Source organism: Candidatus Methanoplasma termitum (assembly GCF_000800805.1).
Taxonomy (GTDB): domain Archaea; phylum Thermoplasmatota; class Thermoplasmata; order Methanomassiliicoccales; family Methanomethylophilaceae; genus Methanoplasma; species Methanoplasma termitum.
This window is the reverse complement of record NZ_CP010070.1, coordinates 345137-402807: the sequence shown is the minus strand read 5'-3', so window position 1 is coordinate 402807 and position 57671 is coordinate 345137. Positions and strand designations below refer to the sequence as shown.

56 protein-coding genes, 4 tRNA genes and 2 pseudogenes (2 of these 62 running past the window's edge) are annotated in these 57671 nt (G+C 48.2%); 22 read left to right on the top strand and 40 right to left on the bottom strand.

The window, feature by feature from the left end:
* Nucleotides 1-129, bottom strand: partial view of a hypothetical protein gene (locus Mpt1_RS01885; RefSeq protein WP_048111605.1) — the 5' portion only. The gene continues 90 nt to the left of window position 1, outside the view; the window shows 129 of its 219 coding nt (coding positions 1-129); the start codon lies at nt 127-129; the stop codon falls past the left edge of the window.
* Between the two features lie 167 nt (nt 130-296).
* On the bottom strand, nt 297-731 hold the full coding sequence (locus Mpt1_RS01880; protein ID WP_048111604.1) for a DUF3788 family protein: 435 nt from the start codon (nt 729-731) through the stop codon (nt 297-299).
* A 140-nt stretch (nt 732-871) separates the two neighbouring features.
* Between Mpt1_RS01880 and Mpt1_RS01875 the strand changes: the two genes are divergently transcribed.
* Together Mpt1_RS01875 and Mpt1_RS01870 are read left to right on the top strand one after the other, a co-directional pair.
* Nucleotides 872-1525 carry a hypothetical protein gene (locus Mpt1_RS01875; protein ID WP_048111603.1) on the top strand — a complete coding sequence of 218 codons (654 nt, stop codon included), beginning with the start codon at nt 872-874 and terminating at the stop codon, nt 1523-1525.
* Between the two features lie 251 nt (nt 1526-1776).
* Nucleotides 1777-3027 carry a hypothetical protein gene (locus Mpt1_RS01870; protein ID WP_048111602.1) on the top strand — a complete coding sequence of 417 codons (1251 nt, stop codon included), beginning with the start codon at nt 1777-1779 and terminating at the stop codon, nt 3025-3027.
* A 160-nt stretch (nt 3028-3187) separates the two neighbouring features.
* Here the strand turns inward: Mpt1_RS01870 and Mpt1_RS01865 are convergent.
* The 9 genes and pseudogenes from Mpt1_RS01865 to Mpt1_RS01825 all read right to left on the bottom strand — a co-directional run bounded on the left by Mpt1_RS01865 (nt 3188) and on the right by Mpt1_RS01825 (nt 9707).
* A tRNA-Arg gene (locus Mpt1_RS01865) sits at nt 3188-3261 on the bottom strand.
* A gap of 106 nt (nt 3262-3367) precedes the next feature.
* Nucleotides 3368-3544 (bottom strand): annotated as a pseudogene (locus tag Mpt1_RS07890) (30S ribosomal protein S27ae); the annotation flags it as partial.
* Nucleotides 3545-3672: 128 nt separating this feature from the next.
* Nucleotides 3673-4035, bottom strand: coding sequence for a 30S ribosomal protein S24e (locus Mpt1_RS01855; protein WP_082007219.1), 363 nt, complete (start codon nt 4033-4035; stop codon nt 3673-3675).
* Nucleotides 4032-4541, bottom strand: a complete 510-nt coding sequence (locus Mpt1_RS01850; RefSeq protein WP_048111601.1) for a GTP-dependent dephospho-CoA kinase family protein — start codon at nt 4539-4541, stop codon at nt 4032-4034. Before Mpt1_RS01850 ends, Mpt1_RS01855 begins: the two co-directional genes overlap by 4 nt.
* On the bottom strand, nt 4541-4732 hold the full coding sequence (gene spt4 / locus Mpt1_RS01845) for a transcription elongation factor subunit Spt4 (protein ID WP_048111600.1): 192 nt from the start codon (nt 4730-4732) through the stop codon (nt 4541-4543). Before spt4 ends, Mpt1_RS01850 begins: the two co-directional genes overlap by 1 nt.
* A 1-nt stretch (nt 4733) precedes the next feature.
* On the bottom strand, nt 4734-5300 hold the full coding sequence (locus tag Mpt1_RS01840) for a DNA-directed RNA polymerase (RefSeq protein WP_238603137.1): 567 nt from the start codon (nt 5298-5300) through the stop codon (nt 4734-4736).
* A 113-nt stretch (nt 5301-5413) separates the two neighbouring features.
* Nucleotides 5414-7597 carry a sodium-translocating pyrophosphatase gene (locus Mpt1_RS01835; RefSeq protein ID WP_052399234.1) on the bottom strand — a complete coding sequence of 728 codons (2184 nt, stop codon included), beginning with the start codon at nt 7595-7597 and terminating at the stop codon, nt 5414-5416.
* 84 nt (nt 7598-7681) lie between these two features.
* Complete coding sequence (locus tag Mpt1_RS01830; protein ID WP_048111598.1) at nt 7682-8143, bottom strand: hypothetical protein; 462 nt, start codon at nt 8141-8143, stop codon at nt 7682-7684.
* A gap of 91 nt (nt 8144-8234) precedes the next feature.
* Entirely contained in the window at nt 8235-9707 is a 1473-nt protein-coding gene (locus Mpt1_RS01825; protein ID WP_048111597.1) for an MFS transporter, read from the bottom strand.
* Between the two features lie 252 nt (nt 9708-9959).
* Here Mpt1_RS01825 and Mpt1_RS01820 point away from each other — a divergent pair, with 252 nt between their 5' ends.
* From Mpt1_RS01820 to Mpt1_RS01800, 4 genes are all read left to right on the top strand, one after another.
* On the top strand, nt 9960-10901 hold the full coding sequence (locus Mpt1_RS01820) for a deoxyhypusine synthase (protein ID WP_048111596.1): 942 nt from the start codon (nt 9960-9962) through the stop codon (nt 10899-10901).
* A gap of 1 nt (nt 10902) precedes the next feature.
* The gene (locus Mpt1_RS01815; RefSeq protein ID WP_048111595.1) at nt 10903-11907 is read left to right on the top strand and encodes an isocitrate/isopropylmalate family dehydrogenase; all 1005 of its coding nucleotides are present in this window, start codon (nt 10903-10905) and stop codon (nt 11905-11907) included.
* 9 nt (nt 11908-11916) lie between these two features.
* Entirely contained in the window at nt 11917-12966 is a 1050-nt protein-coding gene (locus Mpt1_RS01810) for a uroporphyrinogen decarboxylase family protein (protein ID WP_048111594.1), read from the top strand.
* A 381-nt stretch (nt 12967-13347) separates the two neighbouring features.
* Nucleotides 13348-13989 (top strand): flavodoxin family protein, encoded by a 642-nt coding sequence (locus Mpt1_RS01800; RefSeq protein ID WP_048111592.1) that lies wholly within the window; start codon nt 13348-13350, stop codon nt 13987-13989.
* 311 nt (nt 13990-14300) lie between these two features.
* Here Mpt1_RS01800 and Mpt1_RS01795 read toward each other — a convergent pair whose 3' ends face one another.
* The gene (locus Mpt1_RS01795; protein WP_048111591.1) at nt 14301-16316 is read right to left on the bottom strand and encodes a hypothetical protein; all 2016 of its coding nucleotides are present in this window, start codon (nt 16314-16316) and stop codon (nt 14301-14303) included.
* Nucleotides 16317-16429: 113 nt separating this feature from the next.
* A tRNA-Leu gene (locus tag Mpt1_RS01790) sits at nt 16430-16513 on the bottom strand.
* Nucleotides 16514-16860: 347 nt separating this feature from the next.
* On the opposite strand from Mpt1_RS01790, the gene Mpt1_RS01785 reads away from it, so the two are divergent.
* The 3 genes and pseudogenes from Mpt1_RS01785 (at nt 16861) to Mpt1_RS01780 (ending at nt 18769) form a co-directional block, all read left to right on the top strand.
* Complete coding sequence (locus tag Mpt1_RS01785) at nt 16861-17400, top strand: TATA-box-binding protein (protein WP_082007304.1); 540 nt, start codon at nt 16861-16863, stop codon at nt 17398-17400.
* Between the two features lie 64 nt (nt 17401-17464).
* A pseudogene (locus Mpt1_RS07885) lies at nt 17465-17533 on the top strand (zinc-ribbon domain-containing protein); the annotation flags it as partial.
* Nucleotides 17534-17536: 3 nt separating this feature from the next.
* A complete protein-coding gene (locus Mpt1_RS01780) occupies nt 17537-18769 on the top strand; it encodes a hypothetical protein (protein WP_238603136.1) in 1233 nt (410 codons plus the stop codon).
* Here Mpt1_RS01780 and Mpt1_RS01775 read toward each other — a convergent pair whose 3' ends face one another.
* From Mpt1_RS01775 to Mpt1_RS01760, 4 genes are all read right to left on the bottom strand, one after another.
* Nucleotides 18770-19426: a PHP domain-containing protein gene (locus tag Mpt1_RS01775; protein WP_048111588.1), complete on the bottom strand. Its 657-nt coding sequence runs from the start codon at nt 19424-19426 to the stop codon at nt 18770-18772. It lies immediately after the preceding gene.
* Entirely contained in the window at nt 19423-21645 is a 2223-nt protein-coding gene (metG, locus tag Mpt1_RS01770) for a methionine--tRNA ligase (RefSeq protein WP_048111587.1), read from the bottom strand. The genes Mpt1_RS01775 and metG overlap by 4 nt, the downstream gene beginning before the upstream one ends.
* A 48-nt stretch (nt 21646-21693) precedes the next feature.
* Nucleotides 21694-23094 (bottom strand): MATE family efflux transporter, encoded by a 1401-nt coding sequence (locus Mpt1_RS01765; protein WP_048111586.1) that lies wholly within the window; start codon nt 23092-23094, stop codon nt 21694-21696.
* 69 nt (nt 23095-23163) lie between these two features.
* Nucleotides 23164-24369, bottom strand: a complete 1206-nt coding sequence (locus tag Mpt1_RS01760) for a PQQ-binding-like beta-propeller repeat protein (protein ID WP_148305797.1) — start codon at nt 24367-24369, stop codon at nt 23164-23166.
* 559 nt (nt 24370-24928) lie between these two features.
* Between Mpt1_RS01760 and Mpt1_RS01755 the strand changes: the two genes are divergently transcribed.
* Nucleotides 24929-26698: a ribosome biogenesis/translation initiation ATPase RLI gene (locus Mpt1_RS01755; RefSeq protein ID WP_048111584.1), complete on the top strand. Its 1770-nt coding sequence runs from the start codon at nt 24929-24931 to the stop codon at nt 26696-26698.
* Here Mpt1_RS01755 and Mpt1_RS01750 read toward each other — a convergent pair whose 3' ends face one another.
* A complete protein-coding gene (locus tag Mpt1_RS01750; RefSeq protein WP_048111583.1) occupies nt 26699-27667 on the bottom strand; it encodes a calcium/sodium antiporter in 969 nt (322 codons plus the stop codon). It abuts the gene before it with no gap.
* Nucleotides 27668-27774: 107 nt separating this feature from the next.
* Between Mpt1_RS01750 and Mpt1_RS01745 the strand changes: the two genes are divergently transcribed.
* A complete protein-coding gene (locus Mpt1_RS01745; RefSeq protein WP_052399232.1) occupies nt 27775-28743 on the top strand; it encodes a PHP-associated domain-containing protein in 969 nt (322 codons plus the stop codon).
* A gap of 4 nt (nt 28744-28747) precedes the next feature.
* Nucleotides 28748-29089: a hypothetical protein gene (locus Mpt1_RS01740; protein WP_048111582.1), complete on the top strand. Its 342-nt coding sequence runs from the start codon at nt 28748-28750 to the stop codon at nt 29087-29089.
* On the opposite strand, the gene Mpt1_RS01735 is transcribed toward Mpt1_RS01740, so the two are convergent.
* The 4 genes from Mpt1_RS01735 to Mpt1_RS01720 form a co-directional block, all read right to left on the bottom strand.
* Nucleotides 29076-29672: a hypothetical protein gene (locus Mpt1_RS01735; protein WP_048111581.1), complete on the bottom strand. Its 597-nt coding sequence runs from the start codon at nt 29670-29672 to the stop codon at nt 29076-29078. The genes Mpt1_RS01740 and Mpt1_RS01735 overlap by 14 nt on opposite strands.
* Before the next feature lie 32 nt (nt 29673-29704).
* Complete coding sequence (locus Mpt1_RS01730; protein WP_048111580.1) at nt 29705-30739, bottom strand: cation diffusion facilitator family transporter; 1035 nt, start codon at nt 30737-30739, stop codon at nt 29705-29707.
* 74 nt (nt 30740-30813) lie between these two features.
* Complete coding sequence (locus tag Mpt1_RS01725; RefSeq protein ID WP_048113637.1) at nt 30814-32262, bottom strand: MFS transporter; 1449 nt, start codon at nt 32260-32262, stop codon at nt 30814-30816.
* Between the two features lie 118 nt (nt 32263-32380).
* On the bottom strand, nt 32381-33787 hold the full coding sequence (locus tag Mpt1_RS01720; RefSeq protein ID WP_274518178.1) for an MFS transporter: 1407 nt from the start codon (nt 33785-33787) through the stop codon (nt 32381-32383).
* A gap of 133 nt (nt 33788-33920) precedes the next feature.
* Here Mpt1_RS01720 and cobO point away from each other — a divergent pair, with 133 nt between their 5' ends.
* The 3 genes from cobO (at nt 33921) to Mpt1_RS01705 (ending at nt 35866) form a co-directional block, all read left to right on the top strand.
* A complete protein-coding gene (cobO, locus tag Mpt1_RS01715) occupies nt 33921-34466 on the top strand; it encodes a cob(I)yrinic acid a,c-diamide adenosyltransferase (protein WP_048111579.1) in 546 nt (181 codons plus the stop codon).
* Nucleotides 34467-34559: 93 nt separating this feature from the next.
* Nucleotides 34560-35492, top strand: a complete 933-nt coding sequence (gene metA / locus Mpt1_RS01710) for a homoserine O-acetyltransferase MetA (RefSeq protein WP_048111578.1) — start codon at nt 34560-34562, stop codon at nt 35490-35492.
* Nucleotides 35489-35866, top strand: a complete 378-nt coding sequence (locus tag Mpt1_RS01705) for a Rid family detoxifying hydrolase (protein ID WP_048111577.1) — start codon at nt 35489-35491, stop codon at nt 35864-35866. Before metA ends, Mpt1_RS01705 begins: the two co-directional genes overlap by 4 nt.
* On the opposite strand, the gene Mpt1_RS01700 is transcribed toward Mpt1_RS01705, so the two are convergent.
* From Mpt1_RS01700 to Mpt1_RS01685, 4 genes are all read right to left on the bottom strand, one after another.
* Nucleotides 35860-37002: a radical SAM/SPASM domain-containing protein gene (locus Mpt1_RS01700; RefSeq protein ID WP_048111576.1), complete on the bottom strand. Its 1143-nt coding sequence runs from the start codon at nt 37000-37002 to the stop codon at nt 35860-35862. The two genes, Mpt1_RS01705 and Mpt1_RS01700, sit on opposite strands and share 7 nt — an antisense overlap.
* 10 nt (nt 37003-37012) lie before the next feature.
* Nucleotides 37013-37309: a hypothetical protein gene (locus Mpt1_RS01695; RefSeq protein WP_052399229.1), complete on the bottom strand. Its 297-nt coding sequence runs from the start codon at nt 37307-37309 to the stop codon at nt 37013-37015.
* A 138-nt stretch (nt 37310-37447) separates the two neighbouring features.
* Complete coding sequence (locus tag Mpt1_RS01690) at nt 37448-38716, bottom strand: nitrogenase component 1 (protein WP_158386726.1); 1269 nt, start codon at nt 38714-38716, stop codon at nt 37448-37450.
* Nucleotides 38713-40893, bottom strand: coding sequence for a nitrogenase component 1 (locus Mpt1_RS01685; RefSeq protein ID WP_052399228.1), 2181 nt, complete (start codon nt 40891-40893; stop codon nt 38713-38715). Before Mpt1_RS01685 ends, Mpt1_RS01690 begins: the two co-directional genes overlap by 4 nt.
* Before the next feature lie 103 nt (nt 40894-40996).
* On the opposite strand from Mpt1_RS01685, the gene Mpt1_RS01680 reads away from it, so the two are divergent.
* The gene (locus Mpt1_RS01680) at nt 40997-41911 is read left to right on the top strand and encodes a DUF5685 family protein (protein ID WP_048111574.1); all 915 of its coding nucleotides are present in this window, start codon (nt 40997-40999) and stop codon (nt 41909-41911) included.
* Here Mpt1_RS01680 and Mpt1_RS01675 read toward each other — a convergent pair.
* Genes Mpt1_RS01675 through Mpt1_RS01665 form a run of 4 tightly spaced genes read right to left on the bottom strand, consistent with a single transcriptional unit; the run spans nt 41903 to nt 44307 of the window.
* The gene (locus tag Mpt1_RS01675) at nt 41903-42157 is read right to left on the bottom strand and encodes a hypothetical protein (RefSeq protein ID WP_048111573.1); all 255 of its coding nucleotides are present in this window, start codon (nt 42155-42157) and stop codon (nt 41903-41905) included. The two genes, Mpt1_RS01680 and Mpt1_RS01675, sit on opposite strands and share 9 nt — an antisense overlap.
* 3 nt (nt 42158-42160) lie before the next feature.
* Nucleotides 42161-42709, bottom strand: a complete 549-nt coding sequence (locus tag Mpt1_RS01670) for a GNAT family N-acetyltransferase (protein ID WP_052399227.1) — start codon at nt 42707-42709, stop codon at nt 42161-42163.
* A 4-nt stretch (nt 42710-42713) separates the two neighbouring features.
* Nucleotides 42714-42848, bottom strand: a complete 135-nt coding sequence (locus Mpt1_RS07845; RefSeq protein WP_274518177.1) for a hypothetical protein — start codon at nt 42846-42848, stop codon at nt 42714-42716.
* Nucleotides 42849-42891: 43 nt separating this feature from the next.
* Nucleotides 42892-44307: an MATE family efflux transporter gene (locus Mpt1_RS01665; RefSeq protein WP_048111572.1), complete on the bottom strand. Its 1416-nt coding sequence runs from the start codon at nt 44305-44307 to the stop codon at nt 42892-42894.
* 97 nt (nt 44308-44404) lie between these two features.
* On the opposite strand from Mpt1_RS01665, the gene thpR reads away from it, so the two are divergent.
* Nucleotides 44405-44956 (top strand): RNA 2',3'-cyclic phosphodiesterase, encoded by a 552-nt coding sequence (thpR, locus tag Mpt1_RS01660; RefSeq protein WP_048111571.1) that lies wholly within the window; start codon nt 44405-44407, stop codon nt 44954-44956.
* Nucleotides 44957-45038: 82 nt separating this feature from the next.
* On the opposite strand, the gene Mpt1_RS01655 is transcribed toward thpR, so the two are convergent.
* From Mpt1_RS01655 to Mpt1_RS01645, 3 genes are all read right to left on the bottom strand, one after another.
* Nucleotides 45039-45617, bottom strand: coding sequence for an acetate uptake transporter (locus Mpt1_RS01655; RefSeq protein ID WP_048111570.1), 579 nt, complete (start codon nt 45615-45617; stop codon nt 45039-45041).
* A 73-nt stretch (nt 45618-45690) separates the two neighbouring features.
* Nucleotides 45691-46710: an asparagine synthase-related protein gene (locus Mpt1_RS01650; protein ID WP_158386724.1), complete on the bottom strand. Its 1020-nt coding sequence runs from the start codon at nt 46708-46710 to the stop codon at nt 45691-45693.
* Nucleotides 46711-46755: 45 nt separating this feature from the next.
* Entirely contained in the window at nt 46756-47796 is a 1041-nt protein-coding gene (locus Mpt1_RS01645) for an epoxyqueuosine reductase (RefSeq protein WP_048111568.1), read from the bottom strand.
* A 323-nt stretch (nt 47797-48119) separates the two neighbouring features.
* Here Mpt1_RS01645 and Mpt1_RS01640 point away from each other — a divergent pair, with 323 nt between their 5' ends.
* On the top strand, nt 48120-49307 hold the full coding sequence (locus Mpt1_RS01640; RefSeq protein WP_158386722.1) for an ATP-binding protein: 1188 nt from the start codon (nt 48120-48122) through the stop codon (nt 49305-49307).
* A 1-nt stretch (nt 49308) separates the two neighbouring features.
* On the opposite strand, the gene Mpt1_RS01635 is transcribed toward Mpt1_RS01640, so the two are convergent.
* Together Mpt1_RS01635 and Mpt1_RS01630 are read right to left on the bottom strand one after the other, a co-directional pair.
* A tRNA-Arg gene (locus Mpt1_RS01635) sits at nt 49309-49383 on the bottom strand.
* A 49-nt stretch (nt 49384-49432) separates the two neighbouring features.
* The gene (locus Mpt1_RS01630) at nt 49433-50125 is read right to left on the bottom strand and encodes a peptidylprolyl isomerase (protein WP_048111567.1); all 693 of its coding nucleotides are present in this window, start codon (nt 50123-50125) and stop codon (nt 49433-49435) included.
* Nucleotides 50126-50368: 243 nt separating this feature from the next.
* Between Mpt1_RS01630 and Mpt1_RS01625 the strand changes: the two genes are divergently transcribed.
* The 4 genes from Mpt1_RS01625 (at nt 50369) to Mpt1_RS01610 (ending at nt 53374) form a co-directional block, all read left to right on the top strand.
* Nucleotides 50369-51568, top strand: coding sequence for a hypothetical protein (locus Mpt1_RS01625; protein WP_148305796.1), 1200 nt, complete (start codon nt 50369-50371; stop codon nt 51566-51568).
* A gap of 139 nt (nt 51569-51707) precedes the next feature.
* Nucleotides 51708-52661, top strand: a complete 954-nt coding sequence (locus Mpt1_RS01620) for an InlB B-repeat-containing protein (RefSeq protein ID WP_048111565.1) — start codon at nt 51708-51710, stop codon at nt 52659-52661.
* A gap of 90 nt (nt 52662-52751) precedes the next feature.
* A tRNA-Thr gene (locus tag Mpt1_RS01615) sits at nt 52752-52828 on the top strand.
* Nucleotides 52829-52876: 48 nt separating this feature from the next.
* Nucleotides 52877-53374, top strand: coding sequence for a hypothetical protein (locus Mpt1_RS01610; RefSeq protein ID WP_148305795.1), 498 nt, complete (start codon nt 52877-52879; stop codon nt 53372-53374).
* 46 nt (nt 53375-53420) lie between these two features.
* Here Mpt1_RS01610 and Mpt1_RS01605 read toward each other — a convergent pair whose 3' ends face one another.
* The 5 genes from Mpt1_RS01605 to argC all read right to left on the bottom strand — a co-directional run.
* The gene (locus Mpt1_RS01605) at nt 53421-54104 is read right to left on the bottom strand and encodes a DUF7523 family protein (protein ID WP_048111563.1); all 684 of its coding nucleotides are present in this window, start codon (nt 54102-54104) and stop codon (nt 53421-53423) included.
* 88 nt (nt 54105-54192) lie between these two features.
* On the bottom strand, nt 54193-55365 hold the full coding sequence (locus tag Mpt1_RS01600) for an acetylornithine transaminase (RefSeq protein WP_048111562.1): 1173 nt from the start codon (nt 55363-55365) through the stop codon (nt 54193-54195).
* Between the two features lie 2 nt (nt 55366-55367).
* Nucleotides 55368-56189: an acetylglutamate kinase gene (gene argB, locus Mpt1_RS01595; RefSeq protein WP_052399224.1), complete on the bottom strand. Its 822-nt coding sequence runs from the start codon at nt 56187-56189 to the stop codon at nt 55368-55370.
* On the bottom strand, nt 56189-57415 hold the full coding sequence (gene argJ / locus Mpt1_RS01590) for a bifunctional ornithine acetyltransferase/N-acetylglutamate synthase (protein WP_052399350.1): 1227 nt from the start codon (nt 57413-57415) through the stop codon (nt 56189-56191). Before argJ ends, argB begins: the two co-directional genes overlap by 1 nt.
* A gap of 2 nt (nt 57416-57417) precedes the next feature.
* A protein-coding gene (gene argC / locus Mpt1_RS01585; protein WP_048111560.1) for an N-acetyl-gamma-glutamyl-phosphate reductase crosses the window boundary here: on the bottom strand, nt 57418-57671 show its final stretch. The gene runs 763 nt beyond the window's last position; the window shows 254 of its 1017 coding nt (coding positions 764-1017); its start codon lies off the right edge, out of view — the gene reads right to left on this strand; its stop codon occupies nt 57418-57420.

Sequence of the window (57671 nt, the reverse complement as noted above, 5' to 3'; positions counted from 1 at the left end):
GACTTTGCCCTCGCCGATGAGGTCGGCTCCGATCTTTATTATAAATCCGAGGATAATAAAGTATATTATCGCGAATATAATAAAGATAACCAGCGATACAATTGCACTGAGTATTCCTTTTCCATCCATTCTAACACTTTTCCTGTCTCGTGAGAGACTGGGTATATGAATCAATGTATCAAGCATATAAATGTATCTACGATTTTTGCATAAAAACAGCCTTTTTTGTTGTTTCTCATCGAAAATTTGAACATGTCAAGATGGCCAGCATATGATCAAGCAATGCGCATAATACATTATGCGACGGGTTTTTTTCTTATTTTGACCAGCTTGACAACATCACCTACTTCGTTGTCCGTAAGGATCCTATAGTGTATCCAACCGCCGTGCTCGCCGCAGGGATAACGATCCCTCCATAGATCCTTGGTCTTCGGCAACATCGACGGAAGGATATCTTCTATCAAAGGGACATGTTTGTCTCCGATCCGCAACGTGACTGTGAATGCACCCTTCTCGAAGAACACATAACAGAGATGGGCCGACCTATGGCTGTATTTGTAACCCCAGCCGTAATTGTTGCCGAACGGGAATTTCAGCTCTCTGGAAAGCAGATGATTCGATCTCAGATCGTTCTCAAAATCATTAAGGCGTCTGCGGCTTTCCGGACCTATGTGTTCTGCGATCGTCGCTTCATTCGGTATGATGCTCTTGTCTAGCAATCTTTCATACATCTGCCATCGCCAACGGCTATGTTGTCTATATTCTTCTATTTATATTCTGGTTGAAGATGCGGGCCGGCGTACGCAGTGTCACAACTCCGTCCTTTTTTCACAAAAACGACTATTAATATACAATAGAACAATACATATCTATGCCGTTCTTTGACGATAATAAAAACGTAGGACTCCTGCTCCTGTTGTTAGGTTTCTTGACCATAGTAACAGGAATAGTAATGGCAGCTACCCACGGGAACAGATCCGTTGTTGGCGGCATAGTAGGGGCGGTTGGAGGCATAATCTGCGGTTTGCTTTACCTCATAGCGGGATATAACATCCGAGAATCAAGCGACAAAATCAAAGGAATCATTCCTCTGATAGGAGGGATCGTCGGTCTCAAGACAATAGATTATGGTAACAAAATCAGTGTCTTTGCCTTAGTTCTGATGGTCTTTGGAGTTGGTGAGATCGTCTACGCATTGTTCAATGCAATAGCATTTGCAATATTGGGGTTTGCGGTCGTCGCAGTAATCGTTCTTGTATTAGCAATATTGGTCGGCATTTTCTTTATATATGTCTCGACAGTGATCTCGGGGGACAGAAAGTCATCTTCGGGCAACACCCTTTGGATCATATTGTTAATATTTGTTATACTTGGAATAATACAGAGAATATTATCGATTACCGGAATCAGTACCGCCCACCTCATAATGACGGTTCTTACTGCTGTCTGTGCAATAGTCATTTACATCTACTTGTTGTTCATGACCATATCGCCAGAAGTCAAAACAATACTGGATGTGAAGTGAGCAACTCGCCCGAATAAATGCTTTAAAAACAACTTCCTTTCTTTATACTCCTCTGGGTTTTAGTATATATTTGTTTTTTGTATATATTTGTTATATAGTATGTATTAAATATATTCGTCCTTATTCTTTTTACGGTCTAATGCGGCAAACAAAATGCCACAAAGGATTCAAACCAACCAAAGAAGTGATAAAATGAAAAATAAAAAAATATATTCAATTGCAACAGTGGCGATACTCGTTGCAGTTGGAATTTGGATCTTCGGGGGGGGGGCGGAGGCATCCACAGCAACAATTATGCAAATGGAGATACAGTAAAGACTGTTTTTTCAGACCATGAGGTAACTGTCTTCGCAGATACTGAGTTTACACAAGACGTGTCTGACGGTCTCTCTCAATTCACATCAAAAGTGCAAGCCAAAAATAGTATTGACGACTCAGACATCGGAGAAATAGTCATTTTTGACGGAAAATGGATTTACGAAAATAATAACGCCTTGACTAATCAATTAATAAATGATCTAATCAAACAAGGAATCCCTACTCTGTTCATAGATTCGGACTCGTATTTGTTCAAGTGCTCTGATATAAATATTCAATCACTAGAATTCTCTGAAAATACTGTTGCATATGGGGTATTTGAGAACGAATCAGGCATTGATATAACATACAGCATCGAAGGGGAAGGCCGAATTAATGCCGCATCTATGCTGTATGCTTGGGCTAGTGAAATGATTTCTGGTAAGGATCCACAATTTGTTGCCGAAACACTCTCATGGATGAATACAAAGAATACTCCAACCACAGATGAAGTTTCTTTGTATAGCAATGCCCCCCTTGGTGCATCAGTCTCAGCACAATGGGTAAAGATCCTAGACAACACTGTCTCTATCCGCTGTGATGACTATGGGTACTTTTCTGAAAGAACCGTTGCATTCAAACTTAACAACTATACGTTAGATACTGCAAACGACTATTATTCATTCCACTATTACCAATATGCCCAACCAACCGGCGACGGCCGCACTGCAGATATATATTTGCAGTGGCAATATGCAGCGAACGGTCCTAAGCTGGTTGAATTCTCTCCCAACACAACCTCTGGGACTAATTCGTCCTCTGCTGGTGTTTCACTCGGTATGGGAATTATAAACGCATCAGCGTCGTATAGTACGTCCTGGTCATATTCGATCAGCGATGTTGTATTGCATAATTCATCAAAAATAGCCACAAACGAGGTAAACTTTTGGCACGACGTAAGTGAAAATAGAGCTGTTGGTAGCAGCACATACTATGTGGAACCGTGCATTACTGTGAAAGTTCCAAAGGGGACTCCGTATCAGCATGTTGATGTTCATAAAGTACAATTCTGTAAACGTTATATAATCCCCATCATGCCGAGCTTTTTTAATATTCAGGCACTAAAGTATGCTCTTTTGGGGCCAGACTATTATTATGACTCTTACAAGACATATACACTAACCTACTCTGTGAATATTAAATGAAAACGCATTTAATAAACTGTTTACGATGGCCTTGCCATCTTATTTTTTTATTCCATCAGAGATTGGTCTGTTTTCACACACGACCACTCGGTTTGGTAATGCACTATGTCAAAGACAGGTTCTTTCAATATCCAATCAAAGTTATATGATGCAGAACAGGCGGGCCGGCCGGGATTCGAACCCGGGTCAAAGGCTTCGGAAGCCTCCATGCTATCCAGGCTATACTACTGGCCCTTTTCAGTTGCGGTAAAAAGATAAGATTTTTTGCCGGGGGACCAGATACTTCCCCCGGCGATCCTGTGGCCCCGTCTTGAGAGGGAGGGAGCCGAATGAAGATTGTTCACTCTTTCTTCTTGAACTCGGTGTATCCGCACCTTCCGCATGATACACGGTCCTTGTGGGTCGCCATGAAGGTTCCCGGTCCGCATTTGGGGCAGGTGGGCTTTATCCGCTCTGCCTTGTTCCCGTTGATCTTGTAGGCGTCTTTCTTAGATACCGATTTCGGGCCTTTCGGTGCCTCTTTCTTCTTTCCTGCGGGTGCCGCTCCTCCTTTTGCAGCAGGGGCTCCTCCCTTTGCTGCCGGTGCTCCCGCCGCCGGCTTAGCCGCCGGTTTCGCTGCTGGTGCTTTTGCGTCTGCCATGTTCATCACTTCGCCTTAGGTGCCGGTGCAGGGGCTGCCGCCGGCGCCGCTCCGGGTGCCGCTCCTTCTTTGGGTGCGGGCGGAGGTACGCCTATTCCGTTCCTCTTGAGGAGGTATTTGCTCTCATACGACATCGCAGATTCTTTGCTGTCGTACACTTTTGCGTATCCTTTGGATTTCCCTATGCCGTAAAGTGACTCGATGTTGTCGATCACGACACAGTCCCTTTTGGACTTCGTTTTCTTCGCTATGTCCTCTGCAACAGCATTCCTGCCGGGAGTTGTCTCGCCGACGTGGTCTATTGTGAAATAGACCTCCTTCCTGCTCTGCAAAGGATTCTCTTTCTGGTTCGTTATCTCTATCTTCATTCCAACTCCTCCGTCATTTCCATGAGGTAATGAGCTTTCTTTCGGATGTTCTCATCGGTCCTGATGAGTTTCATCCCCTTTCCGGGCCATCCGTAGATTATCTTTGTGCCTTTGGGAGAGAGAAGTATGCACGGTATCACCGCCAGATCTTCTTCACCTTCCACACGGATTATCTCTTCTTTCCCGTTCAAAGCGTTTTTTATTTCGATGAAGAGGTCGGCCGTTATCGTTCCGGCCTCGTTCTTCACCGTTCTTTCTTCCCATCCCCTGTTCTTCACAAGGGTTGCGAATTCGGTCATCTCCTTTCTTTCCGTGTATCCGTCATAGATACACAGGTCGGGGATGATCCCATGTTTCACCACTGTCAGCGACACCACGTCGCCGACGGTGATCATCTTCGGCTTTTTGCCGATGACAGTCAGTTCTTCTTCTTTGAGGTCTCTCCCTAAAGGTTCCTTGAAAAGATCTCTGCTCTTTTCCGGAACTCTTCGGCTGCCGTACTCCATCAGCGGACCTTCAGAGCATATCTGCCGTTGGCCGTTATGCCCATTTTGGCAGCGATCTCCGATTTCTCAAAGTCGATCACCGCAACAAACCCCTGCCACTCTTTCGATGTTTGGCCTCCGCAGCGGGGGCATGTATCCATTTCCGTCAGGAAATTGCATTGTTTGCATGCTCTGTAAACGGGCCCGGCCATATTACGCACCGCCCTGTTGCTGCTGTCTGTTCTTGCGGTCTTCCTCAAGCCACTGGAGTTTTCCGAGTCCGGGCTGTCTCATAGTCAGTCCGATCTTGCTGTCCTGAGGGTTCTTTTCGTTCAGATCGATGCTTACGATCCTTGCCTTCACTATGTCTCCGACGGAAAGGCTCCTGTTCGTGTCTTTGCCGATGAGCCTTTGGTTCGTCTCGTCTATGTCGACGCGGTCATCCATCACTTGGCTGATGTGAAGGAGGCCGTCGAGCGGCCCGAATCTGACGAAGGCACCGAATTTGAGGATCTCCACCACTACGCCTTCTATCATCTCGTTGTCTTTCAGTTTGAAAACGATCTGGTCGTACTTCACTGTCTGGTAGACGGCTCCGTCACCGTGGACGATGCGTCCCGGTCCTATCGGCCTTACGTTCCTGATGAGAACGGTCACTTCCTTATCATCGCCGATCTTCCCCTCGAATGATTCCCATGTAAGGGAATCGATCACTTTTTCGATATCTTCGTCGAGCTCCGACGGGGGGATCCTGACGATCCTCTCAGCCTCTGTCAGCATATACATAGCGGGTCCTCTTGGAAGCATGGATTAAAGCTATCATATATAAACCCATTCGTGCTTTTATAAGAATAATAAGAATGCGGGCTTGCGCCCGCTTGAATGAAATTGTTTTACACTACCACAAAGAGTACTGCCGTAACCAGACATACGGTGGACAGAAGCTTCACGAGAACGTGGATCGACGGTCCTGCCGTGTCCTTGAACGGATCTCCGATGGTGTCACCGACGACCGCTGCCGAGTGAGCGGGCGATCTCTTTCCGCCGTGGTTACCCTCTTCGATGTACTTCTTTGCGTTGTCCCAGGCTCCTCCTCCGTTGTTGAGGAAGTTTGCCATAAGGATACCGACGATGGTCCCGACCATTATCAGTGCACCGACTGCCATGTATGAAAAGTCCCTGAACTCTTCCGTGCCGCCGAATGCCAGCCTGTAAATGATCCCGAATACCACCGGTACAAGGATCGGAAGCATTGCGGGAACGACCATTGCCCTCAATGCGCCGCGTGTTGCGATGTCGACACACTGTGCGTATCCGGGCTCTGAAGTTCCGGCCATGATGCCGGGGTCCTCGCGGAACTGTCTGCGTACCTCTTCGATCATCTCTCCGGCTGCCCTTCTGACCGCCCTTATCGCAAGCGATGCGAAGAAGAACACCAGTACCGCTCCGATCAGTGCACCGCAGAATATGAGCGGCTGACCGATGTTGATCTGGAATACCTGGGTGAGCTCGACGCCCTTGATCTCTGCAACGATCTCGAAGAACGCTGCGAACAGCAAGAACGCTGCGAGTGCGGCGGATGCCATTGCGTAACCCTTAGTGAGTGCCTTTGTGGTGTTCCCTGCCATGTCCAGCTTGTCGGTCCTTGCCCTGACCTCGTCAGGCTGGTTTGACATCTCTGCGATACCGCCGGCATTATCGGTAATGGGGCCGAATGTGTCCTCTGCAAGTATGAAAGCGGAGGATGCGAGCATTGCGATCGTGCCTATAGCGGTTCCGTACAGTCCGAAAGCCATCGGGCTTGCGCCATCGGGGGCCGCAAAGTATCCGAGCATGTATGAGGCGATGATCGCCACAACGATGCATATTACAGGCAGGACGGTCGATTCCATTCCGACCGCGATCCCTTCTATGACGTTTGTCGCCGCTCCAGTCTCCGAAGCATCGGCAATTCCCTTGACGGGCTTGTGGTCGCCTGTGTAGTACTGGGTGATGTAAACGATCGCCAATCCTAGCACGATACCTACAATCCCCGCTCCGACGAAGAAATACCACTGTGAAGTATCCTGATGAAGCATGAAATACGTTGCAATGGTCATGAACACGACCACGAGCACTATGGTGATGTAATAACCGAGGTTGAGCTGTTTGAACACATTGACCTCATCCTCCCTCATTCTCACACAGAGGATCCCTATGAGCGATGCGATGAGTCCGAAGGCCATGAGGACCAGCGGAAGGAACACCCAGTTGTAGTGTCCGGGCACCATCCATCCGGCTGCGGTCAGGACCGCTGTGCCGATGACCATCGATCCGATGATCTCTGCTGCTGTTGATTCGAATATGTCTGCACCGCGTCCGGCACAGTCCCCTACGTTGTCTCCCACCAGGTCCGCAATGACTGCGGGGTTCCTGGGGTCATCTTCCGGTATACCGGCTTCTACTTTTCCTACAAGGTCGGCACCGACGTCCGCTGCTTTTGTGTAGATACCTCCGCCGAGCTGTGCGAACAGAGCCGCAAAGGAAGCACCGAATGCGTATCCTACGACCGCATGCAGGGTCTTTACCATGTTTTCGTCTTGCAGTGAAAAATAAACAAAGAAGACGGCGAACAATCCGACCAGGCTGAGCGTTGAAACAGCTATACCTGAAATCGCACCGCCGCGGAACGAGCACACGAATGCGTCTTTGAAGGACTTCTGTGCCGCACTTGCGGTCCTGATGTTAGCGTTCACAGATATCTTCATTCCGATGAATCCGGAAAGTATCGAGAATCCGGCTCCGATGAGGAATGCAATTGCAACCTTCCATCCGAGGTAGTTCTGGAAACTCTCTACCAGTCCGGCAAGAGCCAGAACGATAGCCAATATAATGCTGATGATCCCTATCGTCATGTACTGACGCCTGAGGTAGGCCATCGCACCGGTCTCGATCGCATCAGATATCTTCTGCATCTCAGGAGTACCCTTGTCCCTTGACCAGATATTCCTGAAGAAATAAAGCGCGAAGATCAATGCGACGACCGCGGCGATGGGGATCATGAAGAGCATATTGTTTGTATCAAGTATGTCAATCATTTTGATTTAACCCCTTATAGGTCATGATACCCATTCTTTGTATATAATAGTTAAAGTGACGATGGCTTTAATGGGGCTTGAAAATCATGCGTAAGGGTCGCACCAGAGGCCTTTTTCTTCGGCTATCTTTCTTAGTTCTTTGACCGACAGCACGCCGTTGCTGTCCTCGCAGACGAACACGGTCCTCTCGGAATCGGCGAATCCCGCGCCGACCGTGGCCAACGGGTTGAGTATCTCTTTTCCGAAGACCCTTCTTGCGCAAAGCGCGCCGATGTTGCATGTGAGAGATACGACGATGTCGGCTCTGCCGAACATCTCTTCGTCATATTTGGAGCGGACCTTTCCTTCAAGACAGGAGGCACTGGTATCAAGAACTCCGAGGACATCTATTCCGTCGCTCTTCAGCGCTGACGCCAGCCTTTCGGCCGACTCTTTCCCGCCTACATCATAACACAGTCTGGCACATGTGTTGCAGGTCCATATCACAACCTTTTTTCCTATAAGGCTGTTCTTTAGTTCCGAATAGGGTCTGTCCCGTGCTACCATCAACACGGGATGGAATCTTTGATTATGTATAATAGTACTGCTCCTCTGAGTTATTTTGTAGAAAAGAATTGCGCATGTTCGGTGCGGTTGTTCAGGCCGCACCGGTATCATGCTTTTTATCCGAGTTCAGCAACGCAACGAATACGGATATGGCAGATATTACCGCAAATATCACAAATGCCAACTGAAGGCCGCTTTGGAACGATGCCAGCCCCGCAAGCAGATCGGAAGGGTCCACCGGTATTCCGGCATCCGGCCCCAGGAAAATGTACATCATAACACTCTGACTCAATCCCGCCAAGACTATCGGGAATGCTATCGCGAGACTGAACATATTTCCTGTATTCCTAAGCATCATCCTTGTACCCGAGGCGGTACCGCGGCGCTCCGAGGGGATGGATGTCATGACTGAACTTGCGTTCGGTGACATGAACAATCCTCCGCCGCAGCCCATTATCACCATTAACACTATGATCCACCACAAGGGCGTACCTGCATCGATGAATGCCAATCCGATCAATGATATAGTTGTCAATGTAAGTCCTACAACGGTCAAAAGCCTCGGCCCGTATTTGTCGGACCATCTGCCGGAAAGCGGTCCGATGATCATCATCGGGACACCGCTCGGTATCAAAAGCAGACCTGCCGTCAATGCGTCCTTGCCTAACGGTCCCTGGAAATAGAATATCAGCAGGAACGTCGCCGCACCGATGCACAGTCCGTTCAATAAGTTGCTGGCATTTCCTACAGCATATCTTCTGATGCGGAAAAGACTCAGGTCCATCATCGGATATCTCACTTTCCTTTCGATCATTATGAACAACGCCAGGAATATAACTCCGATCACCGTCAGAACATACACTGTGAACATCGGTGCGGCATCGCCTAAGGACATGTAGGAAAGCGCGGTAAGCACTCCGAACAGACCGACCAGGAATGTTGCCGTTCCCAACCAATCGAAGGTCTGCACTTTGACCTCCCATCTGGGTTCCTTAAGGCGGTACCATGCCCATACCATTCCGAACAGTGCGATGGGGACATTGAAGAAGAATATCCATTCCCACCCCACCTGCACAAATATGCCCCCGATCACCGGACCGATCACTATGCCGGCGGCAACGGCGATCGAATTCACACCCAGACCGAATCCGAGTTTGTTCTTGAGGAATGCGTCGGTGATCATTGCCGTACTGTTTGCCAGGAGCATTGATCCGCCGAGTGCCTGAACTATCCTGCATGCCACAAGCACCCATCCGCTCCCGCCGTTGAATATGTGTCCGGATAATCCGCAGAGAAGCGACCCCAATGCAAAAACGCCGAATCCCATGACGTACATCTTTTTTCGTCCGAACATATCGGAAACTCTGCCGAGGACCGGGACCATGATGGTGGTCACCATGAGATATATCAAAAGGACCCATAACATGGTCATAAAATCCATGCGGAGCGATTCCAGCATGTCCGGAAGAGCGATCATAAGCGCGGAACCCTGCATCGTTGCGAGGAGCGCACCGACGGTCGTTACCGATAATACGGTCATTGCGTACTTGTCCCGTCTTTTCATATCCTCAATGACGTTTGGGTCTATGTGGGCGTTGTCTTCCGAAATAATATCATCTTCTGTTGACTTATAGCTATGCCGGAGCGGAAACGTAATGCGTTCTCCCCCTATAGAATAAGAGCTGGATTGGGTTATTTTTATCATATTGATATACTTTTTGTTCTTGCGGCGGCTTGCTAAATAAATGAAAAGTTACAGACAAACTATTTAACAGGGCAGGGCCTGAACATTGAATCAAAGAGCAAAGGTATTCAAATGACAGATTTAGAACTAATCCCGGTAAAAGATATCAAGATCACAAAGAACATGTCTGCGGACCAGCTTCTGAAAGCGATGGGAGAAGCGGGCGGCTTCACTGCCCAAAAACTCGCCGATGCCACCAATATCGTCGAGGCCATGGTAAAGGACAAGGACTGCCTGAAGATACTCTCGTTCCCCGCATGTATAATGGCTACCGGAACAAGAGGGGTCATTGTCGACATGGTCAAGAACGGTTTGGTTGATCTTATAATAACAACCTGCGGGACCCTCGACCACGACCTTTCCAGAAGCTATGCGGAATACTACAAAGGCGATTTCATGATGGATGACGAGATGCTCCGCGAGAAGTATGAGATCAGCAGGCTCGGCAATGTTCTCGTCCCGGACGAATGCTACGGTATTGTTCTTGAAGAGAACCTCCTTCCGATGTTCGATGAGATATTTGCGGAGACCCAGTCCCTGACGACCCATGAGATAATAGATGCTGTCGGAGCCAGATTGAACGACGAGGACAGCCTCCTTTATCAGTGTCATAAGAACAAGGTCCCGGTCGTAGTTCCGGGAATAACAGACGGTTCTTTCGGATGCCAGTTATGGATGTATTATCAGATGCACAGAAAGCTGAGGATCGATCTGTTTGGCGACGAACAGATGCTCAGTGAGATGATGAACGCAGCAAAATCCACAGGCGCCGTCATTGTCGGCGGGGGAATATCGAAACACCATGTGATCTGGTGGAGCCAATTCAGAGGCGGACTTGATTACTGCATTTATCTCACCACTGCCGAGGAATACGACGGCTCTTTGTCCGGTGCAAGGATCAGAGAGGCCGTGTCCTGGGGCAAGGTCAAGGCAGACGCAAAAAAGATGACCGTGGAAGGAGATGCCACAATTACTCTCCCGATGATATATGCGGGAGTAATAAGCAGGATCTGAGATGACAAAAAAGATATTGGTTCTTCCGGGAGACGGCGTCGGGCCTTCGGTCGTATCATCGGCAGTAGAGATATTGGAAACAGCAGCGAGAAATAAGACGGAGATCATTTACGGCGATGTCGGCCAGTCGGCTTTTGTCAAAACTTCCGAATATCTGCCGTCGGAGACACTGGACCTTGCCACAGAAGTGGATGCCATATTGGCCGGCGGCACCATCGAGATGCCTGCCGATAGAACATATAACAACCCCATAAGGACTCTGAAAAAACAACTGAACTTGTACTCTGTTGTAAGGAAATTCTATCCTCTGAGCAAGAATTTGGGTGTAAGGGGAGTGGATCTTTTGGTCGTCACCGGGAACACCGACACGCTTCTTAAATCAATAGAGACAGAAACCCTTGACGGCGTAGATTATCATAAGTTCCTTTCGGCCGCATCCTGCAAAAAACTGTTCCAGAACACGCTACGTCTGGCCATCCTCAGGGACCGCAAAAAAATAACATGCGCACACAGGACAAGTGCATTCCCCGCTTTAGACGGGTTGTTCGTAGAATGTTTTTACAAAGAGTTCGCAGGTTCCAGCTTCCTATTGGAAGAAATGGAAGTAGATGAAGTTGCGGCCGAACTGACAAAGAACCCTTCTTCCATGGATGTCATCGTCTCTACCGATATCTACGGCACCGTACTTGCCGGCGTAGTGGCGGGAATGGTCGGGGGCAGCTACCTGACGCCGGTCGGCAACATAGGCGATAACATCGGCCTTTTCGAGCCTATGCACGGTCCCAATCCGAGGTTTATCAGGGACGGGGAAGTGAACCCCACATCTGCGATCCTATCAGGTGCCATGGCCCTTGATTACCTGGGAATGTCGACAGAAGCAGAGAAAATTAGAAGAGCCGTGAGAGACGTCTATGCTAAGGGGACGGTCACCCGCGATGTCGGCGGAAGCTCGACAATATATGAATTCACCGACGCAGTGATCGACACGATGATATCCAATATGTGAGGGAGAAAAATGAAAGATGCAGGACACCGTGAGAGCGTAAGATCGGCTTTAAAGCATGAGAGAGGAGACAGGATACCCGTCAATAACTTCGCATTGGTAACAGCGGCGAGAAGTGCCGGATATACCGTTGAGCAGGCAAGAAAGGATCCGAAGATCTCGGCAAAGGTCTCCATCGACTATTCCATCAAGACATTGTCTGATTTTGTCAAACCTGTCTTGGATTCACAGGTCCCCTTCGCAGACCTTGGTATGGATGTCAGATTCCCGGAAGATGATTACGGATACATCAAAAGCCATCCAGTCAAAGACCCAGAGGATATTGACAAGTTGGCGCTCTTCGACCCGAATGCGGCGAAAGAGTGTCCTATGTTCACGAAAGTGATCGTTGAAGGACTGAGAGAGACCAGCAGGATGTTGGAGGAGGACCTCCACATATGCGGTCTGTCATGGGGGCCCATTACGACTGCGGGATATCTCATGGGCACCGAGGAAATGATCATGATGGCCCTGATGGAACCTGACATGGTGAAAAAACTCATGGTCAAAGTGGCGCCTTTCGTCGCAGAGATGCAGAGAACGATGATAGATGCCGGCGCTACCGTCATGTGGATGGCGGACCCCACTTCGTCTGGGGATCTGCTTTCGCCGAGTATGTTCAAGGAGTTCTCGTACCTTGGGTTAAAAGAGGTCATACCAACCGTAAAGAAAGAGAAAGATGTCCCTTCCTTCCTGCACATATGCGGGAACACATTGGAAATAATGCCTATGCTGCCTGAACTGAAAGTGGATTGTTTCAGCTTCGACCATGCGGTTGACCCCGGCAAGGCGAAGAAGCTCGCAGGGAAGAAAATGGCCCTGATGGGGAACATAGATCCCGTCAAATACATCATGAGCGGAAACCCGGCAGAAATAAAGGACGAGTGCCGCAGGATCATCGACCTTGCGGGAAGGGACGGCGGATTCATATTGTCTCCGGGATGCGAGACCCCTATATCCAGCCCAGATGTGAATGTCAGGGCGATGGGGCAGGCGGGACAGGATTACTGGAAACACCGCTGAAAAATGAGAACGTAGTATAACTGTACGTGTACGGTTCTATAAAGGATCTCAAGAATAAATGAAATGCCGAGGGAGTGAGCCCGGATATCCGCTCACGACTGCGGCATATCCGGGACTGCCTCGGAGGAAGGTGAGGTACCATGATGGTATCCGTCTCCCGCCGTAAAGGCGGACTCAGCATTCGGATACGTGTCGGCGGGTTTATCGTTACGATAGACCTCGACTGGCCGTAACTGCGTGCCGTATGGTACCGCATTAAGGGCCCGGCCTTCGTCCCATTTCATGTGGTAGAGGGCCGTTACCTTCCTGTTCGAACATATTATTTTGGCGGATAAATACTTATTTACGCTTGGAAAAAGCATACGAGAAAGTGGCATAATCATGAAAGCGATCGCAATAAACGGAAGTCCGAGAAAGAGCTGGAACACGGCAACATTGTTGAACAAAGCATTGGATGGGGCAAGGTCTGTAGGCGCGGAGACCGAGATTGTACATCTTTACGACCTTGATTTCAAAGGCTGCAACAGTTGTTTCTTCTGTAAAAAGAAAGGGAGCGGCTTCAAAGGCTACTGCGCGATGAAGGACGACCTCACAGAAGTGTTGAAAAGGACTATGGGTTGTGACGTCATCATCATGGGCTCGCCGATCTACATCGGTTACATAACCGGCGAGATGAAATCTTTCATGGAGAGACTGTTGTTCATGAACCTGTCATATGATAATCCAAGCCGCACCAACTTCAAAGGCAGGATATCGACCGGTTTCGTTTATACAATGGGAATACCGCCCGAGATGATAGAAAGGGCGGGATACAGATACATTTTTGAGACCAATAAGAATATTATGGCGCGCCTGAACGGCCCCTCCGAATATGTAGTCTCCGCCGATAACTATCAGTTCGATGATTATACAAAATATCATGCATCGAATTTCGACGAAAAACACAAGGCGAAGGTGAGAGAGGAACAGTTCCCCATAGATTGCCAAAGAGCGTTCGAAATGGGGGCGCGGCTTTGTTCTTAAGTAAGATGTAAAAGTAGCGGCAAACGGTCGCGTGTTGTTTTGTTTAAGTGTTTTTTAGATAAGTGCCGGATTCTGCATTCTGTCTGCCCCATTTAAATCAACGAGATCTGTCTACGCACCGTGCCAACTGGCCGGTGTCCTATTTGCGGGCATTACGATATCCTATTTATTTTAGTTTGCTGGCTAGCGGTTCAGGTAGGTGGCGTAAGATATTAATTCAAAAACAAGAGGATGCAATTCCCCATAGGCGGCAAAAAGCGTTCGATATAGGCGCAGGCTTTTTTTCGTCAGATGGGACATTTCGCAGATAATCAGGCTCCTGCTGCCTTTTTTAGCTTGCTCAGCCTCACGGCGGCGTCTCCGTTCACATTTGCTCCCTTTACCTCATCATATAGCTCTCTTATCTTCTGCTCCTGCCCCGCTTTTTTCAGATCCACATACAGATTGAAAGCTGTGTTCACCAGACAATTGGCGATTTCCGTATCATCCTGAAACGGAAGAAGGATGGGTACCATCTTTGAATACACAGCCAAGGAAAGAGCCAGTTCTCCGTTGTTGCCATAGTCCAGGCTCAGATTGTATCCGCCTTTGGCCAGACGCAGGACGATCTCCCTCTGAGTCCCTTTGTTATACGCAGATTCTTCTGCCATCGTGATCAGTCCGGCAAACATCTCTTCCGCAAGCTTCATATCTCCCGCTGACGAAGCGATATGGGAAAGGTTGTATTTTCCGACAGCCAGATGAACTTGCACGTTACCATTACGCCGATATGACGGGTTTCCGGCTAAATCGCTGAGCCTGTCATGATAGAATTTTCCTGTCTTCAGGTCCTTCGGCTGATTTGCCAGGGTTCTCTCTTCTTCTGCGATGAGTTCAGCCATTTCGTTGCCTACATCGTGCTCCATCGCATATGAATAAAGCCTGTCCCAAACAGGCATATGCGGGACCCCGGATTTTTCTGTTTGTAGTGATATGTTATTCAGAGCCGCGGCATAGCTTTTATGTTGATAGACGCGGTCAGTTGCGAGGGCCAGATCCTCCAGTTCGACAAGCGCCGCCTGCACCTTTTCCCTATGTGCCGCGGGGTCGTCGTTGACATAATCTGTGATCAGGTTGAATAAAGCGTCCGACAGGCTGTTTGGGCCCATCTGATCGATATTTTTACGCTGGTTTCCGAGCCATGCCGCAGAAGCATTCTCCGGATCTCCCGCTTCCTCGGGTTCGGATGGCGACCACACCAATTTCTTAAGACGGTCGACCGAATCCTCTGCTTTTGTCCAATCTTTTTTGTTTCCGTAAAGAAAAGCCAGATTGCTGAGTACCTGCCTCTCTACGGAACGGTACAGATATTCTGCGTAAAGCGGAGGTTGTGCGGCCTGTAAACGTCTTTGCAGATCCTGTAGATCTTCCAGCGACCCCTTTTTAGTATGATAGGCGGCCGCCTCGGCGATCGAGTTTGTAAAGCATAGATCTGGCAGATTGAGATGACATCCGATAAAACTGTAATCCTCCTCTGATTCCATAAAAGCACGGTACGGCTCGCGATAAGTGTCCCTGATCCTCTCCAGCTCGGAGAGCAGTTCATCACGTACTTTTTTATAAGCAGGGTCTCCGAGATACTCAGTGAAACAAACCTCGCAGGCTCTGGCATACTCACATGCAACCAGTGCATTGTCGGAGTATATCGACAGGAGTGATCTGAGCTCTTTCAGCTGGGCCGGGTATTTTTGAACATCGACCATGAACAGCCGCTTTGCCTTAGCGATCAACCCGGGCATTACAGGATCCTCCATATGCGGCTCCGTTGCAGCCTCCAGTTTCTTATAGAGAGCCCTTGCTTCGGATATGGATGAATCATCAGATTGAAGGATGTTCTCGATGGTCCGAACCATTACGTTCATGCATGTGCGCGAGAGTGATTGGTTGTACGGACCGGCGGCCAGTGCCCTTTGGAATCTGGAGATGTATTCCAAAGCTGTATCGATCTCGCCGAGTTCCCCCGCCTCGAGGATATAGACGAAGACAGCTGTGGAGAATTTCCCCTGCACGACATCAGAACCCGGCAGGACCCGGAAACACATAAAAAGCATATCCAGGAGGGAACGGGCTGCGACCGTGTCGCCTTCTACGTTAATATTTTCCATAAAACGGGCTTTGAGAGTGACGGACAGACGAACTATGTCAAGTTCTGACAGCGGACGCCCCTCTGAAAGCGAAATCTTCAGCCGCTGATACTCTTCATCATCATGAATATACAGCGGATCCGACGACGCTTCATCATCTTGGATATACTGTGAGCTGCCCGGTAACTCTTCATCGTCATACATATTATTTGAATGACACGTGGCTCATTTATTTATTTCGGAAATCGCATAAAGCCTCATTTTTAGGCCTGCGAATCAAAATTTAATGGCAACATATGATGATAGTATTGATATAGTGCAGAGGTTGGGATTTGAACCCAAGGACCACTAAGGACTAGGCCCTCAACCTAGCGTCGTTGGCCATGCTTGACTACCTCTGCGTAATGTGCGTTGAATGTCCAATCCATAAATAAGCTTTGTTATATCATCCAATACTACTGTTTTGAAAAGAGGTGCTGCAGTCATCCATTATCGACAGGAGATTCTGCTCGTGCCCGATATCCACATAGTCGATCTGCCACATGTCGTTCGGGGCGGCTGCGCGGAACCTCTTACACCTCTTTACCGCTTTCGCACGAATCGTCCCTCAGCCTCCGTCTTCGACTCGGCATCGGAACGGTTCGTCAATCACTGTCAGAAGAACTACTTATCAAAACAAATATATCCAAAATGCACAATCTTTATAAATGATTTATAAATAGCCCCTTTCGGTGAAAGAATGGCAAAGATGAATATCGAGAACGTTGTAGCTTCAACATCCCTTGGACAGGAACTCGACCTGAAAGCGATTGAGAACGCACTGGAAGGTGCGGACTATAATCCTCAGCAGTTCCCTGGGCTGGTTTACAGGATCAAAGAACCTAAGACAGCCACACTTCTTTTCAGAAGCGGAAAGGTCGTTTGCACAGGCGCAAAGAGCCTTGGTGATGTGAAGATCGCAATAAGCAAGGTCGCAAAGGACCTTGAAAAAGCGAACATAAAGATAAGCATCGAACCGAAGATAGAGGTTCAGAACATTGTCGCATCCTCAGACCTGGAACAGGAGATCAATCTTAACACGGTTGCGATCACACTCGGTCTGGAGAAGGTCGAATATGAGCCTGAGCAGTTCCCGGGTCTTGTATACAGGCTGGATGAACCCAAAGTAGTGGTTCTTCTCTTCGGGTCCGGAAAAATGGTTTGCACAGGCGCAAAGGTTCCAGAGGACGTTGTGCGCGCTGTCGACAAGATCGCTGCCGAACTCAGAGCCGCAAGCTTGATGTCTTAAGCTTGATACTACTAAACTTCTTCCTCAAACAATTATAAATCCAACAATTGTATAAAGAGTTGCAATGCTGTGTTCTCGTTGTGGCGCTCTTATTCAAAGTAAAGATGCAAAATTCTGCCCCAGATGCGGGTACGAATTGAACAGTTACAGTATGCCCGTTCACAAAGGATATGTTCCCTCGGTTGAACCTTATGTATATTCTCAGCCTGTTTATCAACAGACAGCTCCAACAAAAAAGGGCAACTCAAAAAAGGTTGTTACCGTTGCGATCGTTATAGCGTTATTCGTCGGAGTAGTTGTTGTCGGTCTTGCCGGTTCAAGTGAAAATGCGCCCGAAAAGACAGAGACGCAGCAAATAAATCCCTATTCCTACTTCAAAGTCAGCAATGATTTTCTTGAAGAAAGGAACACACTGTCGGTTGCACTCGCCACCGACAACAGGATAGCGTTTACTTTGAGCCCGGATCAGGCATCCAAATACGTTTCATACACCTGGACATTGTATGACCGCGATCATCTGGCTTCGACAAGCGCATATGTGTTCTCACAGTACACAGGAGATACCATAAAAAAGACCGAACCGGTGCTGTATTATCTTTCTCAAAAACCGGGAGTATATGATATAAAGGTGGATTGCCTGACTTCGTCTGGTCAGCGTACCACTTACTCGGGGACGGTGACATACATCGGAACGGTTATCAAAGACTATAACTGGACATATAACGGCGCGAGTTATTCGATCCGGTTATCATTCGACTACAAAGAATATCTCGATTACAAGAACATGAACATCAATGGCAGAAATGTGACGAATTACAACAAAACAGTTTCATTCGTTACCTATAACGACCCTGTGATCAAAGATCTTGAGAGATCGCTTCGTAACGCATACGGTGTAAACAAAGCCGCTGCGGATGGGAACTATGCTTCGTTCATACTTGCTTTCGTCCAGATCTGTTTCGGATATCCGTCATACTCCACATTCATGAGTGCGGAAAAATACCAATACGGGGTTGAAGAATATTTTGCATATCCGTTGGAAACAATAATTTATGGTATGGGAGATTGTGAGGATACATCCATCTTGGCTGCCGCATTATTCAAGGCGGCAGGGTTCAACGCCGGAGTTGTGGTGCTTCCCGGTCACGCCGTTGCAGCGGTGGGACTTGATTCATACTCCCCGGGAAACTATTCGAGTTACTCAGATGAGGTATTGAGTAAGACCGTAGATAACGTTACATACTATGGGTGTGAGACCACCGTAGATGTATTCCAAAAGATCGGCCTCATTAGCAACACCGGCTCCGGCGGGCACCCGTACAGCTGGTATATCGGAAAGGACAGTTACGATTTCTACATCGTTACCTGATCACATTCGTTTGAATCCTCTGAATATCCACTCGACAATGGATTTTACTCCATACCTTATTGTAACGGTGGCGCGCCTGTTAGTGCTTGAAGGCTTCGCTTTCCCTTCCATGACCGCTTTCAACGCATCCTGCCATGTTCTGATATCATCGGGGATTTCGACCATACCGTCGCCGACATATTCCGGGTCGTGAGCATCGCTCCCCGCGGAGATCGGTTTTCCGATGCGCTCGGCGAGAGTTTTTGATCTTTTATTGTCCCTTGCGGTCGATCTGGCATTCAGCGCCTCTGTGCCGTCGAAATTGAAGTTGAGTGTGTTCTCTTCCCCGAGCCCCGACCACCATCTGTATGGGTGTGCCGCAAAAGCGACCCCTCCGGCCTCGTGGATGGCGTTGATCGTCTCGTCTATTGACATGTCCCTTGAGATCGCCCTGTCGATACCATATGCAAGAATATGGCCCTCTTTGGATGATACTTCTATTCCGGGTATCACAATGACCTTTCCGTTATCTTTAACGAGGTTGTATGCCTCAAAACTGTTGTGATCGGTAATCGCGATGCATCCCAATCCCCTATTCACTGCTGCCTCGATTATCTCTTCCACAGTGGACTTTCCGTCATTAGAGAAATTGGAATGTATGTGCAGATCCGCTTTCATCTGACGCCTGCTCCATCCTTCATCTCGTTGTCGACCGTTGCGAAACAATCTTTACCGTCGCTCAACGCTATCGCACTGTCACCGTCGATCACCGCTGTGATCACCTTCGGAGCTTCTTTCGGAATTTCTATTTCCAAGGAGTTGCACAACAGCTTCTTCCCGGATGTCTTGGAGACGACCATCTTTACATTTTGGAAATCTTTTATCTCGATCTGGGCCGATGAATTCTCCAATCCGGAATTCATTTTTGTTCCGACGGGGACGTCTTTTGTAGGTCTGAGGAGCTGTACCGATTTCCCTCCGATCGCCTCGTCGTCCGCAGCAAGCACCATTCCTTCTGACATGTACCCTCTGAGTTTGGCCGGTTTAAGGTTGGATACGAGTATCATCTTCCTTCCGACCAGTTGTTCCTTTGAATAATATGCTCTGAGTCCCGCGACTATCTGTCTTGGTACGGCTTCGCCGATATCTATCTTCATCAGGAACAATTTCTCTGCGTCTGGGTGATTATCTGCGCTCACGATCTGTCCTACGCGGAGGTCGGCCTTCTTGAAATCGGCAAACGCGGAAGCGTCATCTTCCTCTTCTTCCTTGGGGATCTCTACCTTCTTATACACCGGCATTGGCTCAGAGAGCCCTCTTCCGGCAGGTAATTTTGATGTGACCGCATCCAAGCCGCTCTTCTCTATGCTTTCCTTGTATCCCAGGTCCTTCCATATCCTTTCTGATGATCTGGGCATGAATGGCCAAGCCATTACCGAGAGTGCCTTGACGATCATGAGATTGTTGTTCAGGACCTTGCCGCACTGTTCCTTGTTCTCTTTTATCAGTGCCCAGGGTTTCATGGAGTCGAAGTATCTGTTTCCGAAACGTGCCAGCTCCATAACGGCTTTGATCCCCTTTTTGAAATCGCAATGCGAAAGACACTCATTATACTCATCAAGTGTCAATCGGATCATGTCGATGACTTCTTTGGAGCCTTCTTTAGAATCGGCTCCAGGTATCTTCCCAAAGTTCTTTTGTGTGAAACTGAGACATCTGTGATAATAGTTGCCTAATGCAGACACGAGCTCGTTGTTCACCTTCGTCTGGAAATCTTCCCAAGTAAAATCAGAATCATGAGTGTCGGGCATGTTGATCGAGAGATAGTATCTGACTGCATCCACATCGTATTTTGAAAGAACGGATGGGATGTCAATCGCTCCTCCGCGGCTCTTCGACAGTTTGCCGCCTTTGAACATGAGATATTCATTCGCAGGGATATCGTATGGGAGGTTCAGACCGCCTATGCCTATCAGTATCCCCGGCCAGATGATGGAATGGAAGGGGATGTTGTCCTTTCCGATGAAATAATAATGTTTTGTGTTCGGATCCTTCCAGTATTCTTCCCAAAGATCCGGTTTCCCGACATTCTTTGAGTATTCGATCGAAGCGCTCAGATATCCGATGACGGCCTCGAACCACACATAGATGACCTTGTCCTCCCAGCCGGGAAGAGGTATGGGGACTCCCCAGGACATGTCCCTTGTTATCGCCCTGTCGTGAAGCCCGTCCTTAAGCCAGTTCGCTGTGAACGCTTTGACGTTCGGCCTCCAGTAATCTTTGCTGTCGATGAAATCCGTCAATTGATCGTTAAATGCGCTGAGCCTTAGGAAGAACTGGTTGGATTGTTTCACTACGGGTTCGCCTTTGCAGTGTATGCACCTCGGTTTGATCAGATCGCCGGGTTCGAACGTGGTCCCGCACTTGTCGCACTGATCGCTTCTCGTATCTTCCTTGCCGCATTTCGGGCATGTTCCCTCCACATACCTGTCGGGAAGGAACTTCTGGCATTTTTCGCAATAATATTGGTCTGTCAGCTTTTCGTACAAATAGTCTTTTTTGAGGAGATCGTTGAATATGTTATGCACCACTTCAAAGTGGTTGGCACAGTTGGTCTTTGTGAAAAGTGAATATTGAATGCCCATATCCTCTATCGCTTTCTTGTTTATCTTGTGATATCGGTCAGCCACGGCGTCGGGTGTGGAACCTTCCTTTTCCGCAGTGACGGTGATCGGTGTGCCGTGCTGGTCTGAACCGCCCACAACCAATACCTCATTCCCGATGAGACGGTTGTACCTGCCGAATATGTCAGGGGGGAGCAGCGAACCTGCCACGTGCCCCAGATGGATCGGCCCGTTCGCATACGGCCAAGCGATGTTGATACATATCTTTGACATTTGAACCAGTGACTCCAATGCCGACGACGATAATAAAGATGTTGGGTATCAGTATGGGATGTCGCCTTCGGCGTAAATGATGGATTTTCCGTCCTTCTTTGCGGCATCCTTTAAGATCACGTAAGCCCAGTAGCCCATAAGGATGCTTCCGAATATCTCCACGATGCTCAGCGCCCACCACATCGATGTCAGCGTCCCGATGCCGTATGTCGTAATCAGGAATCCTATGGCCAGAGATCCGTTCCTTATGAAAGTCGACAACAAAGATATCTTCGAACGAGCAAGCGACTGCAATAACGACGATCCGACATATATCAGCGCCATTATCGGGATGAAGGTAGCGAAGATGTACATCATTATCACCATGTCGCTGTGCATCTGAGCTGGTTCCACAAGATCGTTCGTGAAGAGCGTTGCTATCGGACCTGCCAGAGCGACCATTGCAACAGTTAGGATCGTAAGAAGGATCAGACTCATCTTCACAGCATAGACGTACGATTGCCTGATCATATCATATCTCTTCATTCCGAACTCCGCCGAACACGACGAGATTATGGCTCCGCCCATTGCCTGGGCGGGGATCACGATCAAACCTATCACTCTCCATGTTGCCGTGTATATCGCCATCACATCGTTTCCTCCGATCAAGATCACGCAGCCGTTGAATGCTATGTTGAATATTCCCATGACCATGAACTCGGCTGACTGCGGAACTCCGACGAATAATATTGTTTTCCAAGCTTTGATGTTCAGCTTCAAGTTCTCTTTTTTGAACTTAATGAACATTCTGTTGTCAAAGAAATACCAATAGACCCCCGCGAGGAATGAGACCCCGAAACCGATCGATGTGGCCCATCCCGCGCCAGCTACTCCCAGGTTCGCAACGTAGATGAGGATCGGATCCAAGATTATAGTAGTGACGGCTCCCAGGACCAGCATGTACATGGATTTCCTTGCCGCACCCTCTCCTCTCATGATTCCTGACATCACATTCGCTAACAATATCAAGACAAATGAAATGTAAATGGGAGTCGCGAATGCGACAGATGAGTTTATCGTGCTTCCTGCGCCGATGAGTCCCAGTAACGGTCTCGATGTAAGCAGCAACAGAGGCGTTAATACAACAGCGACCGCCAAACATAACAACAACGACTGCATGGCTATCAAATTGGCAGAATCTGCCTTTTTCATGCCGATCTTCCTTGCGATCGCCGCAGATGTTCCCACGGCAAGGCCTGCACCTATGCCGGTGAGGATGATGTACATGGGAGAGACCAATCCGATCGCGGACAACGCATCGCCGCCGAGCGCGGTGACCCAGACGCTGTCGGCGAAAAGGCTTCCCTGTTGTGCCAGAAGTGCGATGGCGATCGGAATAGAGAAAGCTACAACTGCTTTCTTCGGATCTCCGAGTAGAACATCCACTCCCTTCGTCGCCGTCCCATCCATGACGCGTGATTTTACAATAAGTATATTGATTTATCTCTTTGAAAAAAGAGATTTCTCAAAGCCACAATTTTATTTGCGGTCTGGGAAGATCCTATAATGGTATACCAAATATGCCGCCACGAGACTAAAGACGATCATTGCAAGAACGATCCCAGTCCCCATTATTTTTTCGACGCGGTTGTTTATGACCCAATCGACGTTGCCGTTATCGTCATATTTCACAAGAACATCATAGGTATTCCCCCAAAACCCCGGATAGGTTCCATCTGCGCTCGCGGGAGCGGAGATGCCTCCGACAACAATTCCACCGGACACCACAGCCACATATTCGAACTCATCAGAACCCCGGCCACCGTAGATCTTGCTCCAAATAATATCTCCGTCTTCGCTGAATTTGACGATGGTCGCATCCGACCCCCCACCTTTCGCAGGAATATCTCCCCATATCCCTTCACCGAATGAATATTTGCTCACCTCGCCTACTGCGATGAACCCGCCCGGAACGGCGGCGACAGCGTTGAAATCGTCGGGTATTTGTGTATCGAATCTGCTTTGCCACATCATATTCCCGTCATAATCGAATTTTTTCATTACTTTGTTGTTAACGGCAACGAAACCGTTCGATATCGGGGCCATTGAACGGATCTCTGTTTCGGATGGGACATATTTTTGCCAAAGCACATTTCCGTTCCGGTCGAATTTGATGAACGTCATACCCGGTTCGAGCGGTGCTCTTCCCCCATCTATTGGGATCATTGTAGCTTCGACGATGACAAAACCGTCGGCGACCGCGGCGAATGATAGAAGATAATTTCCCTTATCCGGCTTAAAATCGTTCTGCCAGATAATATCACCCGAGTCGTCGAACTTGATCATTGACCTTATGTCGGCTGCAACGAAACCGTCATCAACAGCAATTATGTCGGTGTAAAATGCTCTCGGGTCATCGAATGTTCTTTGCCACACGAGATCTCCTTTGAGATCGAATTTCGCATATGTCGAACCCACTGCGACAAACCCATCCTCTGCGACGACCGCAGAGCAGAACCAACCATGCCCAAGACTGCATAGTTCCTTATGCCATACTGCCCCTCCCGCACGGTTCAGCTCTAAGATATTAGTTCCCACAACGGCGTAGTCATTTAGGTGTGCTACCTCTGAGCGGGGAGAGTTTGCGGCTTCACTGTTCTCTTCGAGCTCGGCAAACGGCACAGACATCATCAGTGCCAGCAGCGAGAAAACGCCTAATGCCACGCATACTTCCTTCTTTTGCATCCTCTCCTCCACCGCATCAGTTCGCTCTCATGATAGAGATTACATTTGAATATGACTTTTTCATATAATATTACATTCATCTGTTTGTAGCTCACTGTATGGTCAGATATTTATGAGAATGAGACAGACTATGAATATCTGCACAATCAGGAACACAAGAGCAACTGCGGGCACCAACATATCTATGTTCTTTGGGTTTTTCGGGGCTTGACCCTTTTCTTTAGCAACAAGACGGATCGTCGGCATACCCAGATATAATAAACCGCACATTATCAAGGAGACCGCCGGTATGCAGAATAATGCGAACAGACCGAGTCCGCTCCATTTTTCCGACCGAGAAATGCCGGCTCCCGAGAAATGGATGGGTATTATGTCAGGAAGAAATGGGAAGATAACAAAAGATAATGCAAACGTAATTAGGACGATGACCAGACCTATTTAGGGAACAGTCATCTTCATACAAACAATACGTAAACTCATTAAATAAAGTTGTTCAAAATTTTTCAAAGCACCCTACTTCACCTAAAGATTAAAATCGAACCTCATAATAATCCGCATTATGCGTATAGCCGCCGTGTTGCACGACAGGTGTCAGAATCGTAAGTGCAACAAAGAATGTTTGAAGTTCTGCCCATTAGTAAGAACGGGAGTAGAATGCATTACGTTCAACGAACGCGGAAAACCGATCATCTCCGAAGCACTATGCCAGGGTTGCGGCATATGTGTGAACAAATGCCAGTTCGAAGCGATCAAGATCATCGGCCTTGCCGATGAACTCAAAGGAGAGATGGTGCACCAGTACGGCGAGAATACGTTCAGACTTTACAGGCTGCCGGTACCGAAGAAAGGCATCATCACCGGAATACTCGGACCGAACGGCATCGGTAAGACCACCGCCATTAAACTCCTATCAGGGATAGAGGTCCCCAACCTCGGCAGATATGAGAAACCCCCATCAAAAGAAGAGGTGCTGCAGCGCTTCGCAGGTATGGAAATATATGATCATCTGAAGGCTCTTTATTCGGGGAATGTTAGGGTCTCGATGAAACCGCAATATGTGGACAAACTTCCCCAGAGCGTAAAGGGGGTTGTAAGGGACCTCTTGGGCAAAGTTCAGGAAAGGATGAACATTGAAGAGGCTGCAAAACTCTTCGAACTGACCGAGGTCCTCGACCGCGAACTTACGAAATTGTCCGGCGGTGAGCTCCAGAGGCTGGCGGTGGCCGCCACCATAATGAAAGAAGCGGATATCTACTTCTTCGATGAGCCGACCTCCTATCTGGATATATACCAGAGAGTAAGGATCGCAAGGATCATAAAGGATCTCAGCGTCAATAAACAGGTCATTGTCATAGAACACGACCTGGCCATTCTCGATTACCTCGCCGATAATGTGAACATTGTCTATGGCTCAGAGGGCGCTTACGGTGTGTTCACTCTGCCAAGGCAGGTAAGGACCGCCATTAACGTCTATTTGGACGGTTATCTCCCGGAGGAGAACATAAGGTTCAGGGACAGGCCGATAGAATTCTTTTCATCGCCTCCGAGAGCGGAATGGAACACCCCTGACCTCGTTGAGTTCGACAGCGTCGAAAAGGATCTCGGAGGGTTCAAACTTACTATCGGCAGGGGAGCGGTGAAGATCGGGGAGTCTGTGGGGATAGTCGGTCCGAATGCGACCGGCAAGACCACTTTCGTTAAAATGCTGGCAGGTGTTTTCAAACCGGACAAGGGGGAGCTGCATTCGACACTGAAAGTATCATACAAGCCGCAGTACATCTCACCGGATGGCGAAGGTACTGTGAGGGACATCCTTTTCGCTCATGCGTACGAAACTGTGAATTCCGGATTTTTTGAGGGGGAAGTGCTCAACCCGTTGGGGATTAAACACCTCATGGAAAAGGATATCAGAACGCTTTCCGGTGGAGAGCTGCAAAGGGTTGCGATAACGATGTGCCTTGCCTCGGAAGCGGACATGTATCTTTTCGACGAACCTTCGGCATATCTTGATTCGAACCAGAGGATGAATGCCGCAAGGACCATAAGAAGGATGATGGAAAAGACCGGAAAGAGCGGTATGATCGTTGACCACGACATCTATTTCATTGACATGGTCTCTGATTCGATGATGGTGTTCGGCGGCGATCCGGGGCACCACGGTATCGGAGAAGGGCCGCTGGATATGAGAGAGGGGATGAACAAATTCCTTTCCGCCGTGGACATTACTTTCAGGCGCGACGCAGATACGAACCGCCCGAGGATCAACAAAACGGATTCCAGACTTGACAGGGAACAGAAGTCGAAGGGCGAATACTATTACTCGTCCTGATCATATCAGGCCTTGCGTAAGTTCGGGGAACGTTATCATCAGTGCTATGTACACAGCATAAACGCATATCAGCGCAGCTCCTTCCCATCTCGTTACTTTGTTCCCGAATCTGATCATCAATACCAGCAGGAGGGCCATCAGGATCATGATCGGCATGTGGAAGACCATTGTGAAGTGAGTGACCGGCACAGTGGTGAACAGTACTCCGATGCCGAGCGCAAAGAAGCTGTTGAACACCACGCTTCCGACGATATTGCTGACCACAAGCTCATTCTCTTTGCGGTATGCGGCAACGATGCAAATGCACAGCTCCGGGAGGCATACACCGATCGCGACCACGATCAGCCCTATCATCAGTTCGGAGACACCGAACATCCCTGCCAGATCGACAGCGCCTTCGATGAATGCTCTTGCTCCGATATACAACAGGACTATTCCGACTATAACAAGAAGAACGCACTTCCACATCTGCGTCTTAATGCTTTCTTCTTTCTCGGTCGCCTCTTCCTCGGTCTCTTCGATATGTGACCTTCTCCTGACCTTGTATGTGAAAAATAGAAATATCAAAAGCGCAGCGATCAAAATGATCCCCTGTATCAGTCCGAGTTTCCCGGTAAACGCCAGGATTGTAATGATCACAACCGCCGCCATCATGGAGAACATCTCGAACCTGGTATCATCGAATTTGCAGACGACCGGCGTTATCAACGCGGCGAGGCCTATCGCAAGGCCGACATTCGCAATGTTGCTTCCGACGATGTTCCCGACGATGAACTGCGGGTTGTTGCTGCTCAGCAGAGATGTTATCAACTCAGGTGCGGAAGAGCCCATCGCCACTACTGTCAGACCGACAAGGAAAGGTGTGACACCGAGTCTGATGGCCATTTTTTTGGCGCCGTCCACCATCCATTCCGATCCGAAATACAAAAAGACGATACCGATTGGTATTCCTAGCAGTATCCACGACACAGTCCACCATACTGGCAAGACGATATAACTTTTCTTCTGCTTTTTTTTATAATAAAGAACAAGGCGTCATCCAATTGTTATAAATATTCTATCTCCGCTCTAAGACTATGGGTCGTGTCGGAAAGGCGGATACGCATCTTCACACCGAATACTCTGGGTTCAATTACTTAGGGGCGCTCAGTTTCCCGGAATCTGTTTCGAAACCGTCATCTGTGGTAAACCGCGGTAGAAAAGGTGGGTACGATGTTATCTGCATAACAGATCACAACGAGACAGCAGGGGCATTCTTGGCTCAGGAATATGCCAAAGGATTCGATGACATAGAAGTGGTTGTCGGCGAAGAAGTGATGACATCCGACGGCGAGATAATCGGCCTTTTCCTGACTGAAAAGATACCTACCGATCTGAGCATTGAAGAAACGGTCGATATTATAAGGGAACAGGGGGGCCTTACCATCGCTCCGCACCCGTTCAGCTTCCACGTACCTGGTCTTAAAGAAAGGATCTTCGACATAGATCTTGACGGCTTTGAAACGCTTAACGGCGGACATCCGGACAAATATTCCAATAGATTCGCGCAGAGTGTGATGGAAAGACATCCCGACAGATGGGCATCTATAGGAGGAAGCGACGCCCACTCAAAATACACTTTCGGATACACCTGGACAGAATTCGAGGGCAACACAGCCGAAGATTTCCGAAAGTCGATCCTGAACAAAAAGACCGTTCCGAAAGGAAGGACCGCTCCCGTTCTGGGAGAGGTGCAATGGAGTATGGAAGTAGTATTGGTAGGGCAGAAGCTCATGTATAACTCGCTCAGGAAAAAACTTCCTAACAGAGAAGACCACGCCCTGATAGAAAAAATAAACCATGTGAGCGATCTGAAGAAGCTCACTGGCATACTCGGCGGATTCATGTATCTTTTCCCCCCGATGTCTTTCATAGCAACCCTGGCGAGCACATCCTATCTTAATTTGGGGGCCAGGCGCATGCGCCGCGATTTCGAAGAAAGGTTGGAAGAGATAGATTCTCTGATAGCTAACTTTGACAGTGAACGCTCAACAGTGAAGAACTGATACTATGGAGCCGAAAGCATACAAAATATCTGTTGCGATACCGCCTGAGTACAAAGATCGGCTGATGGATGCCGTCAACGGTTCCATGCAGAAGATATATCCCGGCTATGACAGGGCCTTTTCTATTTCAAAAACAACGGGGACATGGAGATCGTTGGAGGGTTCCGATCCGTTTATCGGTAAGGCTGGGGAAATATCCGTTGAAGACGAGCTCCGCATTGAATTCGACATCATGGCGGAGGATCTGAAGGACGTTGTGCTGGCAATACGAAAAGTGCACCCTTATGAGGAGCCGGCCATCGACATATTACCGATGGTGTTATGGAAAGATGTCATTGTTCTTTGACCTTTGTGGCCGAGAATATTCCGTCGAATGTTCTCTGAAGTTTGTGGATCTTATGGCTTCTTTTTCTGTATTCGACGTCTTCTTCCGAAATAAGCCCCATTTCGAAGAACCGATCTAACGCCGCATCCGCTCTGTCATAATCATTATAGGCGCCGATCAGGACATTGATCATATAATTGCGGCACATTATACTCTCAGGCAGGTTGCCGCTATTCCTCTTCTTTATCTCTTCCATGTTCTTTTGAAGGATTGAAAGACCTTCTTCGCAGCATTTCAGACAGATGTCATACTTGCAAGTCCCGAAATATGCGGGGATTATCGCTTCCAGCACATCGAACCTCTCGATCGCCTTAAGGTCTTGTGTAATGACATTTTCCCCCACCAATACAGAAAGAGAGTAATTTTCTTCTTCGTTTGCTTTTCTCATCACAGACAGACTGAAATTCAATGCGGAAGATGTGTCTGAATCTTTGATATATCTTCCGATCTTTACCTTGTCCTTGTCGTTCAGCTCCGAGTACCATTCGTTAAGCTTTACCTTCGATATTTCGACCGGAATGTCCTTGTGTCTGCTGAAAAGCATAATTTGCGTATATCCTCAATAATAGTTAAAATTCACCTTTCCTTAAGATTGGAAATTACCACGCGGTTACCGTATGCGTGCTGATGTTCCTGCGCGAGAAGATTCATGTTCCACACTATATCTCCGATGAACGCTGCGCGTCTTACGGCGCAGCCTCTCTTGCAGTGCTTGCAGGAGAACTCCTTACAGGGTTCTGGCATCATCATTAGATCGACCGAATCCCCGAATTTGGTTCTGACGGATTCGTGCAGGGAGCTGTTCTCTTTTTCCATCTCCTGGATGGTCATGTCGAACGGCAATGTCACATGCATTTCGACATGCAGTTTGCTTCCGTATTTTATCACTCTGAGATTATGAATGTCGATCCAATCATTTGACCTGTGCTCGTTGAGGCATGACGTTATCTCTTCAAGGATCTCGGCGTCCGCTTTGTCCATGATACCGTCCATGGCCTTTTTTATCACGCCTGAGCCGGTTATTATTATGAATGCACCGAACAACAAAGCGATTATCGGATCCAGGATGTCCCAATTATAGTTGAGCAGTCCGCCGACATATACTATTGACAGCCCGATTATTATCCCCACAGATGAAAGTGTGTCTGTTCTCAGATGCTTTCCGCTGGATTCCAATGCGATAGAGCGGTTCTTTCTGCCTTTTCTGACAGCTAACGTACCCACGATGTAGTTCACCGCGGCGGCGAAGATTATCAGAAGAAGGCCGACATCCAAAGATGATATTCCCGTCGGGTTCATCAGATCTTTTATCGCCTCGAAAATGATCATTGCCCCCGCAATGACGATCATCGAGCCCTCGACGGTCGCTGAGATCAGTTCGACTCTCCCGTGGCCGAAAGGATGTGTTTTGTCCGCGGGTTTGGCAGACAGATACAGAGCATAAAGCCCCATCAGTCCGGCAAGAACATTCACAATGCTTTCGGCGGCGTCTGTGAAGATCGCGACCGAATTGGTAATGAAATAGGCTGCGAATTTTATTATTAGTAATGCCGCACTTACAACGACGACGATCTTTTGGAAATTATAGTTCTCTATCGAAGCGTCCGACATTATTTTCTCGATAATAACTTATGTATTTACATTTTTCTGGAAAAATAAAAATTAGGAATAACTAAATTGCTGGGTCATTGAAATTCCGATATGCCCTCCGGGTTCTTTCCTCTGAACCATGAGGCAATCGTTCCCACAATGCACATAGCAAAACATATTCCGAATGCAAGCTGCAATACCGATATGAACGAGCCGAACAGCTCAGGTGTTTCGGGAGTAATTGGTGTGTTAACCGAGCCGATCAACAAGCTGATGGCACACATTGCGACCGTCATGCTTGTGATCATTCCCAACTGCCTGACCAGAGCTACCATGCCGGAAGCCGCTCCGCGGTTCTTCGGAGGGACCGAAGACATGATCGTATTCGTATTCGGTGCAGAGAATATGCCATATCCTATTCCGAGAACCACTAATGCTCCGCAGACAAGCCATAGATTGATCGTTATGCCGAAGAACATTATCATCAGCACTCCCAACGACGTCAATATCATGCCCGCTGTAGGAAGTATACGTTTGTCTTTGATATTATCTGACTTACTTCCCGATCTTAAAGTAAGCAGGACCTGTATCGCGGGCTGTATAGAGATCACGAGTCCGGCCTGCATAGGTGTCAGCGCACCGATGCTCTGAAGATATAATGCCAAGAAAAAGGATACCGAAAATGACGATGCATAATTCATGAAGGCTGCGATGCACGATCTTAAGAACACCTTGTATTTGAATAAATTAAAGTCGAGGACCGGTGATTCCGACCTCTTTGTCGACCTTACGAAATAGACCGCCATTATGGCTCCGATTATAACCAATACCGGTGCCAGGAGGCTTGACGGCCCCGTTTCACCGGACAACAAAGGCGGAAGGTTTATCACACCCATCATTGTGATCATAATGGCTGCGCTGAACAACAGCGCACCGCGATAGTCCATGCTTGCCCCCTTATGCGAAATAAGATCCCGCTTGAACTTTGATATAAAGGTAAGAGAAATAAGTGCCAGAGGCAGCACGAAGAAGAATATAGCCCTCCACCCGATGAACTCGGTGATGGTTCCGCCGAATACCGGGCCGAGAGCTATCCCGGCATATACGCATGTCACCTGCATTCCGATTGCCCATCCCCTTCTCTCTAATGGGAACACCTCGGTAAGCATCGCTATGCTTGCAAGCTCAATGGTAGCTGACCCGACCCCCATACCGAACCTCATCGCAAGCAATGTGAAGAATGTCGGACTGAAAGCAGCGATCACAGAGCATATCGCAGTGACGATGATGCCGATGATGAATACCTTTTTCCTGCCGATGATGTCTGATGCCCTCGCAAGCGGGACCATCGCCACGACCGATCCGATGATAAAAGTAGTGTTGACCAGTGCCAGATCTGCCGGGCCCACACCGAAACTGTGGCCGATCCCCTCAAGTGCCAGATTCATCATGGTACTCATGAGAGGCATGATGAAAACCCCTACACAACATGCTACGAGGATGGTCTTCATTTCGATGGAGATCGACCTTGCGTAGGATGTCATCGTCCCCAACATAATTTTTCGCTGTTATTATTTTAGCGATTCGGACCGTCTCTTTTCAGACCTATCGGTGTCCGTGTCCGCCAAACTTGCCGGCATAAAAAATAACAATGTTGTCTGATTATTCGAATTCGGAGATCCCTTCCGGATTCTTTCCCCTGAACCATGAGGCCAAGGTACCGATCACACACATTACAAAGCATATGCCGAAAGCGACCTGTATCACGGCAATGAATGCGGAGAATTGCTCAGCGGATGTCAGACCGTAAATGAATGCATTTGAACTGCTAGAGCCCATTATGATGCTTATTGTACACATCGCTATGGTCATGCTGACCATCATCCCCAGCTGTCTGAGCAGCGCCACCATACCTGATGCCTCGCCGCGCAGCTTTGGCGGAACTGATGACATGACCGCGCTCGTATTAGGCGCAGAGAACACCCCGTAACCAACCCCGAGGACCGCCAATATGACGCAGATGAATGGGAGATTGATGTTCGGTTCTCCGAGGAACATTATCATCAGGACCCCCGCAGCTGTTATCGCCATGCCCAATGTAGGCAGTATGCGTTTATCTTTGATCCTGTCAGACTGGCTTCCGAACTTTATTGTCAGAACGACCTGGATCGCGGGCTGTATCACGATTATCATCCCCGCATTCATAGGATTGAGCATACCTATGCTCTGAAGATAAATGGCCAGAAAAAAAGATACAGAATATGATGATGCATAATTCATGAATGTCGCGATGACCGAACGCGAGAAGACCTTGTACTTGAATATCCCAAAATTCAGGACGGGGAATTCCGCTCCTTTTATGTGTCTGAAGAAGAAATACAGCATTACCATACCTACTGCGATCAGTATGAATCCCTTTGGATCAGGGAGGAATATCGCACCGAACATCGTGATCATGACCGTGGCGCTGAATAAAACCGACCCTTTCTGATCCAGTTTCTTCCCTTCGTGCAACTTGAAGTTCATATTGAACTTCGATATGAAGAAAAGTGCGAGAAGCGCAAACGGCAGAATGAAGAAAAATATCGTATTCCATCCGAGGAACTGACAGATCACTCCCCCAAAGGCCGGCCCCACCGCACTGCCGAAATATATGAAAGCGGTCTGTATCCCTATCGCCCAACCCCTTCTCTCGAATGGGAACACTTCGGTCAGCATTGCAACGCTCGTAAGGGAAACGGCCGCAGACCCGGCGCCCATGCCGAATCTCATTGCCAGCAATATTGTGAAATTACCGGCGTATGCGCTCAATCCTGCGATTATCGAACAGATCGTGGTGATAATGAGGCCGATAATGAATATCTTCTTCCTTCCTACTATGTCGGATATTTTTGCCAGAGGGACCATGGATACAACAGACCCTAACAAGAAGATCGTATTGACCAAGGCCAGACTTTCGGCGCCGACATCGAAGAACCTGCCCATGTCGACAAGCGCCAGATTCATCATCGTGCTCATCAACGGCATAATGAAGACCCCTGCGCAACACGCAATGAGAAGAGTTCTCATCTCAGGCGTAATAAATTTTGCAGAGGGAGCCATTACACCCAGCATTATTTTTTGTTTATTAATAATCTTACACTTTTCATATAGTGGAGAATATACTTTTAATCCTATCACAGCAATCCGATCAGCGGTAACAATGAGCAAAGTATCTCCGGAGATCAAAAAAGAGTTAGGTCTGGTCCATGTATACACAGGGCCGGGAAAGGGAAAGACCACCGCATGTTTGGGTCTTGCGTTCAGGGCATCCGGCAGAGGGCTTGAGGTCCTGATGATCCAGTTCCTGAAACCGTCAGAGAACTACGGCGAACATCTTGCCGCAGAGAGAATACCGAATTTTACAATACTCCCGCTCGGTCTTGACCACATGGTCTCAAAGGTGCCGAGGGATATTGATATCAGGATAGCAAAGGAGACCCTTCAGAGGGCAAAGGAAGAGATCTATTCCGGAAAGTACGATCTGGTGATACTGGATGAAATAAACAACACAATGGACTGGAAACTTCTGGATCCAGAAGAGGTCATTGGCGTGCTGAAAGGAAGGCCGAAGAACGTCGAGATCGTATTGAGCGGCAGAGGCGCACCCAAGAAGATAATAGAATATGCGGATCTTGTGACCGAGATGGGTCTGATCAAACACCCCTTCGATAAGGGCGTCTCTGCAAGAAAGGGCATAGAATACTAAGCTGCGTCTTGCTGGTGAAGTCCATAAGAGAAAAGAAAGATAAATAAGCTAACGATTGCATCCATCTTGATACTGACAAGGAAGTACCCCTAAATGCCGATAAATATACCCGATGACCTTCCCGCTGGAGCAGCCCTCGAATCAGAGAACATTTTCGTAATGAGAGAGGGACGTGCGACCAGCCAGGACATACGTCCTATGAAGGTATTGATCCTCAATCTCATGCCTACGAAGATAGAGACGGAGATACAGGTCCTCAGGCTCCTCGGTAACAACCCTTTGCAGATCGATATATCATTTTTACAGATGGCCACGCACGAATCGAAGAACACTTCACAGGAATATCTGGATAAGTTCTACTACACGTTCGACGAGATAAAGGACCTAAAATTCGACGGTGCGATAATAACGGGGGCTCCCGTAGAGAACATCTCTTACGAAGAAGTGGACTATTGGGATGAGCTTTGCGAGATCATGGAGTGGACCGTAACAAATGTGACATCCACCATGCACATCTGCTGGGGAGCTCAGGCCGGCCTGTACTATCATTACAACATCCCGAAATATCCTCTGAACGAGAAGATGTCGGGCATATTCGGCCACACGCTGAACGTAAAGGACGAACCGCTTACCAGAGGATTCGATGATGTTTTCTACATGCCGCATTCAAGGAACACAGAGGTCCGTGCGCACGACATAAATAAACATCCGCGCCTCCACATAATATCCGAATCTAAAACTGCGGGAGTGTGCATCGTAACGTCTGAGAAAGCGGGACAGATATTCGTCACAGGCCATGCGGAGTATGACGCCGGAACGTTGGCATATGAGTACGAAAGAGATCTGAAAAGGGGCATTAACCCAAACATTCCGTATAACTACTTCAGGAACGACGATCCCCATAACGACCCGGTCGTTACGTGGAGAGGGCATGCGACATTGCTGTTCACGAATTGGCTTAACTATTACGTATACCAGCGCACGCCTTATGATCTCAACGATGTGGGGAAGGAAGAATTCAGATGATCCCTGTCAGAACAGAGAAGGCCCCCTTGCCCGCCGGTCCGTATTCCCAAGCGGTCATTTCCGATAAATTGGTATTTGTTTCGGGGCTGATCCCCACTGACCCAGCGGATGGAAAGATACCGGAAGGAACTGATGATCAGATAAGGCTTACTTTACAGAATGTTGTGTCGGTCCTTTCTGCCGCGGGGGTCAAAAAGGGGCATGTCATCAAGGTCAGCATTTATCTGACCGACATGAATGATTTCGCTCTGATGAATTCGATCTATGCAAAAACGTTCAGCGAACCTTATCCCGCGAGAACATGCGTCGGGGTGGTCTCACTTCCGAAGAACGTGAAGATAATGATCGATGCGGTGGGCGAGATGGATCACTGACCGGTTATCTTCGGGTTGATGAGTTTTCCTAAAACAGCGTCTCTGACGAATTTATTGTATTGAGACAGATCGGACCTGGTCTGAACGATCTCTTCGACCGATGAAAGAACATGTCCGAACACCTCTTTGAATATCCTGCATGAATCGCCTCCGTTACTGCCAAGTCCGGTCTCATAATATGCATCAATGCTGCAGCCTCCGTTACAGTATTTGTAAAGGCTGCATTCCGCCATACATCTGTTCCTTCTTTCGATTGTACCGGATATTATCTTTCCGAACCCTTCCGTGCCGAATGCGTCCGATATTTTTCTCATTGAATTCAGGTTCCCCATTCTGAATTCGGGAGGGCACCCTTTGCCGCAGGGGTAAAGATCCCCGTTGGGGTAAACGCACATCCATTTGGTCAGACATGAGTTATGAGCGCAGTCGGACTCCTGAGGATCCCCGAGTGCATTCAGGATGTAGAGGTAATGGGGGATCAACGGGATCTCGGTGTTCTTGTCGAACAACCATTCGTCAAAGCATTCTATGCTCGATCTGATGTATTCGTCTGCATTAGGGACGGTGTCTCCGCATGCTGCGCACCCTGCCGGTATCACTGGCGCAAAAGATACGGCGGTCTTGTCGGCCCTGAACTTTTTGTACATCTCTTTCTGTTTAGATGCCGTTTCCGACGAGATCGTCGAACTGACCGAGAACACCCTTTCTTTATTGCTGAGGTACTTGATCTTCTCTTTTACAACATCCGTCTTTTCCCTGAGAACATCGTTGTACTGCCCTTCGAAGGATACTCCGATGTTTATCATCTTATCTTTGCAGAAATCGATGAACCTTCTGTTTAACTCGATACCATTTGTCTGTATGGTGTTGCCGATCCTGTGGGAGTTCTTCCCGAAATATTTTTCCTGGAGCGCAACAGCGTCCTTGTAGAATCCGAACGGCATAAGCAATGGTTCGCCGCCGTGCCAAATGAACCACACGGACTCATATTCCTCAGATAACATACGGAAAAGTTTATCCAAAGTTTCAATGCTCATTCTTTCAGATGTTCTCTCTTCGAGAGTATGATAACAATGCTTGCAGCAAATGTTGCAGTCCAGTGTCGGTTTTATTATAATACTGATGAACGGCCTCATCGTCTTTAACTCAGAAGGGCCAGTATGTCCATGCGCCGTAGAATCCGTTTGTTATGTAACAGCAGCACATGCAGCAGCATACGATACCTACAACGCATCCTACATACCACCATCCGGACGCACAGCATCCCTTTTCATTGCAGCACCCGTATGTGCATTCGGGCGTGCCTCCGTGCTCAGCGCCATCGACTCTTTTTGAGTAGTCGTTTGGCTCCTTTGCATGCATTGCGATCGATGTGAACGCTGCCGGGGACTGGCTCATATATAACTCGGTCAGGTTTTCGATGGTTTTTGCATCGGAAGACATTAATTTCACCTTCCCTAACCTGCTGGCTAGGTATAATCTGCGTATCCCATAAGGATATATTAATTATGGGGTCTGAAAAAGACAATTTGCATTGCTTTTGCAACGACAGATTATAAAATCGTGCTTATTTTTGAAAAATCAGATGCTACCATATATCTCATCCAAAATGTATATTGCACCTCTTATCCCAAAAATCGGTCTGGGGATGAAACTCATGCCCGCAAGACTGGGTGCGCATATGTCCACTCCCTTTATGCACTTTCCCAACATTGTTTGGGTCTCAGCCGTATGCCCGTCCGTGAACAGAAGATCCACCGGCTGCGAGGGGTTTGAGTTCCATGCCTCTTTGATCCGTTTTTCGTTAAGGAACTCGACAATCGACGATTCCATGCCGCTGTCCTCTCCCGGATCCACCGAAATGCTGACTGGCAGGAAACAAAGATAATCATACAGCCATTTTGTGAGCGGATATGTTATCGAGCTGTCCGCCATGATCGTGAACCCCATCCCCTTTACGCGTCTGGATAGGAACGAACTGTTCATCTTTTTGAATACTCTCTGCTTTGCCGTGCGGATACGCCCTTCGATCTTTGAAGTGTCCGCCCCCATGACCTTCCCGATGTTCTTTGCCCAATGTTCCGTTGCATCAAAACCTACAGGTGCGCCTGCTTCCGAGAATATCGTGCTTATACCGTATTCTCGCTCATAGAACTCGGCTGTCTTTTTACAATACTCGGGGCAGACGCAAACGTTGTATTCGGCCGCCGTGGACCTTTCCAGTTCGTCAAGACCGCAGCCCGCTCCGGGCGAGGATATGATCTCTATCTCCATATCCTTCAGTATCGACTTCAATTCCTCGAGAGCATCCTGCCAATCTTTGCTTGATATCGGGAGTCCGAGTATGTTCACGGCTCTCGGGATCTTTTCTTTTTTCCTCGGTGCTTTCCATTCGATTATCGTTTTCACAATATGATCGTAACTTGTTGAGAAAGGTTGAGATATCAGCGACTCGTCGATCGCCAGCGCCTTTTCTTTATATCCGGCCCTTTCTATCGCATCCGTGATGTTATCGCCGATCAACGCCGCACCCGGGGACGGAATGAAAACATCGAAACTGTCGTCCGCACCGCATATGATCGGGATACTTTCCTCAAGTTTTTTTTCGGAGCCGTTTATGTAGCTTTCTTCATCGATATATGTACAGGGTATCCTCGGCGACCCGAAGAAATATTGTATCGAATATTTCTTCATATCTTCCGGTTCAGACCGCGGGAAACAGTTGGACGCCAGCAGAAAATTATAGCCTCTGCATCCTCCCGGCCCGTGCAGGACCGCCCTCCCGTCAATGAAGCTCTCTGCCGCCAGAAGCGCACCCGTGAATCCATCCATGCAGATCCTTTCGATCATCTTATATCTCTCCATCCCTCTGTTTTCGGGATAAGCATAAGATCGCCGATCTTTTTCCCGAAGTTCAATATGCCTTTCATCCCCGGCCCCGGATTAGAATAGCCTATGCAGCAGGTTTCCTCATATTCAGCGCGGAGGGTGTTGGATAATATGATATCTGGAGAGAACTCTTTGATGTCCGACAACACATCGATGTAAGTACGTTCATCCCTAAAGAGTATTCCCGAAGATGCGTATCTCGATTCCGGGGACTTCTCCTTCCGTGTATTCAGTTGGCCCAGCTCCACCAAAACAATCTCCATACCCAGATCTGTGACCAGCTCTATCAGCCAATCGATATCCTCATGAAATCTGTTCTCTATGATCACCCGTTTTCCTTCCAGTCTGGGTTTGATCTTCGCTATCTCGGCGTAATACTTTCTCTCCTCTTCCGCCGCAGCTTCGGCTGCCTTTTCTTCGATCCCGAACTCTTCCCCTACCTTTTTTGAGAATCTTTTGTAAGCCCTGATGCCGATGGGCAGAGGTTCTGTATCTACCGGAACACCCAACTTCTCGTGAACGATCCTTGCCACCCTCACTGAACAGCTGTCATTGTCGGCGATATAGCTCATTTTCCCGAGACGGAAGTTGCGTATCGACTCCATCGATGCCTCATACAGGAACCTGCAGTTCACTTTGATGCCGAACGGATCGAACAGCCTGAAGATGTCTTTGTCTTTATCCTCACCGCGTTTGAAAAAATACCTTTCTGCCAGAATATTCACGGTGTCATCCCGGGGTTTTACGGAATCATCCACGATGTCGAGGATAGCGTCGGCAGCTTCTATTACCCCATCCTCCCAATCCCCGGTGATATTGCCGTCCGCCTCTATGACCCTGAAATAAATGTCTGGGTATTCAAGGGAGATCGCATTCACCACATCGATGGTATTATCTCCTATTATCCCGGGGATGCATGAAGTAACGATGAAAATATTCTTTTGCCCTTCTAAAATCATATCTCTGATCTTCTCTTCCAACAGCCCGGCGCCGCCGAAGACCGATACCGTATCATCGATGTCGGTGGAGACCATCCTCAGCGAATGCATCTCCTCGATCGTTCTTTTGCTGCCTCTGATTATTTCCGAGATCGTTTTCATTGACGACATTATGTGTGCGCAGCTCCGCGGACCGTGTATGATAACGATCGCATCTGTTATCGATGAACACCCGTGCACCGCTCCGGACGTTGCGCAGTACGACAGGATATTCTTCTCGGTGGTTACTTTGTTCTTGAGCGTTCTCGATGAACACCCTCGGCACGCCGTTCCCGTATTGACGGTGTCTATATTGTTTCCCGCCTTGACTGCCTGCCCTTTTGCCAGCAGTTCCATTTGCGCATCATTCAGCGGTTTAGAATCAAATAATGATGATCTGCCTTCCGTCATGCCGATGATGTTATCGGCGATCTTCCTGTATTCCTTTACGATATCTGAGTCGGGGAACATCTCTGCGACCGTCTTACCCGATGCCTCTGCCTCCGCAAACAGTTTACTTCTGGGTATACAAGCGATGATCGGCAGATCGACTGCGGCCGCAAACCTTTCCACGGTCTCGATCTCATCCTCGATACCGCGGCAGTTCAGGATTATACCGGCCACTCTCGGAACTCCCTTATCAAAATTCTTTATCCCTTTGAGGATGTTGTTCGCAGCGTAAATGGACATGAATTCCCCGGAGGTCACAAGATATACTCCGTCCGCATACTCGTTCCTCAGCGGGACCGCAAAACCGCCGCACACCACATCGCCGAGGACATCATACATTTTCACATCAAAATCAACATCGTTCAGTCCGAGTTTCTTAAGAGTGTCGAATGTGCTTAATATGCCTCTTCCGGCACACCCTATCCCGGGCTCCGGGCCTCCCGCCTCCACGCATTTTATCCCTTTTACTCCTTCCAGAACTATGTCGTTGAGTTTCCTGTCAAAAGGCGGGGTCTTACGGATATAATCGAGAACGGTGGTCTGTTCCCTTCCCTGGATCAGTGCTCTTGTTGAATCATGTTTGGGATCGCAGCCGATCTGGATGACCTTTTTGCCCATGTCAGCGAGAGAAAAAGAAATATTGGCAGAGGACGTGGACTTCCCTATCCCTCCTTTTCCGTAGATAGCTATCTGTATCGTATTATTCGCCAACTTATCTTATATGGATATATAATCCAACCATTAATCGGTGTCTGGTTATAAATACGTTATTAGGCACTATTTTCTATTCATTCGTCTTTTATGTGCTTGTCATATGTTCGGATACACCATCCCTCTTTACATGAAAATGTCCCCGTCGGACCTTTCCTCATACAGAAGGTACTATTGCGAGACCTGCCACCAGCTCAAATCGGAATTCGGAGTTGTGTCTACGTCTGCCGTAAATTATGATATGACATTCAACACGATCATAATGAACTCATTCACAGGCGACTGTCCTTATTTCGATGGTACGAAAATATCACCTGTCTGCGTGTTCAAAGATCCAAAGGCCGATTCCGATCTTTTCAGGAAAATGGCGGCATACACGATCCTCCTGACAAAATGGGAGCTTGTTGATGACAAATATGATAAACCTTCGATAAAAAGCAGTGCGGCCTCCGTGATACTGGGAAAAGCGATATCTAAGGCCGAACGTAAGTATCCGGAATACGATGATGTTGTGGGGAAAGGATTCGAAAAACTCAGAAGCATGGAAGAGGCCGGGTGTTCAGACGCTGTGCGTATGGGCGAGACATTCGGCAGATCCCTTGCGTTCGCACTGAAAGATATCGCCGGGGAACAGGCAGATGACGGCCTGGAGAACATTTTCACCCATCTGACCGCCGCAGTGTATATGATGGACGCGGTGGACGACCTCGACCAAGATTATTTAGATGATACGTACAACCCCCTGCTGGCAGGCGGCAAACCGTTCAAGAATAAGATGCAGTTCATTAACGACAACATGTACGAGATATCCGGCTCCCTGAACAAGGTCATAGGTGATCTCCAGGCATCGTATTCGGCTCTGAAGGAAAAGATGAAGTGCGATGTGGGCGTGACCGACAACATTGTATACTACGGAATACCGGATTCGGCAAAGAACGTCATGCTCGGTTCAAGTCTGGCAAAGGCTTCCGTTAAGAATACATTCGAAGGACGCAAAAAAAGGAACGCCTCATACTGACCTTCTTCCCGATGGGTCGTAATCGGAACAGACATTCAGTACATCGGTCTCTTCTACGGTGACCCTGCATACGGCTTTACTTTTGGTCAGAATGATGTTGTTGCAGTTCTCGCATGAACCCGGCCTGTATCTTTCACATGTGCCGTCATCGTGCGTGGGCGAACCTCTCAGCGAACATACCCAGCTATCACGGGAATGGATGCAAAAACGGCATGTGCGGCATTTCTGATAGTTCTCGTTGCTCATGGTTCACATCCGGATATCTTTGCGTTCGATACTCATCATATGGTATGTTCTTATCTCTCCGCCCATCCTTTCATTGGGAAGTTCAAAGACCGCAGCCAGTTTGTAGCCGCATTTTTCGAGACATTTTCTCGATCCGTAGTTCTCGGAGTCGCATCTTGCCTGGATCCAGATATAATCCGTATTCCTAAAGATGTATTCTGTCACAGCTTTCACCGTTTCCGTCATGTACCCTTTCCCCCAGTGTTCCTTTCCGATGCAATACCCGATCTCGCAGTATCTCATTTCCGGGAAATCCTGCACCGCAGCGATGCTCCCTATCGGTTCTTCCTTCCGTTTGTGCACAATGCACCATTCCATGGTGCCGTATTCATATTCTCGTACCCACTTCCCTATTATATTTTCCGATTCTTCGGGAGATCTGTGCGTGTCCCAGGTCAGGAATTCGGTCACGTCATCATCCGACATCCAATTCTCGTACGCCTTCGCCGCATCCGTTATCTTGAACGGCCTTAGGTAAAGGTTGGATGTTTGGATCGGGAACGTTCTCCACATATCTTCACCTGCCTATGATCGCGACAGAAAGTGAACTTACGGCATCTACGCTCTTTTCCGTTCTTCCGGCATGAAAAGGCCCCTGGTTGCCTTTGGCGAGATCTGCCTGATGATCCACAAATATCGGGGCATGGGGCATGATGATCGGATAAGTGTTACAGGTATTAAGTTTTCTGAAATACTCAGTTCGAACACGCTTCGGACGGCTTTCTATCGATTCCGGATCTGCGCCTGATGAAGCCTCTCAGGACATAGAAGCTCCATATAAGGACGAGTCCGGATGCTATTATCTCTGCGAACGATGCTCCCCACCAGATGTATGTCAGTCCGGATGTCAGTACCGCTGCGGCATAGCAAAGAGGGATCATCAGGAAATTCCTGAATATCGTAGAGGTCAGAGACCTCACTCCCATTCCCAAGGATTGGAAAAGCGATTCGGCACAATTCCCCATCGCAAAGAACGGCAGGAACAATGCCGCTATTCTGAGGAAATCGGTCATGCCTCCTCTCAAATGCTCAGTATCAGCCGAATATGTGAAGGCCATATTCATCTGCGGTGCGAAGATGATCGTAATAATCATAACAACAACCATCAATGAGATGGAGATCTTCAGCGCATAGTTGTAAGCGTCCTTGATCTTATCATAACGTTCCGCTCCGAGCGCGGCGGCACATACAGGGACTATTCCCATCGCGATACCCATAACCGGTATCGTAAGGATGCTGATGATCCTCCAGTCTGAGGAGTATATCGCAACGCCGTCATCTCCGCCCGCCATAAGCAATATACGGAGCATGAATATCGAAACGAGCGATATCACGATCATCTGGAAAGCGGCCGGGATACCCACACTGAAGATATCCTTCGCTATCAGCCGGTCAAATCTGAAGCCTCTGAATCTGAACTTCAGGAACAGATCCTTTTTGATAATGTACCAATAGATTATCACCATTATACCTGCCGCCTCCGCGACTATAGTGGCGAGCGATGCTCCGGTCATACCCCATCCGAGTCCGTAGTCATAAATGAAGAACGGTTCTATTATCAGATTGATGACCGCCACCATGATCACCACATACATGGATCGCTTGGCGGCCCCTTCCGATCTGATGACATTGGACATCACCCCGACTGCCAGGAACACGATCGTGAACATTACCATCGGTCTTGCGAACCTGAGGCATTGTTGTATGGTCTCCTCGCTGGCGCCGGTCCCCAAAAATCTCAAAATGGGTTCAAGAAATATCAAAAGCACTATGGTCACTATCACGCTGGCAACTATCATGTATGCCACGGCCTGAGCGGCCGTTCTGTCTGCATCTGCTTTGTTATCTGCACCTATCCTTTTCGAGATCGCAGCAGCGGCACCTATGCCGATACCCTGACCGATCCCCACCATTATGAAGAAAAGCGGGAACACTATCCCTACTGCGGCAAGCGCATCTGTTCCTAAGCCGGACACCCACATGGCATCGGTCAGGTTGGTAACGGATTGGGCCACCAGCGCTATTGTGGTGGGGATCGCCATCGCAAGAATAGCTTTTTTCGGATTCCCGAGAAGAACTTCAACATCCTTGGTCATCTCGGATCCTTCCACAGCGTTCCCTCGATTCAGTCTATTGGGATGAACTATTTTAACACTTTAGTTCGCCTATGTTAAATTATAATACTGAAGACAGCCCTTATCTGATGAAATGGAAAAGATAAGGTCGTTCATATCGATCGGCATTCCGAAGATGCCTCCGATCCAAGACTCCTTGAAAGAATTGAAAGATATCCGGGGGGTCGGCGTGTCAAAGGAGATCCACCTTACTCTGCGGTTCCTGGGTGATGTGGATGCTTCGAAATTGAAGAAATTGTCCGCACATATGAGATCTTTAGAAAATTATCACAATTTTGATGTATCTATGAAAGGTATAGGAGCATTTCCGAATAACAATTCCCCCCGTGTTGTCTGGATAGGCTCCGCACCGGGGGAGCCGTTCTCAAGCATTCTTTCCGATCTCGACAAAATGCTGGATTCTATCGGGATAGATTATGACAGGAAGCCCTTCAAGGCACACATCACCATCGGCAGGGTAAGAGACCCCTCGAAACGCCTTACAGAGTTCATTAATGAAAACAAGGAACTCGAGGTCGGTTCTTTTGTTTGCTCTGAGATCTTCCTTATGAAAAGTGTGCTTACAGCCCAGGGCGCAGAGCACTCTGTGATTGATTCATTCCATCTTCATAAAGAAAAAAGTTAATGTTCCATTATTAGAAACAAAAGAACCGACCCGTTGTCTCAGGAAAAAAAATAGTGATGTCCCGGATGGGACATTTTATTGTTTAAAGGGGCAGTATGGGCTTCTTGTACTGCTCGGCATATATTTCGGCGGATGCTATGTAGACTGCTGCCGCTCCCGCTAGGAACCCGACAACACCGCCTGCCTTCGTGAGGATCGATTCTTCCAAGAATGCTCCGCTTGTCAGCAGGACCAATGTCACGACTATCAGCAAAAAGGTAATAATGAATGACTTCGGGAGCTTGAACGTACCGAATGTCAGCAATATTACCAATATCGTGAATATAAGGAAGAATGTGGACAAAGAAGTGTGGTTCGGCGCACCCAATGAGATCACTCCTAATGCACCCATCTGTAAGATACCGAATGCTATCCAGAAGAGCCCCAATAATGTGAATACGGTCCCCGTGAACATGCTGTTCTTCTTCATCTCTATCAATCCAGCGATTAACTGTGCTATACCACCCATAAATATTGCCGCCATTATCACAGTCGGATCCATTCCGAAGTATCCGAGATTGTGTATCGATAGCAATATCACTGCCAAAGCGAACCCGTAAAGACCTAACGTTACCGGGTTGGCTAACTCATTTGAAGTTGAAGTTGTTAAGGTTTCACCCACTATGTATCCTATTCAATAGTTTATATAATTGACCCAGCGTTGTGAGATAAAATTCCGATTCCATGGCTGATTGTCAACGATCTTTCTTCGCAGGTCTTTCGACTGACTGTATGCCGCCGTCCTCAATGATCCTCCGATAGAACATCTCCACCGCCTCAGATGGCGACAGCCTCAGCTGCTGCAATATCTTCTCGGCCTCGACCTTAACGATCGAATCGATGCGCGCGTTGATGACCGAGCCTCTGCCCTTTGAATTCCCGTTAAATAAAACCTCGTCGCACAGGGATGCGATGTACTCGTTATAGAACAATCCTTTTTCCCTTGCCAACGCACGGATGATGTCTGTGGTTCCGGAACCGTATTGCGATGACTTCTTCGGCCTTGTCGCGATGTACGGATATCCCAGGTCCTCCGCTATCTCTCGAAGGACTATCTTCCTGGAATCCATATCCTTTGGTTTCAGATCATTCTCGTCGAGTTCCCTGACGCCGGATAACACTTCGTCCGACATATACGGATAAAGAAGCTCTTTTCCGAAGTGTTTGGCGATAAATAATTCGCATGGAATGGATACTTTCAGAAGTCTGTCCACGGCCGCTTTCCTTTGCATCTCATAATCGTTGTCGGTCTGGTCGACGAATTTCGCACATCCCATGAAATATTCATCCGCGCCCTGGCCTGTTATTACGACGTCCTCTTTCGCTTCCCTGCAGACACAGAACAGCTGCAGCTCGTAGGAGATGGTGAACGGATCTGTAGTGCCGGTGGCGGCGATCATTTCTTTTATGAGCAGTTCGACATTCCTTTTTGATATCTCGGCGAGCGTCCACGGAAGCTCCAGCTTTTCGGAAAGATCCTTTGCCATTATTGTGTCATGTGATTTGGTTGTCCCGCATGTGTACAAATGAACCGAGTCGGCATACTTCTTGGCAATGGCCGACATCAACCCCGAGTCCAACCCGCCCGAGAAGGCAACGGCAACATCCTTCCCCTCGACAGCGTCCTTTATAGCGTTGACAATAGTTTTTTCCATTCCGGCATATCTGAAAGGCATATGCGGCGATATTACCTCTATGTTATAAGACTTCAACATGCGCATTTGTTCCCGCTGCAGGAAAACATTCTTTGAAATGGTACATCATTCGTCAGTGAACAGTTTTTTTCTCTCCGGCGGCATCTCAGAAATGAATTTCTTCGCCTCCTGTGGCGTGACCGCATATACTCGTCCGTCCTCTTTCTCTACGACTACGCCGCTGTTCCTCAGCATCCCGAATCTTTTTTTCCTTTCTTCTAAGTCCGGATGACAGACGAATTGACAATTGCAACATGCATACTGCATCTCATAAGGATACGCCAGCAAGGGGTTGTAAGATATCGCGCCCTCTCTTTTTCTTTGAAGGTATCTTTGCACATATTTCTTTGAAATAGTACGGTACTCCTCATCGTCCTCCGGCAGCGGAAAACGTCCGGGCGACCATGTTGACCATTCGCCGCTCCTATGCAATCCGGTAAGCCCTCCGCATGGGTATGCGCACCTTGCGGGCAATCTGCAGTTGCCGGCCCTTATTGTCTCGTTCCCGAGTTCTATCGTTACTCTCCCGGGGTTGATATGGTCGACGATGCACGCCCTTTTACACATCAGGCATCCGTCACAATAGTTCCCGCTCTCGGGCAGCGGCGGGGTGGGTTCCAGATCTGCGTCCGTTACTACACCGCCAAGAGAGAACGCCGCTCCGTACTCCTTGTTGATGAGAAGGCCAGACTGTGCTATGTGCCCCAGTCCGCAGGCTCTCGCCATCAGCTTGAGCGATATGGGAGGTATACGGTCAAAAATACCGTTCTCGGACTCTTTCCTGAAGGCAAAGTTCGAAGCGATGGGGTATGCCTTATAGCCTAACGATGTGAGCACCGTGGATATTTCAAAAGATATTCCGAAAGCGAATGTGGTCGTTCTTATCTTATTGGTGCTTAACTCAAAGCTCTTTTTGCTAAGGAAGGGTTCGATGAGACTTTGATCGAACGGTACGCAGAATATTATTGCCGATCTTGCATCCGGAAGCACATATTCCATATCCGCCAGATGCTGACCTCTGAGCGTTTCCCTTGTAGCGATGCCGGATTTGGATGCCCCCAGGTTGAGAGGCATCTTCAGTGCGAGTTCTTTTGTTAAGCCTGCCATGTGAATAAAAAAGCCTGTCCATTAATAAAGTTGCTGAACGTTTTGACAACTTTGCTTTTAACTGAACTAACAACATACCACAACGTTTCTGCTACATTTCAGTTGGATCTGCCAAGTATAGGTGGCGAACGGGAGGGCGTGATTCGAACCCCCGGCCTGCAAATTGATGAAAAAAGTTTAGGGTAACCCTAAAGTTTTTAGTGAAAATAATAAAAAGTTTAGGGTGACACTAAAGTTTTACATTATATTATATATGCGAAACGCATACAGTATCTTGATGAAGAATGGATGAAAAAGAGATACTGATCGATCGTCCATTATATATGGAAAAGATTAAGACATTCATTGACAAACCGTTCGTTAAAGTAATAGTGGGCATCAGACGGAGCGGTAAAAGCCAATTGTTGAGGCTGATCCAAAAAGAGATCCTGAAGAAGACCGATTCGGATCACATTATAGAAATGAACTTCGAGAAGTCAGAATTCTTTGACATTTTGAGTTACATTGAATTAGCTGACTACATAGAAAAAAAGATCAAAGACAAAAAGAAATATTATATTTTTTTAGACGAGGTCCAGGAGGTCGAAGGTTGGGAGAAAGCAGTCAATTCGATCCGGCTTATGAACACAGACATCTATGTCACAGGCTCCAATTCAAAACTGCTTGACACGGATTATTCCACACTTCTCGGAGGAAGGACCATTAGCTTTACCCTGTATCCGCTTTCATTCAAAGAATTCATCCAGTTCAGAGAGGAATGCGGAGTTGAAAAGGATCCCGATATTGAGAAATATATCAGACTGGGCGGTTTCCCTCCGATCTCGATGTTCGATTTTTCCGAACGTGACGCGACACACATTGTAACCGATATTCATAATACGGCCCTGTTGCGTGACGTCATTAAAAGAAACTCGGTAAAGAATCCCCAACTGATGGAAAAGATAGCCGCTTTCATTTACGATAACGTAGGCAACTTGGTCTCTCCTTTAAGCATCGCAAACTACCTGAAGAGCCAGGGTAGAAAGGGGACCGATCCGGAAACGATCGTCAATTATATGAGATACTTGGAACAGGGCTTCCTCATAAGGCGTGCGCAACGTTACGATGTAAAGGGTAAACGGCTGCTTGAGACCAATGACAAGTATTACCTTGCCGACCACAGTTTGCAATATGCGATACGAGGCTTAAGGGCGGATAATATTCAGGGAATCTTAGAAAATATCGTCTACATCGAACTTGTGAGACGGGGATTCAATGTATCCGTAGGGAAGTTTGACACAAAAGAGATAGATTTTGTTGCTGAGAGAACAGACGGTCAGCGGATATATATACAGGTGTGTCTGGAGTTCTCCACAAAAGAAGTTTATGATCGAGAATTCGCTCCGCTGAAAGAGATAAGGGACAACTTCCCGAAATATGTGGTTTCGTTGGACAGATTCGCAGAACGCTCCGATGAGGGAGTAATCGGCATTCATTTGAGGGACTTTTTGCTGAATGATGAAGAATTATAAGCGAACGGGAGGGGATTCGAACCCCCGGCCTGCAGCTTAGGAGGCTGCTGCCATATCCAGACTAGGCCACCCGTCCAGAAGAATAAGTTTGAGTGAAGTGGTTTTTAAACTCTTTAGATTTGATCTTATTCGTCCTTCTTCTTTGCAGACCAGACCTCGACGAATTCAACTGTATCAACGCCGAAGGCCTCTCTGAGATCGGTCACCACTTTGAACCTTGCGACCTGCCAGTCCTGGTGGAATTTTGTGATCTCCGAAAGCGTAACAACGACCTTTCCTTCGGGGAATGCAAATGAGAATCCTTCGCTGTCGCCGAAGTCGACCTCAAGGATCGCTTTTGCTTTGTCCTCGGGCTTGTCGATGATCTCTGTGACAGTGAGTTTGTACAACAGGTCGAATCCCGCAAGCTGGCTGTTAAAGTCGACCCTTACACGCCCTGCGCCTACGGACATGACATGTCCTACGCGGTTCCCGAGTGTGACCTGAAGTCCGGGGTACGGGTTGATCTCCTGTTTGTGGAACTCTTTTATCGGATATACCTCAATGAGCTTGGGATCCCTGGGGCCCGCGGCTTCCTCTGTGGGGATTGTGACCTCGATTTCCTTTCCTACCTCAGCGTCTGAGATCGCATCATCGAGTGCGGGGAATAGTTTCCCGGATCCCACGATGTATGCCATGGGTGCGTATGTGTACTTCTCGTTGAAGATGTCTGCCTCTTTGGCTGCGGCCTCGTCTGTTGTGTCGTAAAGCCTGCCGCCCTCTGCGAAATATGCCTTGTAGTCCAGGCGGACCATCTTTTTAGCGTCATTGTCTGCCATTTTCAGTCACCATTAGTTATTTTGATGTTCTAATGTTTGCGCGATTATCTAATACATATTAAAGATGTCGGTCGTTTAAACCTATTTTTTCGGTGATTCAGCGATGCCTGACACGGCTGTTTCTCCTTCTTTTTTGTATTTTTCATACCCTACATTAAAGAGTATGAAGAGCCATTCGTAACCATACCTGATAATACCCGAACACACAACAACTCGGGTATGATGGGATATCAAGGTGATAAAATGAAAACAAACAAAAAGTTGATCTCAGCATTTGCTGTCATCGGCGCTCTTGTAATGTTATCTGTCATATTCGTGGCAGTGCAGAGCGCAGACAGCAATGCAGAAGGTGCAATAGTCCCTGTAGATGAAGTGGTAAAATATGACGTTACATTCGAACTTTCCGCCGGCATCACATGGAAAATGGGCAATGTTACAATTGATAACACCAATAACCCCATGAATGTTGACTCCGGAACGAAAATAACTGTGACCGTAACACTCAATCAGGGATATGTCGGAACACCCGCTATAACAGCGGGAGGCAGTCCTTACACAGCGGGAACGGAATACACAGTCACGTCGGCAGTTACGTTCAAAGTTGCATCCGGCGTAGAACAGGGCCGTGTAATTACGTTCATTACAGACCCAGGCATTACATGGAAGTACAACGGAAGTCCGTTCACAAATAGCAACATTACTGTTGAAACCGGAAAGAAGATAACTGTCGATGCTACTGTTAATGATGGGTATGAAGGAATATTGGCAATTATGGCGAATGGCATACCCTATAGCATGGGGGCAGAATTTCCTGTCAACGCGGATATAACATTTATGGCATCTGGTATACATCCAAAGACCTTCGCTGTCACATTCGAAGCCAACCCAGGCATTGTGTGGAAATACAACGGCAACCCAGTCACCACAAGCACTGTTACTGTCACATATGGCACACCGCCGATAAAGGTGACAACGGGACTCAAACCGGGATACGAAGGTACGCCTATCATCAAAGCAGGGACCGCAACTTACACGGCGGGCGATGATTTCACGGTCGCATCGGATGTCACTTTCACTGCGAGTGGTGTTCAGTTGATGGTCCTCACGGTCACATTCAAGGATACACCGGGCGTAACATGGGTCCTTGACGGCGAGAATTTGGTTGGAAGCACTACTCAGATCACCTACGGAGACAAAATAAAGGTTAACGTAACGATAGATCATGATTTCGAAGGTACACCGGTCATCAAAGCGGGTACCGCAACATACACGGCCGGCGATGATTTCGAGGTCACATCGAATGTCGAATTCACAGTGGCCGGAGTAAGCCATATCGACAATAACAGCGGCGGTAACTCGACGCTCATGTATGTGGCGATCGCAGTAGCGGTGATCCTGATCATATGCTTGGTACTGTGGTACTTCTTGTTCAGAAAACCATAATAAAACAATGGGGGCAACCCCGATCCTTTATTTCTTGCGTTTCACGCTATATGTTAAAAATGTGTAGAGCCATTCATCGATATCGTTGTGATGCAGGGATGCGTTTGTGTTCTGGCATGATGGGAGATGAGGTGAAATAATGAAAACAGACAAAATGATGATCGCGGCAATTGCGACCTTTGGCGCGCTAATGTTCTTGTCAGCATTCGGTGCTTTGTCGCAGAGCAATGACAATTCTGCTGCAGACGCCACATATGTACTGACCGTCTCAGTTACAGAGGGGAGCGGTACGATAGAATACAAAATCGATAATGCTGAATTCACAACTTATACTGCGCCCGTGCCTATCACAGCGGGCTCAACAGTAGTTGTGAAACCGATTCCAGCTAGTGGTTATGTGTTCTATAAATGGGTAACGCCAACCAATTTATTCAGTCCGACGCTGACGTTTAATGATGTTAACGCTTCCATAAATCTTAATGCACAGTTCAAAGATGAGACAACGGCTCCCGAGAAGACCGTTCTCACATTTACGGGAAATAATGTGATATGGAAAATTGGGGGTGACTCCGGGGGTGCCGTGCAAGTTGGGGATACCTTTTCCTTTTTCCCCGGAACCGTAATAACTGTGAAAGCGGACCCATTTACGGGATTCAAAGGGCCGATAACCATTACGGTTGATGGTGCTTCATACAACGCAGGCGATAATTTCACTGTACCGGCCAGTAACGCAACGTTTGAAGCCACCGGTGCAACGCCGATCCAGAATTTCACAGTGACCCTACATGTCCATGGGTACGGGACTGTGGAAGGTGCCGGAACATTTGCCGAATCCTCAACGGTGACGATAAAAGCTATCGCCGACGAAGGTAGCGTGTTCAAAGAGTGGTCCGACGGCAATACGGAGGCGGTGCGTACAATAACGGTGGATTCGAACATCGAACTGACCGCGTCGTTCGTCAAAGATTCCGGCGGACCCGGCGAAGGATCGAATAACGGCGGAAGCTCGATGGTCATTTACGTAGTGATCATAGCCATAGTTCTGGCCGTTATCTGCGTAGTAGTATGGTTCCTCTGGTTCAAGAAACCTTAATGAAACAGCGGGGGCGACCCCGCCTTTATTTTTTCTTACTGTTCCCAAACGGAAAGTAATAAAAAGAATGCCCACATACAGCAGACTTAAGCCACCTTTGCATAGCCCGGTAGTGCGGCTGACTTGTAATCAGCAGGTCCGGAGTTCGAATCTCCGAGGTGGCTCCACTCCATTATGATAACTTAAGACATGATCCGGACGAGTGAAACTTAACCTTGACCATGATACATCATCATGGGCAGCAGAAGGCAAGCCCCAATATAGGGCTTAGATTTGAACGCTCTCTGTTCGATCTGATGGTCGATCATGGCTTTTTCCCCGTTTTGGAACCAAAAGACTGGCACCAGAAACTGGATGAGAAAAGGAACGGCATTCAGGAGCCAGACCTGATGTTCGAATACAAAGGAGTTCAGTTCTGGGTCGATTGCATATACGGGACCAACTTCAAGGGGAACCAACTTGAACTCTATTTTAAAGAGGAGTGTCTTTCCAGAGAAAAAGCATATGTTGAGTTGTCGGGTCCGCTGTTCATTGCCGTCGGAGTAAGCGGCACCCCCGAGGAACCGGATACATTCCTTTTTGATTATTATGTCTACTCCAATATACATAACATTAGCAGGGACCAGTATGGAAGGGTCACCACACACTTCAATGGCGAATTCATTGAACACAAGTCAGTGAGACACTTAAGAAAAAGAATCTTCTATGAATGAACGCGAACGACTGTTCAGATAGCACGCTGCCGCAGAACGTTCTTTTTCAGTTCTTGATCAGGTTCTCGGCCGACTGTATGCATTTGGTCAGCACGGAGTACGCATTGATCATATCTTTCTCGCCGACAATGAATATCGTGTCCGTGTGGCAACTGACCGTCTCTTCGATGTTGATGCCCGCATCGGAGAGGTTCGTTATGAGATAAGCGATAACACCGCTTGTGTCCACGATCTTCTCGGGAGACTTGACTGCGATCTCCACGAGATTCTCCCTTATCTTTATGATATTGAACCTTCCGACGGTATCGACGATCCTGTCCTTGAGCATGCTGTCCGCTATTATCGTCACAGCCGATGCCGACTGTACCACCTGCATGATGGAATTCTCGTTCCACAGATCCTTGAATAAGCTGTCCATCTTGTGAAGAACGGTCCAGTCGTTCTTCGCTGTGACAATGCACGTTTTCGTCCTCATCTCCAATCTGCTGTCCTTGAGGATCTTGAGTATGCTGAGCTCATGGTCGCTTGTGGTATTCAGCCTGCCCGCATACCGGCGGCATGCGATCATCACGGCCTCTTCATTATCGACATTCATATCCTTCATTATCATCCTGGCCAGAGAAGAGTAGTTTATCAGGCCTTTAGCTATACAGTCTTTAATGCTCGGATGCGCATCTATATATGCTCTTGTTCTTTCCGCAAGACTTTCTTTTGATGCAATGTTGGACATGCTCACCTAAATATTCTCTAAGTATTTATGTCCTATTCAGAACAAAATGTATTAAAAAGTTTAGAAAAAGGATGTGTAGTGTCTGGTTTCAGATAACTTCATTGAAAGCTGACATGAAATCATCTTTTTGTCTGGACGTCAATATCAGGGGCGGGATCAAACGCAGAACATGACCGTGACAGATGTTCACGATGAACCCTTTTTTCAGCATCGATCTCTGAAGCTGAGATGCTGTCTCGTTCGAATTCAGCTCCACGCCGATGATGAATCCGGAACCGCGAACGTCCTTGATCTTGGGTGAACCCACTCCCTTTAAGTCCTTCATCCATGCTTTACCGACCTTTCCCGCATTCTCGACAAGTTTCTCTTTCTTTATTATGTCGATCACAGCGCATGCGGATCTGCTGACCAGAGGGTTCCCTCCGAATGTGGTCCCATGCGTTCCTGGCGTCATCACTTTTGATATCTCAAGAGTGGTGGTGATCGCTCCGATCGGTACGCCCCCTCCGAGGCCCTTTGCCATTGTTATCACATCCGGGACAACACCGGACTCCTCAATACCAAACCATTTACCGGTACGTCCGATCCCGGTCTGTACCTCATCGACCACCATCAGCACGCCGTGATCTGTACAGAGGTCGCGTACTCCCTTGAAGAACTCTTTTTTCGCTTTGACCACGCCGCCTTCCCCCTGTATCGGTTCGACCAGAAGGGCTGCTGTGTCCTTGTCGATCATGCTCTTTACAGACTCGATGTTATCATACTCATAGTAACGGAAAGCGTTGCTTATCAGCGGCTCGAAGGATTCCTGATACTTGGTCTGCCCTGTCGCGCCCAGCGATGCCGACGTGCGGCCGTGGAAGCCGTTGAGAGCGGAGATGATCTTGCTGCGTTTGGTATAACGGACGGCGAGTTTCATTGCACCTTCGTTCGCCTCTGCGCCGCTGTTCACGAACAGTGAGCGTTGGAGGTCTCCGGGCATGACCGACGCCAATTTTTCTCCGAGCTCGGCCTGCTCCGCCGTGTAATACAGATTGGAAACGTGTATGAGTTTGGATATCTGATCTTCCATCGCTTTGACCCATTCTGGGTGTGCGTATCCTATGGAGTTCACAGCTATTCCCGAGACCAGGTCGAGATACTCTTTGCCTTCGGTGTCGTAAAGGTACGCTCCCTTTCCATGTGTGAGCGCTATATCCATGCGCCCGTAATTCTGGAAAAGGTACTTTGAATTGAGTTCTTTTATTTCGTTGAGATCCATCTTTACCACTTTGTTATTATTGTTCCGTGAGGTACGTTCTTCATCACATCTGTGAGGATATTGCGGGGATCCTTCCCATTCACCATGCGCACCGTCTTGACGCCTGCGAAGAGGGCGCTGCGGCATGCATCCACCTTGGGGATCATTCCGCCTGAGATCGTTCCGTCCGCTATCAGATCATCTACCTCCTTGAGAGTGAGTTTGTTAACGAGGGAGGATGGATCTTTGACATCCATCAATATCCCGGGGACATCTGATATCAGTATCAGTTCCTCGCACTCGATGCCTGCCGCTATACCGGCGGCCATTGTATCCGCATTGACGTTCAGAAGTCTGCCTTTCTTGTCTTTACCGATCGGGTATATCACGGGTGTTATCCCTTTATCCAGAATGTCCATTAACGTATCTGGATATACCTCTTCGATCTCCCCCACGAGACCGAGGTCCACCTTTACTTCCTTCCCTTCTTCGGTCAACTTATAAGGTGCTTTCTTTTTGCACAAAGTGCACAGATATCCGGGCATCCCTATCGCGGGGACGGATGCTTCCGTGAGACTGTCCGTAACATCCTTATTCAAAGCACTTAGGACGTCTTGTGCTACCTCGAGCGTACTCTCGTCCGTGACTCTCAGGCCGGCGACCTTTTTAGGGTTGAGGCCTCTTTTTTCCATTTCGGCGGATATCTCGGGGCCTCCGCCGTGCACAAGGATCATCTTCACATCCTCTTTCAGGAGTTCGGCCACTTCCTTGGACAAGCGCATCAGGTCCTCTTTACCGCGGATCGCATTTCCGCCGAACTTCACGACGTATATCTTCATCTTCATCACGACGCGTATTCTGCGTTGATGCGTACGTAATCGTACGTAAGGTCGCATCCCCATCCCACCGCGGATTCTTTTCCGTATGCGAGATCTATCAGGATGCTGACCTCGGTGTTGTCCATTGCCATGCGCACCACCTCAACGGAACGTTCCTCCTGGAACACCGGCGCTCCCATATCGAGTATTGGAACTTCCAGATCTCCGCCTTTTATCGTCAGGCGTACATCCTCTATGTTGAACTTGCATCCGCTGTTCCCCAGAGCCATCATTATGCGCCCGTAGTTCGGATCCGATCCGTATATCGCAGATTTCACCAACGGCGAGTTCAGGATCTTATGGACGGCTTTGCGGGCATCCTCTTTTGTGTCCGCTCCCGTCACTTGCACTTCGATGAGCTTTGTCGCTCCCTCTCCGTCCTTGGCTATCGTCTTTGCGATCTTGGTCATGACCATTTCAAGCGCGGCTATGAACTCCGGATCCTCATCGGCGTATTTGCCTCCGGCCTTACCGTTCGCCATGAGGATGGATGTGTCGTTTGTGGATTGATCCCCGTCTACCGACACCATGTTAAGGCTGTCATCAAGGATCTCCTGCCACTTGCTGCGGAAATCTATCGAAAGATTCGCATCCGTTGTGACAACTGACAGCGTTGTGCCGTGTAGCACCTTCATGTGCGGAGATATCATTCCGCTGCCTTTTGATACGGCGGCGATATACACAAGGGTCCCGTCTTCGAGACGTGTGCGTACCGAGAATTCTTTTTTGATTGTGTCCGTGGTCATTATCGCTTCTGCGAAAAGACTGTCGGCTTCGCGCCCCAGGTCGAGAGCTCGTACGGCACGGTTTATTCCGTAGCGTATCTTGTGCAGGTCGACGAAACGCCCGATCAGGCCTGTGGACATCACGCCCACTTCTATCGGATCTATATTCAGCTCTTTCGCAACTGCTTGCTTCATAGCGATCGCATCCTCTACCCCGCGGCGTCCCGTGAGTGCATTCGCATTTCCGCTGTTGATCACCACTGCGGAAAGCTTCGGCGAGTTCTCCTTCATCATCACCTGCACAGGTGCCGATTTCACATCATTGCTCGTATATCCAACGAACGCCGATGCGGGTACATCCGAGTACACCATTCCGAGGTCCAATGCACGATATTTTACACCGCTGTGTACACCTGCGGCCTTGAACCCCTGAGGGGTCGTTATGCCTCCTTCTATTTCTTCTATCATGTTCATACACCCAATCCTGGAGTGTCTATTCCTGTTGTTTCCTTTATGCCGAGCATCAGGTTCATGCATTGAACAGCCTGGCCTGATGCCCCCTTAACGAGATTGTCTAAAACTCCGAATGCCACTACTTTGTTCCCTATAACGTTGGATCCAACGTGCGCATGGTTGGAGCCGACGACGGCACGGATGGACGGTTCCTTAACGTAATGGACGAAATGCTCTTCGCCGTACTGTTTCTCAAAGATCTTTGCTATCT

Excerpts from the sequence above, each read along its gene's own strand:
- Mpt1_RS01775 (WP_048111588.1), bottom strand. The coding sequence starts at position 19,426 with ATGAAAGCGGATCTGCACATACATTCCAATTTCTCTAATGACGGAAAG.
- Mpt1_RS01605 (WP_048111563.1), bottom strand. The coding sequence starts at position 54,104 with ATGTCCAACATTGCATCAAAAGAAAGTCTTGCGGAAAGAACAAGAGCA.
- Mpt1_RS01690 (WP_158386726.1), bottom strand. The coding sequence starts at position 38,716 with ATGATCGAAAGGATCTGCATGGATGGATTCACGGGTGCGCTTCTGGCG.
- Mpt1_RS01795 (WP_048111591.1), bottom strand. The coding sequence starts at position 16,316 with ATGTATGACGATGAAGAGTTACCGGGCAGCTCACAGTATATCCAAGAT.
- Mpt1_RS01815 (WP_048111595.1), top strand. The coding sequence starts at position 10,903 with ATGACAAAAAAGATATTGGTTCTTCCGGGAGACGGCGTCGGGCCTTCG.
- Mpt1_RS01640 (WP_158386722.1), top strand. The coding sequence starts at position 48,120 with ATGGAAAAGATTAAGACATTCATTGACAAACCGTTCGTTAAAGTAATA.
- Mpt1_RS01735 (WP_048111581.1), bottom strand. The coding sequence starts at position 29,672 with ATGCTTTTCAGCAGACACAAGGACATTCCGGTCGAAATATCGAAGGTA.
- Mpt1_RS01600 (WP_048111562.1), bottom strand. The coding sequence starts at position 55,365 with ATGGATCTCAACGAAATAAAAGAACTCAATTCAAAGTACCTTTTCCAG.
- metG (WP_048111587.1), bottom strand. The coding sequence starts at position 21,645 with ATGTCAAAGATATGTATCAACATCGCTTGGCCGTATGCGAACGGGCCG.
- Mpt1_RS01680 (WP_048111574.1), top strand. The coding sequence starts at position 40,997 with ATGTTCGGATACACCATCCCTCTTTACATGAAAATGTCCCCGTCGGAC.
- Mpt1_RS01835 (WP_052399234.1), bottom strand. The coding sequence starts at position 7,597 with ATGATTGACATACTTGATACAAACAATATGCTCTTCATGATCCCCATC.
- Mpt1_RS01765 (WP_048111586.1), bottom strand. The coding sequence starts at position 23,094 with ATGGATGGGACGGCGACGAAGGGAGTGGATGTTCTACTCGGAGATCCG.
- Mpt1_RS01720 (WP_274518178.1), bottom strand. The coding sequence starts at position 33,787 with ATGAGAACTCTTCTCATTGCGTGTTGCGCAGGGGTCTTCATTATGCCG.
- Mpt1_RS01830 (WP_048111598.1), bottom strand. The coding sequence starts at position 8,143 with ATGGTAGCACGGGACAGACCCTATTCGGAACTAAAGAACAGCCTTATA.
- Mpt1_RS01730 (WP_048111580.1), bottom strand. The coding sequence starts at position 30,739 with ATGTCGGACGCTTCGATAGAGAACTATAATTTCCAAAAGATCGTCGTC.
- Mpt1_RS01820 (WP_048111596.1), top strand. The coding sequence starts at position 9,960 with ATGACAGATTTAGAACTAATCCCGGTAAAAGATATCAAGATCACAAAG.
- Mpt1_RS01700 (WP_048111576.1), bottom strand. The coding sequence starts at position 37,002 with ATGAGGCCGTTCATCAGTATTATAATAAAACCGACACTGGACTGCAAC.
- metA (WP_048111578.1), top strand. The coding sequence starts at position 34,560 with ATGCCGATAAATATACCCGATGACCTTCCCGCTGGAGCAGCCCTCGAA.
- Mpt1_RS01850 (WP_048111601.1), bottom strand. The coding sequence starts at position 4,541 with ATGGAGTACGGCAGCCGAAGAGTTCCGGAAAAGAGCAGAGATCTTTTC.
- Mpt1_RS01620 (WP_048111565.1), top strand. The coding sequence starts at position 51,708 with ATGAAAACAGACAAAATGATGATCGCGGCAATTGCGACCTTTGGCGCG.
- argB (WP_052399224.1), bottom strand. The coding sequence starts at position 56,189 with ATGAAGATGAAGATATACGTCGTGAAGTTCGGCGGAAATGCGATCCGC.
- spt4 (WP_048111600.1), bottom strand. The coding sequence starts at position 4,732 with ATGGCCGGGCCCGTTTACAGAGCATGCAAACAATGCAATTTCCTGACG.
- Mpt1_RS01760 (WP_148305797.1), bottom strand. The coding sequence starts at position 24,369 with ATGCAAAAGAAGGAAGTATGCGTGGCATTAGGCGTTTTCTCGCTGCTG.
- Mpt1_RS01705 (WP_048111577.1), top strand. The coding sequence starts at position 35,489 with ATGATCCCTGTCAGAACAGAGAAGGCCCCCTTGCCCGCCGGTCCGTAT.
- Mpt1_RS01725 (WP_048113637.1), bottom strand. The coding sequence starts at position 32,262 with ATGACATCCTACGCAAGGTCGATCTCCATCGAAATGAAGACCATCCTC.
- Mpt1_RS01840 (WP_238603137.1), bottom strand. The coding sequence starts at position 5,300 with ATGCTGACAGAGGCTGAGAGGATCGTCAGGATCCCCCCGTCGGAGCTC.
- Mpt1_RS01675 (WP_048111573.1), bottom strand. The coding sequence starts at position 42,157 with ATGAGCAACGAGAACTATCAGAAATGCCGCACATGCCGTTTTTGCATC.
- Mpt1_RS01745 (WP_052399232.1), top strand. The coding sequence starts at position 27,775 with ATGGGTCGTGTCGGAAAGGCGGATACGCATCTTCACACCGAATACTCT.
- Mpt1_RS01625 (WP_148305796.1), top strand. The coding sequence starts at position 50,369 with ATGAAAACAAACAAAAAGTTGATCTCAGCATTTGCTGTCATCGGCGCT.
- thpR (WP_048111571.1), top strand. The coding sequence starts at position 44,405 with ATGGAAAAGATAAGGTCGTTCATATCGATCGGCATTCCGAAGATGCCT.
- Mpt1_RS01855 (WP_082007219.1), bottom strand. The coding sequence starts at position 4,035 with ATGAAGATAGAGATAACGAACCAGAAAGAGAATCCTTTGCAGAGCAGG.
- argJ (WP_052399350.1), bottom strand. The coding sequence starts at position 57,415 with ATGATAGAAGAAATAGAAGGAGGCATAACGACCCCTCAGGGGTTCAAG.
- Mpt1_RS01810 (WP_048111594.1), top strand. The coding sequence starts at position 11,917 with ATGAAAGATGCAGGACACCGTGAGAGCGTAAGATCGGCTTTAAAGCAT.
- Mpt1_RS01785 (WP_082007304.1), top strand. The coding sequence starts at position 16,861 with ATGAATATCGAGAACGTTGTAGCTTCAACATCCCTTGGACAGGAACTC.
- Mpt1_RS01800 (WP_048111592.1), top strand. The coding sequence starts at position 13,348 with ATGAAAGCGATCGCAATAAACGGAAGTCCGAGAAAGAGCTGGAACACG.
- Mpt1_RS01650 (WP_158386724.1), bottom strand. The coding sequence starts at position 46,710 with ATGTTGAAGTCTTATAACATAGAGGTAATATCGCCGCATATGCCTTTC.
- Mpt1_RS01755 (WP_048111584.1), top strand. The coding sequence starts at position 24,929 with ATGCGTATAGCCGCCGTGTTGCACGACAGGTGTCAGAATCGTAAGTGC.
- Mpt1_RS01695 (WP_052399229.1), bottom strand. The coding sequence starts at position 37,309 with ATGTCTTCCGATGCAAAAACCATCGAAAACCTGACCGAGTTATATATG.
- Mpt1_RS01645 (WP_048111568.1), bottom strand. The coding sequence starts at position 47,796 with ATGGCAGGCTTAACAAAAGAACTCGCACTGAAGATGCCTCTCAACCTG.
- cobO (WP_048111579.1), top strand. The coding sequence starts at position 33,921 with ATGAGCAAAGTATCTCCGGAGATCAAAAAAGAGTTAGGTCTGGTCCAT.
- Mpt1_RS01670 (WP_052399227.1), bottom strand. The coding sequence starts at position 42,709 with ATGTGGAGAACGTTCCCGATCCAAACATCCAACCTTTACCTAAGGCCG.
- Mpt1_RS01630 (WP_048111567.1), bottom strand. The coding sequence starts at position 50,125 with ATGGCAGACAATGACGCTAAAAAGATGGTCCGCCTGGACTACAAGGCA.
- Mpt1_RS01880 (WP_048111604.1), bottom strand. The coding sequence starts at position 731 with ATGTATGAAAGATTGCTAGACAAGAGCATCATACCGAATGAAGCGACG.
- Mpt1_RS01740 (WP_048111582.1), top strand. The coding sequence starts at position 28,748 with ATGGAGCCGAAAGCATACAAAATATCTGTTGCGATACCGCCTGAGTAC.
- Mpt1_RS07845 (WP_274518177.1), bottom strand. The coding sequence starts at position 42,848 with ATGCCCCATGCCCCGATATTTGTGGATCATCAGGCAGATCTCGCCAAA.
- Mpt1_RS01875 (WP_048111603.1), top strand. The coding sequence starts at position 872 with ATGCCGTTCTTTGACGATAATAAAAACGTAGGACTCCTGCTCCTGTTG.
- Mpt1_RS01825 (WP_048111597.1), bottom strand. The coding sequence starts at position 9,707 with ATGAAAAGACGGGACAAGTACGCAATGACCGTATTATCGGTAACGACC.